Raw genomic sequence first — 57,671 nt, forward strand, 5'->3', positions numbered from 1 at the left:
CGTCTTCACCTCCCCGTATATCTCGGATGCCGTAACATGGAGTTCCGAGTGGCGTATGACGGACAGAATCATAAGGCGCTGCGGCGTCAAGCGATGGCCGGACTCCCTCAATGCCTGTGCGGTCGCCTGTTCACAACTCATTGCACGCTCCATTTCGGTGAATCTTCGCTCGCCGATCCAAAGTCTCAACAGCCTGATGGTATCAACATAAGCGCCTGTCGTCTATAATCGCTTATGACTGCTACTGGCGAATATGCGGCAGATCAATGAATTACGATACCCTTCCTCCTCTCATGACGGGGAAGGATAGGATGGGGAAGTAATCGGAATCGTGCAAGTCAAGATGGGCATGCATAAGCCCGAACCTGTCCCGGTAGATTCTTGCAAAGGCTGAAATACTGTGAGTGATATACAACGGCTGCGCGCGCTGCTCGAATCCGGCGCGCTGCTCCATCCCGTCTCAGACGCCATCAGCATCGTGGATTTCGCGAACGCGCTGCACAGCGTTATGGGTGTGCCGGATGTGCCGGCGCCATTGGGCGAAAGAGCCGCGCAGATCAGAGGACTAATTGGCGAACCGGAGCATCTCGTAATGGTGCTCGCGGACGGATTCGGCATGAACTTCGTCGAGGCGCTCGACCATGATTCCTTCATTCGTCGGCACATCGCCACGGAAATGCGCACGGTATTTCCGTCCACGACGCCTATCGTGCTGACAACGCTCGCCACCGGACACTGGCCCGCGACGCACTCGGTCATCGGCTGGTTCCAGAGGCTGCGCGAGATTGACGCCGTATCGACGATTATCGCCTACCAGCGTACGGCGGACAAGAAGGCGCTGTCACAGCTGGGCGTGAGAGCAGAAACGGCGTTTCCCGTGCCGTCTCGCATGGGTAAGAGCGACAAAGACGCGCTGCACTTTATGCCCGAACACATCGTTGCCACCGAATATTCCAATTATTGGACAGGCTACATCAAGCAGCATGGATACGATGCTGATCATCCACAGCAGGCGATAGAGATGGCCATTCAAGCCGTGCGAAAGTCCAGCCGCCCGACCAGCGTGTACATCTATTTGCCGCAGGTTGACAGCGCCGCCCATGAACATGGCACTTGGCACGCGACCACGATGCAGACGGCGCGTGTCGTTGACCGGTTGCTGGCAACGCTGGCGGACGCACTGCCATCGAACGCGCGTCTGGTCGTTACCGCAGACCACGGCCATCTGGACGTGCCGCCAGACAGAACGCATGTCATCGAGAAATCGGACGAGTTGCTGAAGTTGTGCGACGGTCCGTTCACCGGCGATCAGCGCGCAATATACGCCGATGTATCGGACGCCAACATGGACGCATTCAGGACGGCAATCCACGAGCGATTCGGCGGCGACTTCCTGGTACTCACCGCGCAGGAAGTCGAGGAATGCGGGTTGCTGGGCGCTGCACCGTTGGCCGATGAAACCCGCCGCCGGATGCGAAAAGCGTTAGTATTGTCCACAGGCGACGCCGTGCTTGATTATCGTGCCACGCTAGATGACAGCCGTTTTCCGCTGCTCTCGCATCACGGAGGACTGACGCCCGCAGAGATTCGCGTTCCTTTAGTGCTCGCCTAACGAGTATCACTGCCGTATGCATCATAGAACAGACTAATTTCTGAGCAGCATACCCGGCTGACAACGGCGGCAGTAGCTCGTGATGCGCTTGTTCGCGGTAATCTGGCTAATAGCGTTGCCACAGCGAGGGCAAGGCTCGCCGCCTCTATTGTGCACCTGCAAGAATTCGCGCGCCTTGAGGTGAACATTATCGCCGATACGCTCGCGGACTAGCGGTATTGCTGTTTCAACGACTCTACGCGACTGCTCGAACAGACGGAGCAGTTCGTCTTCCGACAGCGCTTTCCGCTTGCGAAATGGGTATATTTGCGCAGCAAACAGTATCTCGTCCACCCACGCGTTGCCGATGCCGGAAATCACGCGTCCTCGCGTCAGCACGCCTTTAATCTCACCGTGGAAGTGCTTGAGCCGCTGCTGGAACTCCTCGAAGGTGTAATCATCAAGCACATCCGGCCCCTGTTCATGCAGGCGGGGAATCACTTCAATCTGCTCTTCGCCAACATAGTGAACCAATCCCATCTGCTTATCATCGATGTAGCGCAAATCCTTACCGTCTGACAGCGCGAACCGCAAGCAAGTGCGCTTGTACACGTGCTGTTTCGGCGGGCAGTATTGCAGCGCGCCAGTCAGCATCGGATTAATGGACAGCATGCGCCCTCCGGACAACCCAAGCAAAATAAACTTGCCGCGTCTGCACACGCTCTCGAATGCCCGACCCGGCAAGTCCTCTGAAATATCGCCGCATAACGACCGCAGTACACTCGGCTTCATCACCGTCGCGGACTCGACCGACACACCGACCAGCTTATCGGCAAGAAAATCCTTAACCACTTCCAATTCAGGCGCTTCCGGCATTTTTCGTACTCCACTTGCGTCATCAGATGGCAACTTCAGTTGTCCCTTCTCTCTCTGGAGGAAGGTAACGATAAGGGCAACGTGTCCGCATTTATTCGGCAGAATTTCAACGCGGCAAGCCAACCTGCCACACAATTAATCTTCCATCTTCGTATCCCAAGTTTCAAGGCGCGCGTGTGCTAGAATTGAGAAACAGACTAACTGCATCTGCACAAGGAAGAATCGTAACGGAGGAAGCATGGAAAGACGACGGTTAGGCAGAACTGGACACGAAAGCACAGTCGTTACATTCGGCACCGCGGGACTTGGACGCGTAACCCAAGCGGAAGCGGATGTCGCGGTGGAGCAGATACTCGAACACGGCGTCAACCACATAGACATCGCGCCAACCTACGGCGAGGCGATGGAGCGCATGGCGCCCTGGATGCCAAAATTGCGCGACAGGATGTTCCTTGGCGCGAAGACCAGGGAGCGCACACGCGAGCTGGCATGGCAGAATATCGAGAGCTGCATGAGCAGACTCGGTGTGGAATCGTTCGACCTGTTTCAGCTGCACTCAGTCGGTACTATGGCAGACCTAGACGCCGCAACCGCAAGCGGAGGCGCGATTGAAGCGCTGGTCGATCTGCGCGAGCGGGGCCTGACGACATGGCTCGGCATCACCGGGCACGGACCGGACGCGCCGCGCGTTCACCTAGAAGCGCTGCGGCGATTCGATTTGGACACGGTTATGTTCCCGCTGAACGCCACGCTGTACCGCAACCCGGAGTACCGCGAGGCTGCCGTAGAGTTGCTGGAAGTGGCGAACGAACGAGATGTCGGCATCCAGACAATCAAGATGGTTGCGCGCGGCGGCTGGGGCGCCCGCGACCGTGAGCACGCCACTTGGTACGACCCGCACCGTGAGCAGGCAGAGATTGACGGGGCGCTCTGGTGGTTGCTGTCTCAGCCAATGCACACCGCGCCAAGCGTTGGCGATGTAGAACTGCTGCCACGCGCGCTAGACGCCGCTGAGCGCTACCGCCCACTGAGCGCGGACGAGCAGGAAGCCGTCGTAACTGGGCAACGCCCGCCACTTCCCGAGCCGGGACTAGGCATCCTGGCAGCGGATTAGGCGACGCTAGTCGTTCGCCGCGCCTCCGCTCTTGGTCGCTGCGACGACATACACCGGGTCCGAGTAGTGCGGCAGCTGCGGCGTGATGTTGTAAGCGCGGATGTCTTCCCAACCGCCGGAGTCGTCGCCGGAGTTCTGGAAGTACGACGCTATGAGCTGCGCGCGACGCCGGTTGTCAAGTGTCTGCCAGACGGCAATCGCCTTCGTCGGGAACATGCGGTTCGAGTAGATTACATGAAATGAAGCGCCTGGCTTGAGCGCCCGATTCACCGCCGCGAAGATTTCGACGGGCTTGACCATGTACTGAATGGAGACCGTCACGACCGCAGCATCAAGACTGCTGTCATCGATCGGCAGCGCGGGGTCTGCGTTGATGTCGTGCACGATGCGCTCGTCCAGCTGCGAGTTCTCGGCGAGTTCGATGGCGTTCAGCCCGATGCCTATAAGCCGGTCTATCGGCAGATCGGGCGGCATGTGCGAGCGCCAGCTGGACATCAGGTCGAGGATGACGCCGTTCTGCGGCAGCGCCTCGCTGAAGTACTGGCTTATCGCGCCGATTGCCTCATAGTCGATGTGCACGACAAGGCGCGGCGCGGCGTAGAAAAGGCTGTCGTCGGACTCGTCTTGCCGCCGGAACAGCTCAGGCGGGTACAGATTCCGGTCATCTCCGATTGTCAAGAGCGATTGACCTCATGCGGCTAGGCTGGAATGAAAGACGGCACGACGGATCGAACGAGGGGATTATGGCTAGTAAGTGGGATTTGAGCGAAGAAGATTGGGTAGAAGTCGCCGACCGCGCGCTGGAATTCGTGGACGACCCGGACGCGCGAGGGCTCATCCTGTATCGCTTCGAGGGGCAATACCTGCCCGCCCTCAGAAAGGCGCGCAACGCCGAGCAGACCTTCCGGGCGTGGAACGCCTTCTACGCCTATATGACATTCCGGGAGTCGCGCCGCAAGTTCTTCTCACTGTCCGACGGCGACGCACTACGAGTCATAACGACCTTAACCGATGTCCTCGACCTGCCGCCCTATTCAGGCGATTAGCGAGAACATCGGCCGTCTTTCGCGATAATATGTCCGCCCAGCCTAGCTGACCGTAGAGTTTGGATTGCGGACTGACAGGTCTTCTACGACCGCATCTCGGTCGGCGTCAGCGGCCCAGGGCGTAGGTATGACGTTCGTGCCGAACAGCCGGATGAGCTGCTGGTCCGGCGCGCCATCGATGAGATGCTCGGTGTGCCAGCCGTCATCCTGCTGCACGACCTTAATCTCGCGGTTCTCGCCCGTCCATCCGAAACTTACCATAACTGGTGCTGCCATCTGTTACCTCCCAAATGTGCTTGAAGTGCGTGGCACAAATCATTCGTATCAGGATTCGCCTGCTGCTATGCCGGCGAGTGCCCGCCCTACTTAGTCAATGGCTAGATTTTAGAAAAATGCCTGCCAAATATCAATATCCGAACTGTGTGGGTAATGCGAATTCATTTCTGCCTCTGGCATCGGTGCCGTCTTTTAGCCCGTATCATCAGAATTTGATGATGCCGATGATATGTTTCAGCAGGCTTTCCAGCCTCTCGTATTCAAGAGTGGCGACTGCCTCACGCAACAGACAATACTGAACTGAAAACTTGCACATCGGTTAGCTATTAGACTGAGGTTGCCAAAGTGCGGCTAGACCTTCTTCTGGCACAGATACATAAACTTCAATACCAGGCCACGACACCGTTGGGTTGAACTCACCCATGTGCTTCATCAGTCGGTCAGCTAATTCGTTAGCATGTTCCTGGTCCCGTTTGCCTTTGCCAATCTTGTATGCTGCATAGCCCACTGTAGCCACTGTGCCACCTACTAAGGCAAACGGTGCGAGAAGAGGCAAGCCTATGGCTGTTCCGGCAGATGCGACACCTATCCGGGCTAGTGTGCTTCCTAGGATAGCTTTGCCAATGACTGCGCCTACCACTGCTCCACTAGCAACTCCAGCACTAGCAGCACCTATGACCTTAGCGGCTTCGCTTGCTATGTCAGACGGGTCAGCGGCACCTTTCGACGGATGCTGGTACTTAGTAGTTAAGGGGAATGCCCGTTACGGTCACAGACAACTTAGGGCGATTTTCAGGAAGTTCAAATTGCTCCAAATGGGCTTTCAACTCGTTGTAGAATTGGTTCGTATCGTCTGCCATTGTTAACCTCTGTATGTTTCAAAACCATTGGCAAAAGATGTTCTGACTCAGCAATCCTACGTCTCATCCTCGTCTACCATCCGCCGCAGCTCTTCCTTGGCATCCCGTATCTGTTGTATCTTCTCCGCGATGCGGTCGAAAAGCGGCTGCCGCGCCTTGATGCCCTCTGCTATCAGAAACGCCGCCGCCTCGGAGCGGCTGTTCATGATGCCAGCCTCTACCAGTTCGTCGAGGCGGTCGAGGCTTGCCTTGTCCACACGCACCATTACCACGTTTTCGCGGTTGCCGCGCATGCCCTGTATCGTGTCGCGCAGGTTCTCGCTGATGCTCTCGGCAGCGTCCACGCCCGACACAATCGCGCCGCGCACCGTCTTGTTCACTTCGTCCACAATCTCTTCGACATTGTCCGAAATCTTGCGCCTGTCCGCCTTTTGGTCCTGTCCGTTCTGCTGACTATCCCTCTTCTCATTCACGGCAAGTATCCTTTCACTATTACTAGTAACTAAATTACAAGTAATTATAGACTACCTCATACGGCATTTCAACGCACGGCCGGAGATTTTGAACTGACGGCTGTTTACTATCTCATTTGACTTGCGCCCGCGCATTCCCTATCGTTTACCGCATCGTCGCGGCGCCTCCTGTACGCCTGCGGCGCGCACTAGCAAGCTCGAAAGGACTCAATGCAGGAAGACGATTCGCAGCCCCAGGATTCGCGGCAGACACCTACACCCGCCGCATCGACACGAGCGAGGCGATCCGGCGGCGCATCTCCCCGCACTCGCAGGCAGGCGGCACTCTCCCGTCGCGACCTGACGAAGGGCAGCATCCGAGGGCATGTCTGGTACTTGGGATGGCCACAGGTCGCAGAAGGCTTTCTCGGGGTTGTGGATCAGGTCGCGGACTTAGTTTGGGCAGGCAGGCTCGGCTTCCACGCAATCGCCGGACTTGGCGCGTCTCAAGCGTATCTCAGCACCATTATGATGGCGCGCATGGGCTTGGATTCGAGCATGCGCTCCATGATTGCACGCTCGGTGGGGGCACGCCAATTCGCGCAGGCGAATCATGTGCTTGCGCAGTCGTTCACTCTCACATCCGCGCTGGCGCTGCTGATGATTACGGCAGGCATATTCCTCGCCGAGCCGCTGTTGCACCTCATCGGGATGAGCGACGCGGCTGTGGAGCAAGGCGCCGACTATATGCGCGTGCAGCTAGTCGCGATGGCATGCCTCAGCTACCATCGCCTATTCGGTGGCGCGTTGCAGGCGTCCGGAGACAGCATCACACCGCTCAAGGCGGCGCTGGTCTCGCGCGTTATTCACATCGTGCTCAGCCCCATACTGATATTCGGATGGCTCGGTCTGCCGTCAATGGGTCTCGCAGGCGCGGCGTTCGCGCGACTAGCCGCCGAGGTGGTCGGAGTCGGCATGACATACTGGGCGCTCCGCTCAGGAAGAGCGCGAATTAGTATGCGATTCCGCGAGTTCCGCGTGGACTTTCCGCTGATATGGACGCTCATCCGACAAGGCGTGCCTGCGTCGGTGACGAACATGCAGCGCGGGGTGTCGCAACTCGTTGTCGTGGGCGTGGCGGCGCAGTTCGGCGATGTGGCGCTTGCGGCGTTTGCACTGGCGCGCCGTGCGGAAAATGTGATCAACCAGAGTTCCCGCGGCATGGGACGGGCGGCAGGCGCGCTCGCCGGGCAGAATCTTGGAGCGGGTATCATCGACCGAGCGCGCAGCGCGGTGCGTTGGGGCATGATATTCGGCATAATGATGGCGGCGCCGTTCCTCGCGCTGATGCTCATATTTCCGGAGCCGGTCGCGGGCTTCTTCAATGCGGACGCCGACTTCATCGGCATTGCATCGACGTGGCTGGTAATCGCCACCATCGGTTACATCTTCATGTGCCCGGTGCAGATATTCACGCAGGCGTTCAACACATCCGGCTCCACATTCGCGCCGATGGTCATAACTGTCGCGACGATGTGGGCGTTCGAGATTCCGCTGACTTTCATTCTGGCAAACTTCAGCGCGCTAGGGCATCTCGGAATCCCGGCGGCGATCGTAGGCGGCATGGCGCTGCGTCTCGTAGCGTTCACCTGGTACTACTTCCGAGGGACATGGTTGCGCACGGGGCTCGTCTGATCGGGTTGCGGATACCGCAATTCATTCAGAAATTATCGGGCGACTGATTGGATTAATGGTGTGAACGCGGCACATGCGACTGTGTTGAAGACCACCTTCCGGGCTAATTCCGTGCCTGCTAACAACGCAGTGTGCTATCCTTCTCATTGGCAGATGAAACTAGCCGCAAGCACGTCAAGTCACAAGACAGTAGAAACATGGAAGAACGCACAACACTCGAAGAAACGAATCCGCACACGCAGGGCGCCGAAAACACCGCGCGGCGGCCGCACTGGTACCGCGACTGGATATTGCTGGCAACGATAGTCGTCATATTCGTCGCTGATCAGCTGACGAAATTCGCCATCAAGGGGACACTCAGGCTCGGCGAATCCTGGCCCTCCGATGGGTTCGTGCGCATCACGCACGGAGCGAACACGGGTACGGCGTTCGGATTGCTCCCGAATCAGACACTGTTCCTGATATTCGCCTCCATCATCGCAATCGGCTTTCTCGTGTATTTCTACCGAGCGTACGCTATGCCGCGACCGATACTGCGCCTCGCCATAGGGCTGCAACTCGGTGGTGCGTTCGGCAATCTATTCGACCGCGTGGCATTCGGTGCAGTCACCGACTTCATCGATGTAGGCTGGTGGCCCATATTCAACATCGCCGACTCGTCTATCTGTGTCGGCATGGCGACGCTCATCATAGTGCTGCTATTCTTCGATCGCCGCCCCGAATCTGATTCTTCACAGAACGCCACGCCGCAGCAAGTCAACAGCCGCGCCGACGAATGAACAACAAAGTGAGCGGCGAGCAGACATTCGTCGCAGACGCCGACGGCGAGCGGCTCGACAGGTTTCTCGACACCCGCTGCCCTGCCCTTTCGCGCTCAAGAATACAAGCGCTAATCTCCGGAGGCAGCGTTACGCTAGACGGCAGCGCCGCCAAGCCTTCGACGAAGATTAGGCGCGGTCAGACCGTTTCGCTCAGGATACCGCAGCCGGCGGAAAGTTCTCTGCGCCCGCAGAACATTCCGCTCACAATCGTCTATGAGGACATCGACCTTCTGGTTGTGGACAAGCCGGCGGGCATGACGGTACATCCTGCGCCGGGGCATCCGGACGGCACGCTCGTCAACGCGGTACTGGCGCACTGCCCGGACTTGCAGGGCATCGGCGGCACGGTGCGGCCGGGCATCGTGCACCGTCTGGACAAGGACACATCTGGGCTGATGGTCGTAGCGAAGAACGACCGCGCGCACCGTTCTCTGAGCGACCAGCTGAAGGCGCGCGAGTTTACGAAGGTGTACATCGCGCTCATGCACGGCAGCGTTACGCCCTCCGAGGCGATAATCAACGCGCCAATCGGCCGCTCACCGGCGAACCGCCAGCGCATGGCGGTCGTTGACGGCGGTCGAAAAGCAATCACACGCTACCGCGTCCTGCACCACTACCCCTCACACTCGCTCGTGGAAATCCGCCCCACCACTGGCCGCACGCACCAAATCCGCGTCCACTTCGCATCGCTAGGCTACCCCCTGGTTGGCGACGCCACCTACGGCAAGGCAGACAATGCGCTGAACCGCCACTTCCTCCACGCCACGACACTAGGCTTCAAGCATCCGAGCAGTGGCGACTACCGCGAGTTTGGCGCGGCGATGTCGGCTGAGTTGGAAGAGTATATGCATGGGGTGCAGTAGTCGCGCGGACGGCAGGGTTGCATTGACGCGCGAGATTACCTGCAATGGGACACCATAAGCAACCAAGTTCGTGGAGAAGGGTGACTAGATTGGACTGTCGAGAATCCTTGCTGGTTGAAGGGGGACATGTCTGCGGCATAGAATGGCACCGAAGTCCACGATCAGGAGACATAAGTTGCTCGACGACTAGATGACGCCGGATGCGCTTGCCGTTCCCTGGTGGAAAGTGCTTTAGAGCGACTATGTGATGGTGCCGCGACTCAATGAAGAAATGCGGTGCCAGCAAAGACTAGGCATAATTTGTCGGAATCATGTGCCCAAAAATCTGCTAGATGTACGTAAATGATGCGTAGAAGCTACACCGTCCAACAGGCTGAAACGCCGTGTTTTCGTTGAAGGGCGCCGCCTATGGGTTCCCACCAATCATGGAAGCGCAGCGAATCGCCATGAACGATATGGTCAGACACGCCTGCGAAATGTTCGGTCGTCGAATTGCCTGCCTACTGGATGTTGACGCTAATTTGAATGGCGACCCAGCGGAATCCACAGCCCGACATCTGCTGTCCCGTGCTTGGCACCCTGGACTACTGTGTGGATCATGGCGGACTGGACGCTCCAGATGGTCGGACCGCTGTGGAAGGCTATCTTGGACCGTCGCCGGAAGAGAACCCTGCGTTGATACCGCCACACGCGTTCTGCGTGGTTACTGCCACCACGTGAGGTTCTTCCGTGTGGCTGTTTCTGCGCCCTAAGGGAATGCGATTCGCGTGCAAAGTAGATGCTAGAATTATTGATTGCAGCTATCTATGTATGCTTTACCCAACAAATATGTCGTGCTACACTTCTGTATCCAAGATTGCATTAAGATAAGTCTCAGTTTAAGAAAGGGCTTATGACCACTCCGAATGACTTCTCAAGCTCCTTAAGTCAGAAAGTTGCAGAATCTTCCGGCGGAAGAGAGGGCGTGTTACGAAACAGGGAACCGATAGCGATTGTGGGCATGGCGTGCCGATTTCCTGGCGCGGAGAACCTCGATGCCTTCTGGCAGCTACTGGAAGAAGGCGGAAACTCCGTAACAGAGGGAGTCCCCGGCTCCGGCGTTGGAAGGCTGGCAGATGTAATCCGAGACCCATCGGTCCAACTGGAGGCTTGCCGATACGGCGCCTTCGTGGACGATATTGATATGTTCGATGCGGCGTTCTTCCGCATCTCGCCTGTCGAGGCGGAATTGCTGGACCCGCAGCAGCGCATGATGCTGGAAACCAGCTGGGAGGCGCTTGAGGACGCGGGAATCGACCCGCTGAAGCTGAAGCACAGTCTCACCGGCATGTACACCGGAATCAGCAACGACGAGTACCGTATGCTGGTGCTGGACACGAGCCGCCCGACGGAGGCTGCGGGAAGCCTGTACGCGCTCAGCGGCACAAATCTTAACGGCACGGCAGGGCGTGTCTCTTTCGTGCTGGGTCTGATGGGGCCGGCGAAAGCGGTGGACGCCGCCTGCGCTTCTGCGCTCGTAGCCGTGAATGATGCGGTGTCGGACCTTCAGCAGGGGAAAGCCGACCTAGCCATCGCCGCCGGGGTGCAGGCAATTCTGAACGGCCGCATTTACGAGCTTCGCGCGGAGGCAATGATGCTGTCCCCTGAAGGGCAGTGCAAGACATTCGATGCCTCAGCCGACGGGTATGTGCGGGGCGAGGGATGCGGAGTCATCGTACTGAAGCGGCTGTCCGACGCTGAGCGCGACGGCGACCGAATATGGGCGGTCATCAAGGGTTCTGCCGTCAACCACGGCGGGGACAGCGTTGGGTTGACCGTACCGAATCCTCCGGCGCTGAAACAGGTGATGGAAATAGCATTGTCGGACGCAGGCGTAAGCCCGTCGGATGTGGATTTCCTCGAAGCGCACGGAACGGGAACTGCGGTTGGCGATCCGATAGAGCTTGAAGCCGTTTCTGAGGTCTATTGCAATGGACGCACGGCTGACAACCCGCTCCTTATCGGCTCAGTGAAGACGAACATCGGGCACCTTGAATCCGCCGCGGGAATCGCCGGACTGATCAAGGCGGCGCTGGCATTGAAGCACCGCATTATACCGAAGCAGCTGCATTTCAACGACCCCAACCCGCGTGTTGACTGGGACAATCTGCCGCTCAAAGTGACAACGGAGCACGTTGACTGGCAGCGCCGGGGCGACCGTCCCAGGGTGGCAGGAGTGAACTGCTTTGGGATATCCGGCACGAACTCCCACATTGTGATGGAGGAGTACACCGACACCGAGACGGAGACTTCACAGGATATTTTGATTGCAGGCTCGGCGCAGAAGGTCGCTGTTTCATTGCCCGCATCTGTACCAGACCTGCGAGCGCCGGACGGTGAGCTTGAGCAGCGCCGGACACGTTTCCTGCCCCTTTCGGGCAAGTCAGACGGCGCGCTGCGAGACCTCGCCAGGCGGTATCTGTCGTGGCTCGATGAACGGCAGGCCCATATCTCTTCCGACGGCGTCGCATCGGGTCCGATGCTGTCGGACATGTCATGGGCGGCGGGCGTAGGTCGCAGCCACTTCGAGCGACGCGCGGGGGCAGTGTTCCGAGACGCTGCGTCACTGCGGGCATGTCTGAGTGATCTTGCCGAATCCGACACGACCGTTGAACCCCAAACGGCGAACAAGGTAGCATTCATCTACACTGGACAGGGCAGCCAGTGGGTCGGGATGGGACAGGCGCTTTACGAGAGCGAGCCTGTGGCGCGGGCGGTGATGGACCGCTGCGAGGAAGTGTTCAGGCAGGTCAGGGGCGTGTCGCTGCTGGATGTGATGTTCGGGCGGAACGGCGCGAACGAAAATCTGGGCGACACGGCTTGGGAGCAGCCCGCACTTTATACTTTGGAGTGCGCGCTGACCGCGCTCTGGTCGAGCGTGGGCGTGCGCCCAAGTGTGGTGCTGGGGCATAGCGTTGGCGAAATTGCCGCAGCGCAGGCCGCAGGCGTTTTCAGCCTCGAAGACGGAATGAGGTTTGCCGCCGCGCGCGGCGCGCTGATGTCGCAGATGGAATACGGCACTATGGCTGCCATATTCGCGCCGCCCGAGCAGGTGGCGGCGGAGGTTGAAGCGCACAACGCAGCGTCTGACGGCGTTGGATTGAGCGTTGCAGCAGACAACGGTGCGCATCAGGTGGTCAGCGGGCCCGTTGAGGACATCGCAGCCATCGTCGAGCGATTCGAGACGCTTGAAATTCGCGCTCGGCGATTGAACACGAGCAAGGCGTTCCACAGCGCCCTGGTCAATCCGATCCTGAGGGGACTGGAAGACGCGCTGAGCGGTCTGGAAATTAAGTCTCCCACGCTGACTGTTGTCAGCAACCTGACGGGGCGTGCAGTAGAGCCGGGCATGGCGCTGGACGTAGAATACTGGAAGCGACATGCCCGTGAAGCAGTTGCATTCGCCAGCGGCGTAAGGGCAATGGCGGCAGAGGGTGTTGATGTTGTGGTGGAGATTGGGCCGCACGACATTCTCGGCACGATGGCGACTCTTGCATGGCCATCCGAAGACGCATCCGGTCCGCCGCCGGCGTTAGCCAGCCTGCGCCGACCTCTGAGGGACGGTTCATCCCCGGAGCCGGAGAGCAGTTTCATAGACGCGGTCGCCGCAGCATACGAAGCGGGACTGGACATATCCTTCGAGGGGCTGTTTGCGGGAGAGAAGCGTCGCCGGATCTCGCTGCCGAGCTACCCGTTCCAGCGCGAACGCTATTGGGCGGAGCAGACAAGGCAGCGCCGTCAGAGCGCGGGGCATCCGCTGCTGGGCGAGCGGCACGAGTCGGCTCGTGGCGAGATTATGTATGAGACGGAAGTGTTCCCGTCAGACCCGGCATGGCTGAACGACCACCGCGTATTCGGGCGGCTGGTAGCGCCGGGCGCGCTGTACGGGGCAATGGCGACTTCTGCGACGCTCGCCGAAGGAAGCGGCCCGATTGTCGTCGAAGACTTTCAGCTGCACAATCCGCTTGTCTTCGCCGAGAGTGATTCGGATGACGGCTCGAATGAACCGGGCAGGACTGTTCAGGTCGTACTGGATGATTCCGAGCAGGTCGCGTCAAGCAGCGTCCAGATATTCAGCAAGGGCGCTGAAAACGAATGGATTCTGCACATTGAAGGGCGTGTGTCGTCAGGGGCACAGGCGCCGGAAGCCGGAGGGCGAGTTGACCTCGATGCGCTGAAGGCCCGGCTTTCGCCTGCGGATGTGCCAGACTACTACCGCGCAAAGGCTGACACGGGAATCAACCTGGGGCCGTTCTTCCGCACGCTGGGGAATGTCTGGTCCGCGCCGGGTGAGGCGCTGGGCGAAGTGATTCTGCCGGAAGCGGCGGGGCGCAACGACCTTGATGTGCATCCGCTGGTGATGGACGGCTGCTTCCAGGTCGTCGGTGTGGCGCGGAATATGACGGGCGCGCCGGGTGAGGCGACATATCTGCCGTTCGGCTGGGAAAGATTCTGGCTGACGAGGCAGATGCCGGACAAGTTGCTCTGCCACGTAATCATGAGCGAGTCATCCGTGGCATCGGACCCCGAATCGGAGGAGCAGCCTGAAGTCCTGAGCGGGGAGATGCGGATTTACGATCTGAGCGGTGTTCTCATCGGCGGATTTACAGGCTACACGGTGAAGCGCGCCACGCGCGCCGCTCTGCTTTCGGCGTTCGAGGGCGTTGACGACCTACTCTACGAGATTGACTGGCGAGACCGCCCTCTTGAATCCGGGCTTATGTCCGCCGATTTCTTCCCGCGACCGTCTGTTGTCGCTGATAGTTCGGAACTATTCCCCGAATATCTCACCGGCGCAGGAGTCGATCCGCAGGGCAGGAACGAGCTGCTCGCGGACATGGAGTGGTGGTCGCGTTCTTACGCGCTCCGAACGCTGGAGAAGCTCGGTTGGCGGCGCACACCGGGCGATATATTCAAGCACAATGAGCTGCGAGAAGAACTGAATGTCAACCCTGAGCACAACCGCCTCTTTCTGAGGATGCTGGAAATGCTTGCCCAGTCCGAGGTGCTTGAGCAGAGGGATGAGGGCTTTCTGGTGCTGGTTGGCGAGGGCGAGCCGCTTCCGGCCGGACTTACGGAAAGTCCAGAAGAGTTCGACAAGCAGATGGTCGAGAAGTATCCGCATGGCCTGACCGAGACAGGGCTTTTCAGGCGATCCGGCGCGGCGCTGGCGGACGTGCTTCGTGGTCAGGAAGACCCGCTGACACTGCTGTTCAGCAGCGGCGAACCGACGGCGGCAGACCTGTACTTGAAAGCACCGGTCGCACGCGCGGCGAACCGCATGCTCGCGGAGGCAATGCGTGAACTTATCGCCCGACTTCCTGAAGACAGAAGATTGCGGATTGTAGAGATTGGCGCCGGCACGGGTTCGGCGACCGCTTCTGTGCTGCCGGAACTACCGGAAGGTCGGTTCGACTACGTGTACACGGACATCTCGGCAGGCTTCTTCGCGGAGGCTGAGGCAAGGTTCGGTGATGGGGACGGCTGCATCGAGTACCGCACTCTGGACATCGAGAAAGACCCAATCGCGCAGGGCTTCGACGCGCACGGATACGACATAGTGCTCGCCTCGAATGTGTTGCACGCGACACGCTATCTACAGGAGACGCTGGGGCACTGCCGCGACCTGCTCTCGCCGTCCGGTCAACTGGTCGCTCTGGAGAACCTGCGCGGGCTGGGCTGGATGGACCTCACATTCGGTCAGCTTGACGGCTGGTGGCGGTTTGCTGACGATTACCGCCCGCACCACGCTCTAGCTACTCCCGCAATCTGGCGTCAGGCGCTAGGGGATGTGGGATTTGTGGAGGTCGAGGTACTTGGCGTTGACGATTCGTTCACGCACGAAATGCTGGACAAGGGCGTGATAGTAGCGCAGGGGCCCGCTCAGGTAACGGAGCAGCCGGGCGTGTGGGTTCTTGCGGGCGACAAGGGCGGGTTCGCTGAAGAACTCGTAGAGGCAATGGCAGCGCGGAACCAAACGGTCGTGCTTGGCGACAGCGGCGAGGCCCGCGAGTCGTGGCAATCTCTGATTGAGGGACTGCCCGAAGACGCGCCGTTCAAGGGCGTGGTGTATCTGGAAGCCCTTCAAGGTCATGGAGCGCAGGCTACAACTGGCGAGATCGCGGAGGATGTGAAGCGTGTCGGCGCCAGGGCGCTTGCGATGGTGCAAGGACTGTCTGACTCTGACGTGATACCGGAAAATGGCGTCTGGTTCATAACGCGTGGCGCGCAGGTTCTGGAGCGTGAGCTTACGGGCGAGTTGGCGGGCGCGACGCTATGGGGGCTGGGAAAAGTCGTTACGCTTGAAGCGCCCCATTTGCAACCACGAATGATAGACCTCGATCCCATAGTGGCCAATTCGCTATCAGGCCTCGTGAACGACCTGATGTACCCGGACCATGAGAACCATATTGCGTATCGCTTGGGTCGCCGGATGGCTGCTCGCCTTGTACGTCCGGACACCACATCGGAGCGCCTGACACTGCCGGAGAACTCGGAATGGGTGCTTGCGCCGCACCGGGATGGCGTGTTCGACAAGCCGGAAATCAAGGCGCTTCCCATCCGCACACTGGAACCGAGAGAAGTTCTGGTATCGGTCGAAGCCACAGGACTGAACTTCTGGGACGTGTTCCGCTCGCTGGGCTTCATTGAAGACGGAGACCTAGGTAGAGAGCTGTGCGGTTATGTCCTCGATATTGGCTCGGATGTGACAAATGTATCCATCGGCGACCGCGTAGTTGGGCTGGGCTTTGGCGCTTTCGCGCCTGAAATGGTCACGCACTCGGAACTGGTTGCGCCCGCGCTGGACGGCATATCCGTGTCGAGCCTTGCCACGATCCCCAGCGCGTTCGTGTCGGCGGCGCTCTCATACCATTACTCCGGTCTTGAACCCGGCGACCGCGTGCTCATTCACGCAGGATCGGGAGGCGTGGGGCTGGCAGCAATTCAGCTGGCGCAGGCCGCGGGCGCTGAGGTGTTCGCTACCGCGAGCGCACCCAAGCAGGCATATTTGCGCTCACTGAGCGTCGAGCATATATACGACAGCAGACAGACCAAGTTCGGTGAGGAGATACTTGCTGACACGGGCGGCGAGGGTATCCACGTGGTGCTTAACAGCCTGACGAGTGAAGGATTCATCGACGCCAGCCTGGCCTGCCTCGCTGAGGGCGGGCGATTCGTGGAGCTTGCGAGACGCGACATCCTCACCCACGAAGAAATGGCAGAGCTGCGTCCGGATGTGAAGTACGACATCCTCGAACTGGATGTACTGAAAAAGACCGAACCGGAGTGGGTCGGGGAAGTGCTGCGCGAAGTTATGGCGGGCATTTCGACGGGCAAACTGAAGCCGATTATCCACAGCAGGTGGCCGCTCGCCGAGGCAGGCGCTGCCCTGTCATTCATGCGCTCTGCGCGGCACATCGGCAAGATTGTGCTGACCCCGCCCTCGATCACGAACGGACAGGTGCGGCAGGATCGCACATACCTCGTCACAGGCGGTCTGGGTGGCATAGGAATCGCGGTTGCCGAATGGCTGGCAGACCACGGTGCCGGCACGATAGTGTTGAACGGCCGCCGAGACGCTGATCCGGAGGCGCAGGTAGCCATCGAAGCTTTGCGTGGCCGCGGCATCAAAGTCGAGGTCGAACTGGCTGACATGACTGACACGGCGGCGATAGATGCGATGCTGGAGCGCATGGACGCGAACTATTCACCACTGGGCGGCGTGATTCACAGCGTTGGCGTGCTGTCGGACGCCGCGCTCACAAATCAGAGCTGGGAAAGGTTCGAGCAGGTGCTATCCCCGAAGATTGTGGGGGCGTGGCACCTGCACCGCGCGACAATGGACCGCGACCTGGATATGTTCATCCTGTTCTCAAGCAGGGTCGGCGTTATGGGCAATCCGGGTCAGGCGAACCACGCCGCCGCCAATGCGTTCCTAGACCAGCTCGCCGGACATCGGCGCGCGCTGGGCCTGCCGGGGCAGGCGATTGCGTGGGGAGCGTGGTCAGAGATTGGCGAAGCCGCGGAGCAGCGGGAACGGATTGAGGAACGGCGTGCCGCACTCGGCGGACGCTGGTTTACGCCACAACAGGGTATCAGGGCACTGGAAAGGCTGGTGCGTGAGGACACCACTGCATCCGTGGTGATGTCAATGGACTGGTCGGTATTCGAGGAAGCGGTCGAGGACCGTCCCGCGTTGCTGGAGGACATGCTGTCCTCACTGGCCGATGATGCAACCGACCCGGCATCGTCGGAAGACCTGCTGACCCAATTGCGGGTAACGATTGCGCCCGTGGGCGAGCAGGAAGAACTGCTAGTGTCTTTCTTGCAGCAGGAGTTGCAGGCAGTGTTGAGGCTGTCAACGGCACCGTCCCCGACGGTCGGGTTCTTCGACCTCGGCATGGACTCACTCATGGCAGTGGAGTTTCGGAATCGGCTGAACCGCGCATTTGCCGGCGAGTACACCGCATCCAATACTGTAGTCTTCGACTACCCGGACATTGCCAGCCTTGCGGGTCATCTCGCCGAAGAACTCGGTCAACTTGGCGATTCTCCGCCGGCACCTGAGCCAGCAGTTCCAGAAGAGCCTCAGCAGACCAGCAACGACGAAGACGGAATCGCGATCGTTGGTATGGCATGCCGCTTCCCGCAATCGAAGAACCTGTCAGAGTATTGGCAGCTATTGGAATCCGGCACTGACGCGGTTACTGACGGACGTCAGGGCAATGGGATTGCGCCTGATATGCGCGGTGCATTCATTGAGGACATCGAGTGGTTTGACTCACGCTTCTTTCGCATATCTCCGATGGAAGCTCGCATGATGGACCCGCAGCAGCGGATGATGCTTGAAACGAGCTGGGAGGCGCTTGAAGATGCGGGCATCGATCCTGACGGACTGCGAGGCAGCCAGACCGGGGTGTACGCCGGAATCGGCGGCAGCGAATACCGCGATGTGATAGAAAGCAGCGGCAAGTCAGGAAATTACCTTGGGACAAACGCGAGCGTAGCGGCAGGGCGGATAGCATTCGCTCTTGGTCTGGAAGGCCCCGCGATGGCAATCGATATGGCGTGCGCTTCGGCGCTTGCAGCAGTGCATCAGGCCGTATCCGGCTTGCAGCGCGGGGAAGTCGATCTTGCCCTTGCCGGAGGCGTCCATGTCGTGCTCTCGCCTTCCGTCTCGGACTTCATGACGGAGTTGGGCATTCTATCCAAGAGCGGGCAGTGCAGCCCCTTCGATGCGTCCGCAGACGGCTACGTGCGCGGCGAAGGGTGCGGCGTGATAGTGCTGAAGCGTCTGAGCGATGCGGAGGCGGACGGAGACCGGATATGGGGCGTCATCAGAGGCTCCGCCGTCAACCAGAACGGAGTGAGCGCGGGATTGACCGTTCCCAACGGCCAGGCGCAGGAGCGCGTCATGGAAGCCGCTCTTGCACAGGCGGGCTTCTCAGGAGCCGATGTTGACTATCTCGAAGCGCATGCCACAGGCTCGCAGCTGGGCGATGCAATTGAAGCGCATGCCATAGGCTCGGTGTACGGCAAGGACCGTGAAGCGGAACGACCTCTGCTGATGGGGACGGTGAAGTCCAACATCGGACATCTGGAAGCTGCGGCGGGAGTCGCAGGCGTTATCAAGACTGTGCTCGCCATGAAGCAGGGCGTCATTCCCAAGCATCTGCACTTCGATAACCCGAATCCGCAGATAGAGTGGGCTTCGATGCCCGTGCGGATAACTTCCGAGCAGACCGACTGGCCCAGACACGCCGATAGACCGCCGCGCGCAGCTGTGAGCGCGTTCGGCATTTCGGGCACGAATGCACATGTTGTGCTGGAGGGCTACGGCAACTCGACAGCCAACGGAACATCAGAGCACGGAGCGCAGTCTTTCGTGGGTTCTGAAAAGCAGGTGCCGGTCTCCCTTCCTGAGCAGGTGGCGGACAGGCCCGTATCTATGGACGGACTGGAAGAGCGCGTCGCACGCTTCCTGCCATTGTCCGGCAAGTCGGACGGCGCTCTGCGGGACCTGGCCGGACAGTACATGTCCTGGCTTGACGAGCACGACAACGGTTCGACACCGGCAGCACTGACACCGCAATCCCTTGCGGATGCGGCATGGATGGCGAGCGTAGGACGCAGCCACTTCGACTATCGCGCGGGGGTGGTTTTCAGCGACGCCGAGTCAATGAGGGAAGGCCTTGCCGGAATCGTCGAAACGAACGGCGCATCCGACGGCGCTGAACCGCAGCCTGTGGCGAGGGTTGCCTTCCTGTACGCAGGCGACGGCAGCCAGTGGGTTGGCATGGGCAGGGCGCTTTACGACAGCGAACCGGTCGTGCGCGCTGTGCTGGACAGATGCGATGCCGTTGTGCGTGCCGAGCGGGGCAGTTCGCTGCTCGACGTGATGTTCGGCAGTCCAGGAGGCGCGGGCGACTTGAGCGACGCGGCGTGGGCGCAGCCTGCGCTCTACTCGCTGGAATGCGCGCTTACCGCCCTCTGGGCAAGCATCGGAATTCGTCCGAATTCGGTTCTGGGTCATGGCACAGGCGAAATCGCCGCGGCACAGGCGGCGGGCGTGTTCAGCCTGGAAGACGGCCTGCGGTTCACTCTCGCTCGCAGCACGCTGATGGCGGTGCTGCCCGGGGTTGACCCGAACCAGTCCTTGATGGGACTGGAGGTGGCTTTCAACGACATTTCGGTCGCGTCTCCTTCGCTGACAATGATCAGCGGGGTTACGGGACAGGTGATCGATTCCAGCGTGCTGCCTGACTGGGAATACTGGCGCAGGCAGGCACGTGAGTCCGCCGCGCTTGACGTCTGTGCCTCCACGCTCGCGGAACTAGGGGTGAACCTAGTGCTGGAAGTCGGACATGAGCCGATTCAGGGACGGACGATTAGCGGCTACTGGCCTGAGTCTGCCGGAGTGCCGACTATGATTTCCACTGCTGCGAGGACATCCGCAGATGGACAGTCGCTGGAATTCGATGATGCATTTGTGAGAGCGGCGGCGGCGGCGTACGAGTCGGGATTGGATATTTCATTCTCAGGGTTGTTTGCTGGTGAGTCCCGCCGTCGGGTCTCTTTGCCGACATATCCGTTCCAGCGTAGGCACCATTGGATATAGGGCCATTAATATTTGTGCCTAATGTATGGACAAGAGTGAAGGTACAGTGATACCTTATTGGTTGTCTTGATAAACTATTGAGCATAGGAGGCTTGAACAGATGGCATCAATTGAAGATAGGGTAAGGAAGCTAATAGCCGACAATCTGGAAGTGGACGGTAAGCCTGTGGACGCGTCGATGGACCTCGGTTCCAGCCTTACGGACGCTGGGGTGTCTTCGATGGACATAGTGTCGTTCGCCCGGGTTATTCAGGACGAATTTGGCATCAGGTTCTCGGCTGAACACTGCACCGAACTCCAGACCATCGGGCAGTTGATAGACTACCTTGACTCGAATGCTGCTTAGCGCCGCGTATGCGGAACTGAACAACGCAGAATGACTGATTCCGCAACGCATTGCTGGTGGAGTCTCTTCCGAACAATTGGCAACGTAACGGTATTACATATTGATCTGACGCCTCATGCTCAACATGAGGCGTCAGCGCTTTTGTGGCTCCATGAAAATGAACTGGAAGATTCGTGCAATTATGTGCACTTAAGTGCGCGCCGAAGGTTTGTGCTATGCCGTGGGGCGCTCCGCGCCATACTCTGTGGCAACCTAGGCTGCGATAACGAGCGGCTGACGTTTGGCGAACACCGTTACGGTAAGCCTTTTGCCCTGGTGGACGCTATTCGGGCGCAGATCAGTTTCAATGTGAGCCACAGCGGTAGTCATGGGCTAATTGCGGTCGCGCCTGGCGGGCAGTTGGGCGTGGACGTCGAAGAGCTTGCGACAAGACGTGACTTCGACAGGCTGATCGAGGCTGCATTTGGTCCCAACGAGCAGTCTGAACTGAAATTGGAGCGGGTACGAGGTGAGTTCCGGCTTTTCTTCAAGCTCTGGACAGTCAAGGAGGCGCTAATCAAGGCGCTTGGGACCGGTCTTTCATTGGATCCCGCGGCGTTTGAGGCACCTGAGGAGATACGCCGCGGTGAGACTGTCGGCACGTTCTGGTTTCCTCAGGTACCGTCGGTGAGGTGGCGCGTAGTAGATATTGGCAACGAGGAATTCGCCGCCGCTCTCGCCTTTGCTGTGTGATTCTTAGGCAGTTGATATATGATACTGCCAGTGAATAGGGTCTGATCAAAAGATTTAAGGATGCGACGATGACCTCAGCGATCGGATGGAAGGTTCCCGAGCCGCTTTCAACGTATGACGTGCAGGTTGACGACGAGACCACAATTACCTTGCGGCGGCACGGTAACCCGGACGGTCCCCGACTCGTCCTCAGTCACGGCAACGGTCTGGCGATCGATCTCTATTACCCTTTCTGGTCACTTCTGCGGAATGACTTCGATATCATAGTCTATGATCTCCGAAACCATGGCTGGAACGCAGTCACTTCGTTGCAGAGTCACAACATTCCTACTCTGGTTCAGGACCACGATAAGGTCTTGGAGGCTATTGACATTGAGTATGGTGACAAGCCGAAGATAGGCATTTATCACTCTGTTTCGGCTCTGGTTACTCTTCTGTCTCCCCGGAATGGTAGCGATTTTGCCGCGCGTGTGCTGTTCGATCCACCACTCTGCAAGCCTGGTCGCAGCCACAGGGAATTTGAAGAGGCCGCCAAGCAGTTGTCCTCCACCTCTCGCGGGAGGATGGCGCGATTTAAGAACAGGGAAGACTTCGCATTCCTACTCTCGTTCTTCCCGATTTTTGAACTCATAGTGCCGGGAGGCCACGACCTCTTTTCCATGACAACCCTGAAGGAAAACAGTCTCGAAAAGCTCTATGAACTGTGTTGCCCGCCCGCATACGAAGCACAGATAATTGAGTACGCGGGCGCGTTCGCGGTTCTCGTGGACTTCGCTTCGCAGGTCAGCCCAACAAAGGTAATTGGCGCCGATCCGACATTGCCATTCTCATACCTACCGACTCTGGATCTCAGCGATGTCTTCACGGTTGGATACGACTTCCTGCCTGATTCCACGCACTTTTTGCAGTTGGAACAGCCGGAGCAGTGCGTGGAACTGATGCTTGAATTCATCGAGCCGATAATCTCGTCCTGAGCCGGCATTTTCCGCTTCCACCGTTCGACGGAAACCCACCGTGGACTGCGGTCACTACGCATCGACCCGCACGGTCACGATGTCCATGCCATAATATTTCTGGTGGCGCACCGATGACGCGTAGTGCCTTAACAGGCGGAATGAAATTTCCCTGTCGTCAATTGTCTCTTCCTCATCGTCTAGGTAAGCGAGGCGGTCTCCCAGGTTTTCGCCATCCACAAGCACGGAGACAAATTCCAGATCGACGGTCCGACCGTCCTGTCGGGCTATGATGACAAGGCGTGGGATGTTGTCGGTTCTGCCAGCCGAAAGGTGTTCGTTTCCAGGTTGCAGCAGGCTGGACAGCGCCTCCTCAGACGCTGAGCGGAGCCGCTGTGTCGATTCCTCACTCCAGCTCATTTCTGTTGCCACCTCCCGCGCGAATTCATCGATCGCCGGCAGATTGGCAAGGTCGAGTCTGGTTTCCAGGCGCCTCGGGCGCGGACTCGTCAGGTTCAGGAATATAGTGAGAAGGATTGCGGTCGCCGCGCCCGCTGTTATTCCGTTTCCCAGCAGCGCCCCCCAGGGATGCCCCAGCAATTCCTCAATTATGTTCCGCTGAAGCAGCCCCGCTCCCACGGCAAATGACAGACCCACTACAATCGACTTCTCTAGGTTTAGGCCGTCCCTCATTATGGTCTGTAAGCCTTCGACAAAGAAAATGCCCAGTGCAACCAGCAGGAAAGCGCCCATTACGGGGGTCGGTATCGTCAGCAGCGCCCCCGTCAACTTTGGGAGCAGCGCCAGTCCAATGAGTATGATCGCTATGGCGTATCCGACGTAGCGAGACGCCACTCCCGTGATATTGACAAGCGATGCGGTGAAGGACGAGTATGACGACGTGGGAGGCGTACCCGCAATCCCTGACAAGAATATGCCAATGCCGTTAGCGTATATCGATCCCTGCAGCAGTCGAAAATCAGTAGATCTCAGACTTCGCCGCGCCGTCCGCTGAATCACGACATTGTCGCCGACCCCCTTGATAGCCTGCACCAGAGTTACGATCAGAAACATTGGCAGGAGCGTCCAGAATCCTGCGCCCAGCCGAAGATCCAATCCTTGAATGCCGGTCTCAGGAATGCCAATCCAAGGTGCTGAGTACAGCCGCTCAAGGTCGTAGACTCCCAGTATGGCCGCCATGATGCAGCCTGAAACGAACCCGATTAGCATTGACCACGGTCGCAGTTGGCGCGGTGCGCGCAGAACTAAACCTGTCGCGACGAGAAGTGTAACAACGGCTACCAGAGGACCGGCAAATGACGGCGCGCCCGTGGGAACTTCGTCGAATCGGTCGAGGCAGAATGGCAGCACCGAGACGGCTATTAGCATCAATACGGTGCCTGACACTGTTGGAGTCACAACACGCCTCAACTGCGGCAGCCAGGTAGCCACCGCGAAGAAGAAGAGCGCGGAAACGACCATCAGGCTTGCAAGCATCGCTGGTCCGCCCTCTGCCAGCGCGAGCACTGCCAACGCTATGTAATTAGGCGTAACTCCTGTCACTGCCATGTGCCCGGTGCCCAAGCGTCCTATGCGCGAAGCCTGAAGTGCGGTGACGATAGCCACGATTATCAAGGCGGCGAACATTGACCATGTCAGGTAGTCGTCGTCCTGTCCCGCCGAAAGAACTGTAACCACGACAATCGAAATCGCGGGTGGCAGAACGAGCAAAATACCCTGTATACCCACTACGAAAGATGTCAGTATTGAGCACCTTTCTTCCGGTTCGTAGCGGATGTGGTCATTTGATTGAGCTGTTGCCAAAGCTGGACTCCGTTAAGGGGGATGTGGCACTCTCGGATGAGATACCTAGGATAGCGCGTGCGAAGCGGGCTAAGTATGCACCAGTTGTCTTGCATGCGTCAACAATCGCGCAAGTACCGTCGCCGCGCCGCGAAGGCGACACCTACCGGCGCAAGCAGCATCAACAAGCTTGCCATTCCCGTACCCACAGGCACCGCCCCCACCGAATTGCACCCGCCACTCGCCGGCGCACTCGCATCAGCTTCCGGTGTCGCCGTTACCACTATGATTACCGGCGTCTGCGTAGGCGGCACAAGCGTTGCCGTCGGTTCAGGCGTAGATGTCGGCGCGGGCGTGTCCGTAGGCATCGGCGTATGAGTAGCCGTTGCCGTCGGAACGGGCGTATCCTTAGGCGTAGGCGTCATAGTCGGAGTATCAGTTGGCGTAGCCGTAGGTGTTTGCGTCGCGGTCGCAGTCGGCGTCGGCGTTTCCGTAGGTATCGGCGTGTCAGTTGGTGTAGGCGTGATTGTAGGTGTCGGCGTATGAGTAGCCGTTGCGGTTGGCGTGAATGTTGCTGTGGCGGTTGGCCTCGGCGTTGGAGTAGGCGCAGCCCTGCCATGCTGACCGCCGCCCTCCCACCAAGTCGCCACGCCGTCACCATCAAGGTCCTTCTTCAACGCAGGGTAATCGCTGGATGTCCCAAAGTCCCAGAAATCATCAACGCCCGTCGTATCGTCGAAATCCTCATCGGCATTGTCGATATCGATGAGCCAATCAGCATAGATGCCCGTGTAGTCCGTAGGCTGCTGCAACTGCTGCGTCGTAAGCCCCCTGACGCCATCTGTGCTACCTTCACCCACGCCTGCGTAACGCACGGGCAGCTCCGTGAGCCAATAGCTTCCAGTTACATTACCTTCATTGGATGCTATAAATCCGCCGATGGGAACGCTGTCGCCATTGCCAGTCAATCGCACATCGCCTGTGGCGTAGCTGAACTTGATGCTACTATCTTCGCTATTGTATCCAGCAAACCCGCCGAGATATACAGTTACCTCTCCCCATTCCTCTTCATCAATTGACAGGCTTCCCACAACCCTACCAGTGGCATAACTAGACACGATGCTGCCTTCATTGTATCCAACAAGGCCTCCTGCAGATAATTCGCTCTGCTCGGCGTTACTTACCGACACGTCGCCGGTGGCGTAACTGAATGCAATTTTACTGCCGTGTTCCGAAATCCCAACTAGGCCGCCGATTCCCCATACTCCTGAAACGCTACCAGTAGCATAACTCGATGTGATGCTGCCATAGAATTGCTGGCCGACCAGGCCGCCAACACTAGATTCACCCGACACACTGCCAGTGGCATAACTCGATATGATATTGCTCAAATTGCCATTATTGCCTCCGACTAGCCCGCCGATAGTATCCTCACCTTCCACGCTGCCAGTAGCGTAGCTGTATGCGATGCTGCGGTTATTGCCCCCGACCAGCCCGCCTAGTTCACCCTCACCCGACACCGTGCCAGCAGCGTAACTCAGTGTGATGTTGCCATCAGAAAACCCAACTAGGCCGCCGATATTCCTCTCGCCCGACACACTGCCAGTGGCGTAACTCAATGTGATGCTGCGTTTATTGATCCCGACCAAGCCTCCGACACCATGCACACCCGTCACATCAGCATTAACTGTCCCTAATTGTCGAATAACACCATCATTGATTCCGAAAATGCCGGCGACCCGTGGCTGGTTCTCCCCCCTGCGATTGATGTACAAATTAGCAATAGTGCGACCATTACCCTCGAATGCTGAGCGGAACGCACTATCATCGCTAACTCCAATCGGCAACCACCCGTTCCCTCTCGTCCACTTCTCGTTCACCGCGCCCGATGCGTAGCTCCCCGCGCTCTTGAAATCCAGGTCCCGCGCCAGCTCATACCCCCGGCAGCCCTCCGAGCATCCCATCCCTTCCGCCGCATCCGGGAACGCCGCCGCGTACCGCTCCGCATTGCCATCGTCCGCAAACCCATCCCCATCCAGGTCCCAGCGCACCGCGTCCAGCTGCTCCAGCCACTCTATCTCAATCAACCCGTCATCGTCCGCGTCATAATCGACCGGCGACTGCGTGCTTGCATTATTCAGCCCTGCCATCGCCGCGAATAGCAGCGCAAATGTCAATGCTGTGAGGGTTGCCACGAGTTTCTTTGCGTTCAAATCCTTCTCCAAAATTGACCCGATAGTCCATCCCCAATAATCCGGCACATCGGCGCGCCGCATTATACACTACTCGTTCCAAAGCACGACCGATGGACGAACCGGATGGGCAATATACGTCGTTGTGTCTAATGTGCGTTGTGGTACAATCCCCAGCATGATTATGTCAGATGGGAAACTCGACTTTGACGCGATTGTGATAGGCGCGGGCATTTCGGGCTTGTACTTGCTGTACCGGCTGCGAGAGTTGGGCTTGCGCGTGCGCGTGTTCGAGAAGGGCACGGGCGTGGGCGGCACATGGTACTGGAATCGCTACCCTGGCGCGCGCTTCGACTCGGAGAGTTACTCCTACGCCTATTCTTTCTCTCAGGAGCTGCTGGACGAATGGAACTGGTCGGAGCACTTTGCGGGGCAGCCGGAGATTCTGCGCTACTTGCAGCATGTCGCTGACAAGTTCGACCTGCGCCGAGACATCCAGTTTTCCAGCGCCATCGAGTCCGCGCACTACGACGATGACGCGCGCTGCTGGGACATCGGCATTGCTGACGGCAGCCACTACAAGAGCCGCTTTCTGGTAACCGGCCTCGGCAACCTGTCGCATCCCGTCATGCCCAAGATAGACGGCATCGATTCATTCAAGGGGCAGTCGTTCCACACCTCGCGCTGGCCACATTCGCCGGTGGACTACGCCGGCAAGCGCGTGGGGATAATCGGCACCGGCGCGTCCGGCGTGCAAGTGATTCAGACAATTTCGCAGAGCGTCGGGCATCTGACGGTATTCCAGCGCAGACCGAACTGGTGCGCGCCGCTGAACAACGGGCGCATTCCGCCCGACGAAATGGACGAAATCCGCGCGGGCTACGACGAGCTGTTCGACCGATGCTCGCAGACTCGCGCCGGCTTCGTTCACACTGCCGACCAGCGCAACACATTCGATGTGCCGGAAAAAGAGCGCTACGAGTTTTGGGAAGAGTTGTACGCCGGGCGCGGTTTTGGCATCTGGCAGGGCAATTTCAAGGACATCCTGACCGACGTGAAGGCGAACAAGGCAATATCCGATTTCATCGCGGACAAGATACGCGGCAGGGTCAACGATCCCGTCGTCGCGGAAAAGCTCATCCCCAAAGACCACGGCTTCGGAACGCGGCGCGTGCCGCTTGAGACGCACTACTTCGAGTCGTACAACCGCGAGAATGTCGAACTCATCGACATCAACGAGACGCCGATAGCCTGTATCACCGAGCACGGCATCGCAACGACGGACAGGTCGTATGAGTTTGACATCATCATATACGCGACGGGTTTCGACGCGGTGTTCGGCGCATACAATGCGATAGACATTCGCGGCGTGGGCGGTCGCAGCCTAAAGGAGCAGTGGTACGAGCAGCTGGCGACATTCTTGGGCATGCAGACGCACAACTTCCCGAATATGTTCATGGTGATGGGACCGCACGCGATACAGGGCAATAATCCGCGCAACATCGAGTACAACGCGGAGTGGATAGCGGGCGTCATACGGCACATGACCGAGCGCGGTTACACCCGCGCCGAGCCAAGCCTGGAATCGCAAGCAGCTTGGTACGATTACGTCGTGGAGCAAGGCAAAGACCTGCTGATGCGCCAAATAGACTCATGGATGACCGGCGTAAACCGCAACCTAGAGGGCAGAGAGAAGCGCCGGGTAGTCCAATACACAGGCACCATGCAGACCTTCCGCACCCGCTGCGCGGAAGTTGCAGAAAGTGGGTACAGGGAGCTGAACCTCAAATAGAGTGCCCTAACCAATGCTCTCGCAGCGAATAACGCAACCAGTTTGCCGGATACCGACGGGTAGATATTCTCTATTCGCTGAGCAGTCGGCGGGGCTCGGCTTCCAATTGCGCCGCGCGGTTCTCCGCTTCTTCGGCGCGCGCTTCGGCTGCCAACCGCCCGGCTAATTCGTTCTCCCGCGCTTGCCAGTCTTCTTCGTGCACGGGTAGGTATTGCCGATTCAGGATCGAAGAATCGCAGCTGTGCGTCCTCCCAGCAGACATACAAGCCCAGTGCGCCGCTGTACCCGCGAAGTCTTAATCGCATTGGTAAGTCTCGTGTTCGGCATCCCTCTAACATAACACTTGGCTCAATTGTCCATACAATCCAATATGCGCACAACGATACTCTCACGATGGATTCATAAGCACACCGGCATAATGACTTGCGTTGCGCCTCAAAATGCAACGGCAGACCGCCGTTGACACTTTTCGCCTTCGGCCGTAGCATGTGGGTGCTGTCGGCAAAGACTGTCCGACACTACAGTGTGAAAACTGGGGGCATATCGAACCGGATGGATTACGGAATAGGCATACCGTCGTATATCGACGCCTGGCGTGAGGTGAAGGCGGCGGAAGACGCGGGATTCACACACGCTTGGTTCTTCGATTCCCAGCTCATCTACTCGGATGTTTGGGCGACGATGGCGCTGGCTGCGCAGTTTACATCGCGCATCAAGCTGGGCACGCTGGTCGCGATTCCCAGCAACAGGCTTGCGCCGGTTACCGCGGCGGCAGCGGCATCCATCAATAAGATCGCGCCCGGAAGGGTCATCGTCGGGCTTGGCACCGGCTACACGGGTAGGAACACGATGGGTCTGCCCGCGCTGACGATGGACGCATTCGAGGAATACGCGCGACAGGTCAAGGGATTGCTCAACGGCGAGGATGTGCTGCTGCGCGAAGGCAGCCGCGAGCGGTGGATACGGCTGATACACGCCAAGTCCAACTCCGGACGCGACGAATTTTTCAATATCGAAGACCACATACCTGTGATGCTCGCCGCAAATGGGCCGCGCGGGCAGAAGATAACGGGCGAAATATCCGACGGCTGGATTATGACCGCGCGAAGCGCGTCCGTACCCGACGGTCTGCCCCGCGTGATAGCGGCGGCGGAAGCGACCGGCAACAATTTCGATCGGTTCGGGGGCGAAGGCGCAAAGCCGTATGTTACCGTGCTCACAACCTCGTGCGTCTTTAGGGATGGAGAGTCTCTGACAAGCGAGCGCGTTGTCAGGAATGTCGGACCGACGCTGCTTCCGGGCATCCACGCGATGTGGGAACGCGACTTTGGACCGGGCTCGAACCTCGGCATGAGCAATCCCGGACTGGCGCAGGAATACGACCGGTACATCCGCGAATATGGCGAGAGCCGCCCTGCCCCCACGCCGGACGATAGGCGATACCTCGATGTCCACGAAGGGCATTATGTGTACCTGAAGGACGGCGAAGAGCGCTTCGTCTCGCCCGAAATGGTCGGCCGCACGCTGACCGGCACTGCGGACGAAATATGCGAGAAGTTAGACGACCTAGAGGCGATCGGCGTCAACAACGTGGCGCTCGCCGCGATTGACCGTCAGGCGGCGCGCGACCTTATCGCAGACTTCGGCGAGCAGGTTATCCGGTGCCGGCAATGACGAACTGGAGAGTACGTCAAGTCAAGGATTGAGAACAGGCATCCATTATCGAAAGACACCCGTCAAGCACAACATACGGAGAGTAAGAAATGACAGACAAGCAGCCCAACATAATCCTGATAATGTCCGACGACCTTGGCTATGAGGTCATCGGCGCAAACGGCGGTACTTCGTACGCCACGCCGCGTCTCGACCGCATGGTGGAGGAAGGCATGCGATTCACGGAGGCACACGTGATGCCGCTTTGCACGCCTTCCCGTCTAGCTCTTATGACGGGCAAGTACAACTTCCGCAACTACATCGGCTTCGGGCTGATTAAGCCCGACGAGGTAACATTCGGACACCTATTCTCGGACGCCGGCTACAACACCTGCATCGCCGGCAAGTGGCAGTTGTACTCGTACAATCCGCCCGACGAATCGCCCGAGATGCGCAACAAGGGTCAGCAGATCGAAGACGCCGGATTCGACGAGTTTTCCGTCTGGCACGCGCACCACACTGAGGACAAGGGTTCGCGCTACAAGAACCCGATTATCTACGAAAACGGCGAGTACCGCGATGACACCGAAGGCAAGTACGGTGAGGACATATTCTGCGACTACATCATCGACTACATCGGGCGCAAGAAGGACGATGATAAGCCGTTCTTCGCTTACTGGCCAATGGCGGCGACGCACAAGCCCCACGAACCAACGCCGGACAGCCCGGAATGGGACGATTTCGACCCGCCGTCCAACCGGACACTCGGCGGCAAGACTTGGGCAGAAATCGAAGACGGCTCGTGGGACGACGACCCTCGCTTCTACAAGGACATGGTAGAGTACCACGACAAGGTCATAGGGCGGCTGCTGGACTACCTAGACGAGCAGGGACTCAGCGAAAACACGCTAGTGATTTATCTGGGCGACAACGGCACTCCTGACGATGTGTGCTCCATGGTGTTCGAGCACAACGAGATTTGCGGCGGCAAGGGCAAGACGAACGATCGTGGCACGCACGTACCGCTCATCTGCCGCCAGCCCGGCACGATTCCCGCAGGCTCGGTTAACAGGGACATGGTAGAGGCAACGGACTACTTGCCTACGATGATGGAAGCAGCGGGCTTAGAGTTTCCTGATGATTACTTCATTGACGGCAAGTCGTTCTATCAGCAGCTGACGGGACATAAGGGCGATCCGCGCGAGTGGATGTTCTTCCACTTCGAGCCAATGAACGCCCGATCAAGCGTCGCCGCGCGCCGCATCCGCTTCGTCCGCGACGACCATTGGAAGCTCTACGAGACTGGCGAAATGCACAACATGTGGACAGACTTGGACGAAAATTATCCCATCTACCAGGCAGATGATACAGAGGAAATGGCGGAAGCCAGGACGAGACTCATGCCAATCTTCACCGAGTTGCAGTAGTGCATGTAATATCGGGAAAGAAAGGTTTGCCTACCTTTCCATTCGTGCCTTCCTCCTTGACGTGGGAGGGCTGGGTTGGAGATGTTCTGCATCGCAGGAATTAGCCATTCCCTCATACTTTCTCGCAAATCAAACGAAATAAACGACAGACGCAGAACGCCGCTCACTTGAATTCGGTGAGCGGCGTTTCGATTGTCTATGGATTGCCTAGCGAAATGCTGTTGGCAACTTGTTGTGCCGATGCCTAGTTGCGGGAGCCGGACCTGAAGCAGTCGTAGCAATACACCGGGCGAGCGCCGGTCGGCCTGAACGGAACTTCATCCTCCTTGCCGCACGCTGCGCAGGTGATGGTGAACCTCTGGCGACTGCCGCCGCCACCGCCGCCGCCGAATCCACCGCCGCCGCCATAGCCGCCACCGCTACCATAGCCACCGCCGCCTCGGTTAAACGACGCGCGGCGGGCGCGGCGGCAACTCACGCAACGCTTAGGCTCGTTGGTGTATCCCTTCTCCAGATGGTACTGCTGGTCGTCTATCGAAAAAATGAAGTCGTCGCCGCAGTCCGAACAAACTAGAGTCCTATCCTGAAAGACCAATGTGATCTCCTTAAAAGAAAAATCGTTGCCCACTGAATATAACCGGGGTGTCCGAAATTCTTCAGGAATCACCAGTCACTATCTCCAGAACAACCATAGTTGATTGTAACATAAATGTTAAATGCAATCAATGGAAATTGCATTTAGTAGCAAGTATTCAACCTATTTCACAGACGTCAGCATTAGCAACAATTGACCACACAGACGCCGCCTGATAACTTTGAGCGCGCGTATAACCCTTTCCGTACTACAGAACGGCGTGGCACAAGACTATTGACGAAACCGGCTAACCCAAATGCAGAAATACTTAACAATGCCTGACGTGATTGATACGAACGCGACACCTTCCACGCAATCAGACATCCGCCGCGTCGCCGTTCTTGGCGCGGGTACGATGGGCGCGCAGATTGCAGCGCTCGTCGCGGCGCAAGGCATAAAATGCGACCTGCTGGACATGAGCGCCCCAATGGTAGAAGACGCAAAGCAGCGCCTGCTAACGATGCGTCCGAAGGTCATCGACGACCCTGCAATGTTGGAACTCATACACGCCGGTTCGTTCGACGAAGACCTGCAAAGATTAGCTGACGCGGACTGGGTAGTGGAAGCAATCGTGGAGCGCGCAGAACCGAAAAGCGCCCTTTGGAGCAGAGTCGCAAATTGCGCCCGCCCGGACGTCATCCTCAGCACGAACACGTCCGGAATACCGATAGCGCAGATCGCTCAGGCATTGCCTGCAGAGATGCGCGGACGATTTCTAGGCACGCATTTCTTCAATCCGCCGCGATACCTGCACCTGCTCGAACTCATCCCCACTTCCGACACGGATTGCAGCGCCATCACCACGATACGCCAATTCGGGGGAGATGTGCTGCACAAGGGCGTAGTGATTGCGCGCGATGTTCCCGGCTTCATTACGAACCGCATCGGCTGCCACTACTTCCTCTCCGTGATGCGGGCGGCAGACGAACTTGGCCTCACACCTGACGAGGCGGACGCGGTGTCTGGTCCCTTGATGGGTCGGTCGAATAGCGCCACATACCGCACCATCGACCTCGTTGGCGTGGACATTCTGCTCGACATCTGCGACAACACTCGCTCCGCTGTCGCCTCGCAAGACGAAGTGCAGGCGTACGCCGCGCCGCAATATCTGCGCGATATGCGGGAGAATGGCTGGCTTGGCAACAAGTCCGGTCAGGGATTCTACAAGCGTGAAAGGCAAGGCGGACAGTCGCGCATATTGGCGCTAAACACGAGCACTCTGCAATACCAAGACCGGACCGGTCGCATGCGAGAATCGCTGTCCAACATAAGCGCGATTGAGGATACCGGCGAACGCCTGCGCGCGCTAGTGGCAACAGACAGCACTGCCGCAGAGTTCGCATGGCGAGCGCTGTCGAGTCTGCTCGCGTATTCTGCCGCTATGCTGGGCGAGGTCGCCGACGACATCGCGAATATAGACCGGGCGATGCGCTGGGGCTTCAACTGGGAACTAGGCCCATTCGAGACATGGGACGCTCTCGGCGTAGAGAAAACTGTCGCAAGAATGAAGAGAGACGGAATCGGCGTGCCTGACTGGGTCGCCGCGATTGCGCGGGATGGCGGCAGCCTCTATCGCCAATTCGATGGCGAATTGGAGCAGGCTACTGCTGTGGGCAAATATGCCAAGGTTTCAGGATAGCCGCCCGTGACGCCCTGGGAGCCGTGTCCGCTATGTGCCGCAATCGACGCCACTTTGTTGCATAATGGCGGAAAGGGATCCGGATTCAGGCATTTTCTGCACTGCGGCGAGTGCGATATGGTTTTCGTGCCGCGCGCGCAAATCATAGACTCTGCCTCGCAGAAGGCGCGTTACCTGCAACACAACAACGAAGTGGACGACCCAGCTTACCGCGAGTTCCTCGGCAGGATGTACTACGCGCTCCGCCCGCACTTGAACACCGGCGATTGCGGGCTCGACTACGGCAGCGGACCCGGACCCGCGCTGCAACATATGATACTTGAAGATGGGTTCGATGCGCATGCCTATGACATATTCTTCTACCCGGACACGGCTGTTCTGAATCGTTCTTACGACTTCATCACCTGCACCGAAACGGTTGAGCACTTCACCGATCCACGCACGGAGTTGCAGCGATTCGACGTTCTGCTGCGTCCCGGCGGATGGCTTGGCGTGATGACAGGCATGCTTGATAGCTGGGACGACTTCCCATCGTGGTACTACCATCGCGATCCAACGCACGTAAACTTCTTCAGCCGCGAAACTATGAGCTGGGTGGCGGCGTGGCAAGGCTGGGACGCACACTACCCGCGTGAGAATGTTGTGCTATTCAAAAAGCCTGAGTGAACCGCTAGTTGCAGCCCACTTGTCCTTACCCTCCTTTCGGGGTACTGTGCTGTTGGGCAGGTGCGTTTGATGAAGCGCGGATATTCGGCTATACTTGTACAATTGAGCATCAACTATACGGGGAGGTAAGTCATGGCAAAGCCAAAGCAGCTAGGACACTTGGTGCTGCGTGTGCGCGACCTAGAGGCATCCGAGCAGTGGTACTCGGAGGTACTAGGCTTGCACACGACGAACAAGCGCCCCGGCAGCATGATATTTATGAGCGCGAAGGAAGGCTCGTCGCACGAACTCGCGCTGGTGAGCGTGGGGCCGGATGCGCCCGGACCGGAAGAGTCGCGCGTTGGCTTATACCACTTCGCGTGGGAAATGGAGTCGCTCGAAGACCTGCAGGAACTCTACGCCCACATGAAGGCGAAGGACGTGAATATCGGCGGCATCGGCGACCACGGAATCTCGCTCGGCGTTTATCTCTTCGACCCGGACGGCAACGAGATTGAGGTCTATTACGAGATGTCCGAAGAGCACTGGCCCGAAGACAGCGACCTATTCTCCGGCGAGTTCCCCGGCAAGCTCGAACCCGAAGAAGTCGCGATCTAGCGGCGGTTATCGCCTAAGCCCGGCTGTCATAGTGGGCTTATAGTTGGCTTGTATAGCGATCTGCGGTGTGCGGTTAGTCTCGAATGGCCGCCCGCCGCAGCCAGCCTTCCTTGCATTCGGGGAAGGTTTTTTCATTGCCATGTATCCGCGTAGGCTAATGATTGTTACTCGACGCGGAAGTGGTCCCAGCCGCCCGAATGCACTTGCATCGGCTGCCCGTTGTCGTCGAGCACCATTATCCCCTGCCCTCTTTCCACGACTTCGCCGATAACCGTTAGCGGCGTGTCCATCGATTGTAAGGCATCCCGCATCACATCGGCTGGTGCGGCTACCAGCAGTTCGTAATCTTCCCCGCCGCCGAGCGCGAGATCTAGCCAACTTGCGGGAAAAGTAGATATTAGGCGTTCGTCGGCAGGGATGCGCGATGCGTGGACTTGCGCGCCAACACCACTTGCACGGCAAAGCTTGCCCAGGTCGTCGACGAGACCGTCGCTAATATCCATCGCACAGCGAACGCCAAGCCCTGTGAGCGCAATACTCTCGGCAACTCGCGGCATTGGCCGATTGTGTGCCGCCGTCAAATAAGCGTAGGTTGCGAGACCTGCCGGGTCCGCGCCTTCCGTAAGCAGTTTGAGACCGGCTGCGGACGCGCCAAGCATGCCGGTTACCGCAATATGGTCGCCGGGCTTGGCATTATCTCGCAGCAGCAGTTCTTTTGCATCGCCGGACTGCGAGACGCCTTCAAGCGCGACTGATATGAAGAACGCCGGAGACTTAACAATGTCGCCGCCAACTACGGCACCGCCGCATATCGCGGTCAAATCCATCATGCCGCGATACATCTCAAGCAAGCCACCGACTGGAATATCGCCGCGCAGCCCCAGCGTTATTGTGGCGCAGGACGGAACGCAGCCCATCGCCGCGATGTCGCTGATGTTGGTTGCAAGGCACTTCCAACCGAGATCGCGCCACCCGGTATAGCGCAGGTCAAAATGCACGCCTTCGACCATCGTGTCTGTGGTGAAGACGGTTACGCCCGCAGGGTGACGCCAAGCCGCCGCGTCATCGCCGATGGAACGCAGTGCCTCGAATCCCGTTGCGCCAAGTTCGCGTATGCGATGTTCGTTGTCTTCGGCAATCGCCGCCGCGAGCCTGTCAATGAGATCGAACTCGCCTAAATCTCTTACAAGCATAGGCGAAACTCAAAGCTCCCTCCCCCGTCAAGAGGGATTGTTAGGACGGAAGTACGCTCGGATAGGGCAAGCAAAGTGATTGCTTGCCTTGCCATCGGACTATGCATCGTCCTTGACCCAAGGCATGCGGAATCCGCCCATCAGCGTCTCAATTTCCTGCAAGTCCGCGGGCGTCAAGTGCCAGTCTGCCGCCTTCGCGTTGTGATGGACCTGCTCCGGCGATTTTGCGCCCACGAGCGCGGACGACACTGCCGGATTCGCGAGTACCCACGCGATTGCAAGCTGCACGATGTCCCTGCCGTTGTCGCGCGCCCATTCGTCTAGGCGCTGTGCCACCGCATACGCTTGCTCAAACGCATCGCCGCGGAAGAAATTGAACAGCCGGCGCTCGTCGTCTTGCGCGAACCGATGGCCCGGCTTGTGCTTGCCGCCAAGCACACCCTTGGACAGCACCGAGTGCGGTATTACGCCGATTCCGTTTTGCAGACAATATGGCAGCACATCGTCTTCGAGATTGCGCCACATCAGGTTGTAGCGTGGCTGCGAGCTGTGGATTGTGCCGGACTGCATCGCCTCCGCCGTCTGCTCCGGCGAAAAGTTCGACACGCCGATATAGCGAACCTTGCCGGTCACTTGCAACGCGAGCATGTTCTCCATTGTCTCGACGATGGGCCAGGCGGGCGACGGACTGTGTATCTGATACAGATCGATGTAATCTGTGCCGAGCGCGCGCAGACTATTCTCAAACGCCCTTGCCATGTGCGCGGCGGAGTGGTCGCTGCCGGACAGCTTCGTCGCAAGAAACACTTCGTCTCGTCTGCCCGCAATCGCCTTGCCCACGACGGTCTCGCTGCTTTGGTATCCTTCCGCCGTGTCGATGAATGTCATGCCGACTTCGATCGCCGCTTCCACGGCGGCAATGCCCTGCTGCTCCGGTACATTGCCAAGTCCGCCGCCGATAGGCCACGCGCCAAAGGCTATCGCAGAAACTTCGGGACCGCCTTTGCCGAGTTGTCGCTTATCCAATTGCCACTTACTCCAATCGACTCTCTATTTGCCGCGTGAACCGCAGGAAGACATATCCCAGGATTCCCGTCATTATTGACGCGACGAATATCGCCAACTTCGATTGCGTAACCAACCCTGCATCGCTGAACGCCAGACTGCTGATGAAAATCGCCATCGTGAATCCGATGCCGCCTAGCAGACCTACACCCGTAATCTGCACCCAGCTAACGTAATGTGGCAGCGCAGCTAACCCAGCCTTGACGGCAATCCACGCGAACAAGACGATGCCCAGCGGCTTACCAATCAGCAGCCCCAGAATTATGCCGATGGTTAGCGGCGATGAGAATGCCATGCCGATGTCCCCGTCGAGCGTCACGCCTGCGTTCGCGAACGCGAAGACGGGCATGATGACGAACGCCACCCATGGATGGAGCAGGTGCTCGAGGCGCTGCAGTGGCGATTCAACTTCTTTCGATGCCTCTTCAAGTTCTTGGAGCGCTCCGCGTTGCTGCACCGTGGTCAGCGCGAAGTCGCCTCGTCTCAAGGCTTCAGGCGCATCCCTCTCGAATATGACCAGCAGCCGTCTGCCACGCGCCACGAAATCCGCCGAATTCATGCGCACAGTCATCGGTATCGTCATGGCTATCAGCACGCCGGACACTGTCGCGTGAATTCCGGACTCAAAGAACGACACCCATATCACCACACTCAGCAGCGCGTACACCAGCGTATTGCGCACGCCGATAGAGTTCAGCGCGACAATGAACAGCAGCATCCCGACGCCAACGGCAAGGCTCATCCAGTTTATCGTATCAGTGAAGAATATGGCGATGACCATTATGGCGCCAATGTCGTCGACGACTGCGAACGCCGTCAGGAATACCTTCAACGAAAGTGGAGCGCGAGATCCGAGCAACGCCAATACGCCAAGCGAGAACGCGATGTCGGTCGCCATCGGCACACCCCAACCTCGTGCGGCTTCTCCACTTGGGTTGAGGATCAGGTATATCGTGGCGGGAACAATCATGCCGCCGAGTGCCGCTGCGATTGGTAGAGCGGCGCGGCGCACCGACGCGAGTTCGCCGAGCACTAATGCCCGCTTGATTTCCAACCCGATAACGAAGAAGAACACCGCCATCAGGCCATCGTTTATCCAGTGATGGATCGACATGTCGTAATGGAAGTCAGACAGACCGATGATTAAGTGCGTTTCCCACATCCGTGCGAACGCGTCCTTTAGCGGCGAATTTGCGAGCGCAAGCGCGGCGATGGCGGCAATCAGCAGCATCATGCCGGCGGACACTTCATTATGCATGAAGCGCTGTACGGGGATTGTCAGTCTCTCAATTGGTGGGGCTGTGCGGAGATTCATTCTGGAAGTGATTCGCTCCGTTGTGGTTCACTGGCTATGCACATCGATTATCGGCTAGTTGTTCGCGGCGATTCTGACCATCGGCAAGGTATCGCTCGCGCTATCGATGTTCAGCGCAGATCCACTTCCGGTGATAACCGCCGATGCGGCGCTAAGCGAGACCGGCACGGTAACGCCTGCCGGCACATCAACGCGGATGCGCACGGCATACGACACCACGCCACGTTCGGTTCGCGCCTCGCTGCCAATGTGGCTGACACTGCCGCCGAGCGCCGTGTCTCCTATGCTGTCAATGTTCACGACAGCGCTCGCGCCTTCGCTGACATACGGTCTTCCAGCAGCGTCAATGACACCTTGAACCTCGACCACATCATTTGCGACGACCGTTATCGCGGGCAAATCTTCGCCAACTACTTCGTCAGGCTTGACATTGATGACGGTTATCACACCATCCAGCGGCGAGGTTATGATCGCGCCAGCAAGCGATTCCTGCGCGTCGTCGAAGTTCGCCTGCGCTACCGAGAGTTCGGCTTCCGCAATCGCAATTTGCCTATCCACAAGGTCTCGCACGGTGTCGAGGTTAGACTCCGCGTCCGAGAGCGCTGCCTCTGCCAGATTGACTCGCCGTTCAGCCGCAGCAATCACCAGGCCGTCGTCTGAAGCACGCTCTATGGCATCCTCGGCCTCTTCCAATCCGACTTCTGCTTGATTCACCGCCGCGCGCGCCAATTGGATGTTGAGCGGGTCGATGTCCACAGTCAGCTCGGCGAGGTCGTCTTCCGCTTCTCGCAGCGAAACTTCCGCAAGCCGTAATCGCTTCTCCGCGTTCTCGACGATGCTCGCATCAGGACCGCCTTCCACGTCGTCCAAGGCGTCCTGTGCGTCCGTTAAAGCGGCTTGTGCGGCTGCCACCGCGTCTTCCGTCTGCTCATCAATGGTCGCGGCGTTGTTGCGCGCCGCTTCAAGCGCGTCCACGACCTGATCGTAGCCGTCGTAAGCGGTCTGTAGATCGCGCGTGATGCAGACTTGCCTGCCGCCAAGCACATCGTCGTCCGAACAAGTCGGCACGATTGTCGAAAAGTCCAGGCTCAGGTTTATCCACGCCCAAACGGTAAGTTCGTTCCACCGCGTGGCAGGGTTGTCCGGTGTGGGTTCTAGCGTGCCATATTCGGGGTTGAAGCGCTTGAAAGTCTCGTCAAGGTCAATACCCCATGATTCAATCACTTCGTCGGCAGTCATTTTCAGTTCATCGTCGGTCAGCTCGCTGCCGAACCAGTATCTGAACGCCGCGCGATACCGCTCTCGCACCTGAAACTCTGCGTCCTCTGCCTGCGTCAGTGAGTTCTGTGCCGCCGCCAATGCATCTGACCTGTTCCTATTTGCCGCTTCCAAAGCGGTCATGGCGAAGTTCATCCGGTTGCGCGCGTCTCGTACCACATCGTCGGGGAAGACGCCATCTTCAATATCGTCGTAAGCTTCCTGTGCTGCGTCTAGTTCGACACGCGCGGCGGCGACTCTGGACTCTGCGCTGCTAACAGCTAGATCTTCCGGCTCAAGCAGGTCTTCAAGACGCTCTTCTGCGTTGTCGAGCGCAACTTGCGCCTGCGCGACTGCGAGTTCCGCGCCCGCCATATTGACGCCCGGCCGCTGCGTTAGGTTTTCCAGTGCATCCCGCGCTTCATCCAGCGCAACCTCAGCGCTAGCCACTTCAAGTTCGGCATTCGCCATTTGGATGTTCGGTTCAAGTTGCAAGGCGGCGAGATTGTTGTCCGCGGATGTTACCGCCAACTGTGCGCCCGCAACTGCCGCACTAAGCTGCGAGACAGTCTGCGTGTCTAGTGAAGCCAATTCTTGCCCTGCTTGCACTCTATCGCCTTCGTTCACCATAATGTCGCCTACGACACCGGGCGATTCAAATGACAGTAATTCGGTATTAGGGAATGCGAGATTGCCAGAGACTGTAATTTCCCGTGGACCTGCCTGCGACGGCGGTTCCGGCATTGCGGCAGGCTCTTCGTCAGGCTGACCGGGACGTCCGCACGCCGCTAGAACGGCAATGGCAATAAGTGCAATAGATAGGAAGGAAAAACGGAGGAGAACGCTGCGAGTGCCAGACGGTGGAACTAGAAGTTTCATTAAGGATTGACCTCTGCGTTGGAGCGAACTTCGCGCGCGGCGAACTGTTGTGGCGTCCAAGAATTGACACCACCCACATGATAGCACAGCGCCGCGTGAAGTGGCATTCAACCCCGTGCCTGATGTGCGTTTAGAGCCATTACTGCAGATTGACATGCTCTATTATTCTATGCGCGGAATCTGAATCCAGCAATCAGGATTGGGTATATTTTCGTTACCATTCTCTCTTTATGTCGAAGAGATGCTAGTATGAGCTACGATCTGAAATGCATCACATTCAGGCGGAAACGACATCGGCATTTGCCATTTGGCAGGAAGGATTTTGTAGGAAGGGAAGTGTGGTGATTCCGCCGCGCGTGGATACGAGTTCATTTCGACCTTACCGGCCGCGTCCAGGACAGCAATCGCTTGGGCAGTGGTGGAAAACAGAGGAAGTTGGGGGGAAGAAGAATGGTGGGCCAATGCGTACCGATTTTCGAACCTTTCGCTAGGAGGTTTGGATTTGAGTTGGGTCTAGTTGACTGATGGAATACACCATCACCTACATCACCGAGGAGGCGGCATGTTGCCGGAAGTCAACGGGCACTGTTCTGTCCATCGCTAGCCACTCACCTCAATGTCTATGCCCACCGGGCAGTGGTCGCTCCCCATGACCTCCGGCAGGATGAAGGCGCCCGTCACCTTATCCGCCAGCGCGCTGCTCACATAGAAGTAGTCGATGCGCCAACCCACGTTGCGGTCCCGGGCGCGGGTGATCATGTCCCAGTATGTGTAGTTGCCCGGCTCATTGTTGAACATGCGGAAGGTGTCCATGTGCCCGTGGTCCAGCAGCTTGTCGATCCACTCCCGCTCGATCTCCAGGAACCCGGACTTCTTCTCATTCTGCTTGGGCCGCGCCAAGTCGATGGCCCTGTGCGCCGTGTTCACGTCGCCGCAGATGACCACGTTGCGCCCCGATGCAGTCTGCCCATCGATGTGCTCCAGGAAAGCGTCGTAGAAGCGCATCTTGTAGTCCAGCCGATCCTTAGATCTCTTGCCGTTCGGGAAATACACCGAGTATAGCAGGAAGTCCCCGTAGTCGGCGACGAGAGTCCGCCCCTCGCTGTCGAATTCGTCGACGCCGAATCCCACCTTCACCGACGTCGGCTCCCGCTTTGTGTAGATGGCCACGCCGCTGTAGCCCTTGCGCTCCGCCGAGGCGAAGTATGCCCGATACCCCTCAACCTCCTTCAGCGAGGCCGGTAGCTGGTCCGGGTGGGCCTTGGTCTCCTGGATGCATAGCACTTCCGGTTCCACCTCTGCCATCCACTCCAGAAAGCCCTTTTTGAGGGCGGCGCGAATGCCGTTCACGTTCCATGAGAGCATTCTAACGGTCGCCATTATTCCTCCCTCTGCAGCCAGCGGGCCACGTCCTTGGCGAAGTAGGTGATGAGGATGTCTGCGCATCCGCTCCAGTTGGAAAGACGGTCAGTGGGTCAATTACATTCTAAGCAGTGCATAAGACCTCTGCTACCGACCCCAAGCCCGGTTCACGAAAGAACGCGTCTCTCACACGTTAGGACTCCTACTGAAGGGCGACCTACTGCTTGCTAGGGTCACAGTCCGCCTAGCCAAAGATCGAAGACGGTTCTGTCTACCGTCAAGTTTGGTGGGCCATCGTGGACTCGAACCACGGACCTCAGTCTTATCAGGACTGCGCTCTAACCGGCTGAGCTAATGGCCCACTGATGCTGTTGAATGGAATGGAATGGCTAATTGACTGGTTTGCCCGTCGCTGGGTCGAACTCAACAACAACTTCAACCGGTGCGTTGCGCGCTACAATCAGCTCCATTGTCTCGGACACGCTGTCGTTGACCGGCTGGTGCACCGAATCCGGCGGCACATATATGAAGTCGCCTTTTGCGATGTCCAGCGTCGTCTCCAGATTCTTGCCCGTCAGGAAACGCCCATTTCCGCTAACGACATAGATCGCGGACTCGCAGTTCACATGGTAATGCGGACTAGAAGCGCACCCCGGCGGTATCGTCGCAATCGCAAGGTGAATGCCTTCAGTACCGGCGAGCGCTTTAGACACTCCCGCCAATCGAGTCATGCTGCCCGACGCCACCTCGACTTCAAGGCTGTCAGAATGAATGACTGTGCAAGTTGCTTCGAATTGTTTATCCATGATGCTGAATTATATCACTAGGCAACAGATTATGGAATAGAAAGTTGCGGATTTCAGATTGCGAATGTCCCTTCCCTTATCGAGATCAAGGATCGGTAAATATCTACTAAACGCAATCGCACAGCTGGAATATATTCTCTTAGGAATCACATCGCAAAGTCCCCAAGCGGAGGTGAGTGATGGTTGAGGAACCGTTGAACGCCCGCAAAGAAGAGCTTTATAGAGAGGCCGGTGCCTTCCGTTTATAATTCCAATATCCAGTAGCGAGGATAGAAAAAAATCGAATGGCAGGCACTAACCCGAAACTAGGGTATGTTGACAATTGGTTCATGCTGAGAGCAGGTCAGTAGTTAACTAACTCCGGAACAACAGTCAAATATACTCGGCTATCTGAAATAAGCCGACCAACGTCTATGTCAAGTCTGAACAGGCGTGAAGTAGTCACATAGAAACGGTTCCATGAATGAACAGGTCAGGCGCTCCCCGAAGGATGCTTCCGACAGAATACGGCAAGTGGTACAGCGTGCACAGGCGCTTTGCCGGATGGAACGAGCAAGGAATATGAGAGAAGATGCACCTGCATTTCGATGTTGAGCCAGATATGGAATATCTGATTATACACAGCACCGCCAGTGCACGCGCATCCATGTAAGGCGGGTGCACCGCATAAAGGGGGGATGGTCGCAGACTCTGGGAAGAAGTCAGGGGATTCAGCACGAAGGTACACGTGAGTGTTGATGGCTTGAACAATCCGCTGAGATTCACGCTCACGGGAGGACACGCACACGACATCACCCAAGCCTACGGTCTGATAGACCGTATCAAGAGCAAGTATGTGATAAATGAGCGTGGATATGACTCACTGAAGTTTCTTGAACGAATCGTTTAGGTGGTCGCTACGCCTGTAATATACCGTCTCGCTCCAACAAGAAAGAGCTTCAGCCATACGATGATCATTTATACGACGAGCGCCACCCGATTGAGTGTTACATCAATAATATGAAGCGTTATCGCCATATCTTCAGACGGTTTGACGAGTTGGCGAAGACTACCTAGGATCCCCACACTTCGTCGGCACTCTTGTATGGCTGAAACGATATCTCAACACAACTCGATACGAGAGCTCCGTGCCCAAAGGAGTCTCCTGCCGTAGGACGTCCCGCGTTCCGTTGACCTTCGGATTGGAGTCTGTATATACTCCAAAGCATGGAATTCGTCACATGGAACCCTGCATTATCCGTCCTGTTGAGCGATGTGATCCTCAGTGTGGTGGTCGGCGGCGCCATTGGACTAGCCCGATGGTTGTCCCGTCCGCAGGCAACGCGAGGTCATCCTTTCGGCACGCTACTACGTTGGATTGGTTTTTTGATCGGCTTCAGCGTGCTGAGAATGATCTTTGTCACCGTGATCTGGCAGTCTCTATAACGTGCTGCGTAGGCAATCGCAGCACATGCCCGAAGGTCATCGGTATAAGGCTTTCTAGCGCGACTCATATACCTGTTTGTCCCCTTAAATGACCGCTTTGCTCATCGTCCGCATATCAGGATGCCTTATGCATTACGAGAGATGGAATGAGCTTGACTGGTGGGGACTCCCGCCACGTATGCACAGGACAAAATCGATGATGACTTCTGATAATCTTTCGGATCAACCTTTGAGCGAAGGAGACGAAACCTTCATTATAGGATTTTACGATAAAATCAAGAACTGACCAGTTGTGCGTCAAGGTTGTTGGCTCAGATACAGCCTTATCCCAGAGGCACAGCTCGAACATTCTTGATTGATGGTTCTGTGTTTGGAAGCAATAGTGAAGGTCATGTTGTAACCAATTCCCACACGAGTATTATTAACGAGACACACCAGTTTAGTAAGAATGCCCTACATAGAATGGTCAGTGGTTCTCGATTGAATCCCCGCAATCAATAAAATGCAGGCTTAGGCATTATGATTCCACTGAGCACAATCAACGAAACGATTGAAACGGCATTATCTGATTCCATTCATGTGAGTCGAGCGACATACAAATATGGAAATGCCCGTGTTTGATGACTTTGCCGTGTAATTCCCCTATTGAAGAACCCTTACATCAAGAGCGTTACGGTGTTCAGACACAAGTGCGCCAACTGTGGCAGGACATACGGGAGTTACCCCTTACGGCAGGATAGACAGAAATGCAATCTGCCTGATAAAATTGGCGCATAAGCGGGAGTAGCTCAGGGGTAGAGCATCTGCTTCCCAAGCAGAATGTCGCGGGTTCAAATCCCGTCTCCCGCTCCAAACACTCAAGCCTATCCCACACGATTCAACCGCAAAACAGCACATTCAAGGAGTAACCATGCCCATTCTGAACAGGGAAGATTCTGAAGAGCTAAGCCCCGGCGTCGAGCGATATGCACTGGTGGACGGCGACAAAGGCTCGGAATCCACAAGCGTGGGCGATGTACTCGTTGGCGTGGACGGCGTGGTGCCGACGCACATTCACCCGACCGAAGAAGCGATGGTCATCTTGCAAGGCGAGATGGATGCGATTCTCGGCGACGATGTGATAACCGTGACCGAAGGACAGACGGTATTAGCGCCGCCGGGCGTTCGGCACGGCTTCGTGAACCGCTCCGGCGCACCGGCCAGGGTGCTCGCAATCTTCCCGACGGCGAACATGGAACGCACTCTGGTGGACTAGGTGCAGCACCGCGTATGACTTTGCCGTAATTTCGCAGTATCCCCGCTTGCCCAACACGATGAGGAGCCACAATGCAGGCAACCGCCAAGCGCGCTGAAGAGGTCGTCGAGAATGTCAAAGAACTGTCGACACGGTTTGCGTCAGAGCGCTCCCAACGGCAGCAGCGTCGCGCACTCGAAAGAGCGGACTTCGATGCGCTGACGGACGCGGGCTTCCATCTCACAGGAGCACCGCCGGAGATGGGCGGCATCAACGGAGGCGTCGAAGAGTTCACGCGGCCTCTGTGTGAGATGCTGCGCATTCTGGCGAAGGGCGACCCCAGCGTCTCGCTTGTCGCGTCGATGCATCCCGCCGTGCTTGGCGGCTGGCTGGAAGTGCCAAAGGCGCCGCAGCCCTATACCGATGCATGGGAGAAGCAGCGCAGGGCGGTTTTCGAGACGGCGCTCGACGGCTGTTGGTGGGGAACGATTATATCCGAACCGGGCAGCGGCGGCGACCCGTCAAAGAGCCGTGCCGTCGCAAAGCCCGTGGACGCGGACGGTCAGTACCTAGTCAGCGGGCAGAAACACTTCGGCAGCGGTTCGGGCATGACTTCGTTCATGATTACGCAAGCGGTGCCCGAAGGTGAATCCGCGCCCGATGTGTTCTACATGGATATGCGCGACATCCCTTGGGACGGTTCGGCTGGCGCGACACTCACGCGCGCATGGGACGGCGTGGGAATGACTGCCACGCAAAGCCACGCGATGGACTTCAACGATATGCCCGCCACACGCGCCGCCTGGCCTGATAACGGCGCAAGACAGCGAGCGCGAGAGACGGCGGGAAGACCTGCCGGGCATCTGTTCACCTCGGTCATCGTGGGCGTCGTGGAGTCGGCAGTGGATGCGGCGCGACAGCAAGTGCAATCGAAGCGCGGCTCGATGCGCCCATTCGAGCAGGTTGAGTGGTCACGCGTGGAAATGGAGGCGTGGCTAGTACAGCAAGCATACGAAGGCGTGCTGCGAGATGTGGAATCCGGCAGCGCCGCCGCTAGTCGCAGCAGTCTGCTGTGCAAAGAGGCAGTAGCCGAACTCGCGGAATCCATCTTGCTGCGAATAAGCAAGGTCGTGGGCGGCGGCGCATACTCGCGCAGTTCGCCATACGGATTCTGGCTGGAAGACGTCCGCGCGCTGGGCTTCCTGCGCCCGCCATGGGGCTTTGCATTCGACCGCATTTTCGACGGAAGCTGGTACATTGACTAGCGCGAAACGGCTCGTCCTCACCGGCGTCAACATCATCGACGGCAATTCCCCTGTGCCGATTGCGAACGGCAGCGTTGTTGTCGGAAATGGACGAATCACGGAAGTCCTGGACTCTGGCAAGTCGCCCGATACTCGCGATGCGCGCGTTCTCGAACTGGACGGCGCGTATCTGCTGCCCGGCTTGTGGGATGTTCACATCCATCCGGAATATCCCCTGCCGCCGGGCATTACGGTTGCGCAGCAAACGGCGGATTTCGGCGCGCAGCTTTCTCGCGCGCTCATGGACGGTGGCGTTACCAGCGTGCGCTGTGCCGGCGCGGCGAGGTACATGGATGTGGCGTGGCGACGTGTATTCGACAGCGGCAAGATGGTAGGGCCGCGAGTGTTCGCAAGCGGATACTTTCTGACCACGACCGGCGGGCACTTCCTGACATCCGGCGTAGCGCGCGAGTGCGACGGCCCATACGGCTTCGTCCAGGCCATACGCGAGGCTATCAAAAACGGCGTTGACCACATCAAGCTCAACATGTCCGGCGGCATAATGGGCCCACCCTGGGACTTGCACAAGCATTCGTTTCTGCTGCAGGAAGAACTAGAAGCCGCATTCGCAATATGCCATCTTCGAGAGTTCAATGTGATGGCGCACGCGACCAATCCGGATACCGTGAAGGCTGCGATTCGGCTGGGCGCACACAGCATAGAGCACGGCTACATTCAAGATGACGAGTGCATCGATCTGTTCCAAAGCAGCGGCGTGTGGTATGTGCCAACGCTCGCCATTTCGCATCTGACAAATGAGCAGGCGACTTGCGACATAGAGCGCGAATGGCTTGAACATCGACAGATTGCGCCCGACTTGCAGCGCCGAGCGGACGCCGCCAGCGACGAGCACGCCAAGTGGTTCAAGCGCGCCCTAGACGCTGGCGTAAGAATGGCGCTAGGCTCGGACATCCACCCATTGAGCGAAGCAGCGCTGCTAGAAATGGGCCTTTGGGTGCGAGACGGCGCCACCGAATGGCAGGCAATTCAAGCCGCGACAAAGAACGCGGCAGAACTGTGCGGTGTAGGCGACAAACTCGGCACAATCGAAGCAGGCAAGCTCGCCGATTTGATAGTTGTCGCCGAAAATCCGTTAGACGACATCACCAACGCGCGCAAACTTATGCTGGTGGTCAAGGACGGGCGGGTTGTCTCGGACAAGCGCGGTCTCACGGTGACGTAGCAGTTCAGCGGTTGGGATAAGTATGCCTTCCGATTCACTGCGCCCTGCCGCACAGCCGTAGCAGGTTGCGTGTCCAGTGCAGCAATCCGCCCTCTGGCTCCGGGCGCGCGTCGGGGGCGATATTCGTGATTATCCACACGTAACTCATGGCTTGGTGCAGCGCGCCCAACGGCTTAGACGCCTCGAAAGCCTCTATCAGCCGTTCCATCGGCTCGTACGCCGTCCACGGTTCTAGGTAAGCATCACGTAATCGGCTATCCGCATCCTCAATCTTGTCGAGAACCAGGACGTCGAAATAGGTGCTGGAAACCGTCGCCATATCGAAGAACGGATGCGATATGCACACATCGGTCCAGTCAAAGAAGGTGTAGCCGTCTTCCTGCATCAGAATGTTGCCGCCGATGTCGCCGTGAACAAGGGTGTGGGGAACACCAAGCTGCGCCAGCCGAGCGCACATCATCTTGAGCGGCATGGACAGCGAGCGTAACGCTTGGACTTCCTCTTGTGTCAAACCGTTTGCGCCGCCCGCCAGCATGCGCGAACAAGAGTCAATCAGTGGATCAATCAACTCAACCATGCGCCCAAGTCGCCTGTCAGGACAGCCAAGCGCAAGCCATTCTCGCACATGCGCCGCCTGCTCCACCTGCGTCTGCGCGAACACTCGCAATGCCTCTTCCCAGCGCGCGATGTCAGCGCATTCGTGCAGCATATCGCTGCCGTAGTCGGGCATAAGCAGCCAGCCGCGCTCGGCGTCGGCGGCAATCGGCGCAGGCAGCAGCTGCGGGCAGCGTTCGCCAATCGCCTGCATAATGCGCCCTTCGTGCGCCATGAACGGCGGAGTCGCCTTGAAATAGAAATCGCCCGCGTCCGTCCTAGCGAGCATGGTGCATGAAATTCCCCACGCTCGCTGCTGGGCTATCGGCGCATACACGTCAATGCCACGCGCGGCGAGTTCGGCGTGAATCCAGTCGCATGCGGAGTCATGCCAGCCCATCGCCTCCCAAGGCGCGCGCAATTCAGAAGGACTGTCAATGCCGGCGAACCACGCGGCGACCGCGTCATTGATTGCAGGAATGGCAAACTTCAATGAGGACGCTTCGCACTGCCCGATCCACATCGCATTTTGTTGCGCTGCCACGGCGGGCTCTCGCACAATCGCCATGAAGATCCGCCAATCTTCACCATTATATTCGCCGCGCGCCGCGCACTTGAGTGTCCATATCTCGAAGCCCAGCTGTCGGCGCATTTCGGCATTGACATGCTCCACGATTCGAGGGTCGGTAGTCTGCGGCGTGAATACAGGAACACACCAGCCGCCGGAAGATGGCAGCGCCAATATGCTGCCGTCCTCCGGGCGAGCGACTACGACATGGTATTGCATGACGGCTAGAACGGTCGGCGGTGCGAGAAGGCGCGCTCTTCGTTCGTGATGAACTCCAACAGAGCCGCTTCACCGTTATCGGTTGCCGCTTTCGCTCGCAAAATCGCCGGTGCGACTTCCGCCGGATCTACCACACGCTCCGACCAGCCGCCCATGTCGCGTCCTAGATTCGCGTAACTGCCGCCGAGGTCGCGCGTGCCGTAGAGATTGTGGGAGAGTTCCATTGCGTCGGTCTCAATCGCCATCGTTGAGTTGTTGAATACTACTGTCAGGATGGGTATGTTGCTGCGAACGGCGGTCTCGAAGTCCAACCCGACCATGCCGAACGCAGCGTCTCCCATGAAGTTCACCACGAACTTGTCGGGCGCCGCTAATTTCGCGCCGATGTTCAGCCCAAGTCCGGTGCCAAGACCATGCGATTTGCCCCAGCCAAGATAAGTGCGCGGCCCACCCGCCTGATAGAACGGCATAATCTGGTCGCGCGGGCTACCGGAATCGTGCGTTACGATAGCGTCGTCGGAGTTGACATTCTGCATGAATTCCCAGATAACGCGGTACGGTGTTATCGGATTCTGGTTCGATGTCAGCGTGGGCATCCATTCGTCAAGCCACTCTTGGCGCACGGACGCGATCTCTTCCGCAACAGAACCGTCGCCGCGCCGACCGCCACCCAGGATGTCTTTGCACGCGTCGATAAACTGCCGCAGCACAAGTTTGGCGTCGCCGAGGATCGGATGGTCGATGGAATAGTTCTTGTCGATGTCAATCGGGTCGTTCGTGGCGTGGATAAGCGTCTTGCCGGCCGGCACGCTCATCGTCATGCCGTGCTGTGTGAAGCTGGTGCCGATGCCGAAGACGACATCCGCGCGGCTTACGAACTGGTAACACGCGCGATTCATCACGCCGGAGCCGCTGCCAAGTGCGAGCGGATGCTTCTCCGGAAATGCGCTCTTGCCCGCCATCGTGGTCATCACGGGGATCTGCGTAAGCTCGGCGAATTCGACGAGTTCGTCCGTGGCGCCGGCGTACATCACGCCCTGCCCTGCGTGGATGACAGGGTTCTCGGCATTTAGAAGCGCGCGCGCCGCCGCCTGGATGTCCGTAGGATTACCGGCGGCAACGGCAGGCTTGACCGGGCTATATCCGGCCACGATGTTATCCGGCACTTCGGCGGTTGCGACATCTGCGGGCACTTCCACCATCACGGGGCCGGGCCGCCCACGCTTGAGCGCGGCGAACGAGCGGCGCATTGTCTCAACAATGCGCTCCGGCACGTTTATCTGTTCAACCTGCTTGGTTACTGAGGCGTAACTGCGCAGCGAGCTGTAGTGCGGGTAGATGCCGTCGCGCTCCCGCGGATGACCGAGCGGCAGCAGCAGCATCGGCACGGCATCCGAGAATGCGGTGGCAACGCCTGCGTAGGCATTCTCTGCGCCGGGACCATACTGCATCGCGAACACACCCGCCGGGTTGCCGTTCGTAACGCGCGAGTAACCGTCGCCGATACCCACGCCAACACGCTCCTGTCGGCAGATTATAGGGCGAATGCCGGCATCCGCCGCCGCCTCGATGATGGGCGTCGTGGGAAACGCACTCAGGTACTCGATACCTTCTTTCTTCAGAATCTGTGCGATTGCGTCGATAGTTCGCATGGGCGTGTCCTTTGCACTTGTAATTTAGTATGGCTACCTAGCACGGCAGTCGGCTTATTCGTCGGAGACCCTTATGAGCATCTTGCCAAAGTTCTCGCCGCGCAGCATGCCGATGAACGCCGTCGGCGCGTTTTCGATGCCCTCGACCACATCCTCCTTGTACTTCATCTTGCCTTCCCTAATCCAGCCGGCAATACGCCGTCTGCCCTCTTCGTGACGATTGGCGAATTGGAAGACGAGAAAGCCTTCCATGCGCGCCTGATGCGTCGTCAGGTTGCGCGTGTTTCGCGGGCCCATCTCAGGCTCGGCAAGGTTGTACTGCGAAATCTGCCCGCAGACGGATATGCGCGCGAAGTCGGCTAGGTTTTCCATCACGGCATCGGTAACGGGACCGCCAACATTGTCAAAGTAGATGTCTATGCCCAGCGGACAGGCAGCCGCTAGCGCATCGACAACATTTTCAGTCTTGTAGTTTATGCCCGCATCGAAGCCAAGTTCGTTCACGATGTAGTCAATCTTGTCCTGCGTGCCTGCCGTTCCCACAACATAGCATCCCATTATCTTCGCTATCTGCCCCACGACCTGCCCGACCGCGCCCGACGCCGCAGACACCACGACCGTATCACCCGGCCTAGGGTCGCACACATCCAAGAAACCGAAGTACGCGGTCATCCCAGGCATGCCGAGTATTCCGAGCGATGTTGACAGCGGCCCCAGAGCGGGATCCACCCGGCGCAGGTCGCGCCCGTCCGATACGGCGTATTCCTGCCAGCCAAGCCTACCCTCCACGATTTCGCCCACGCTGAACGCCGGTGTGCGCGACTCGACGATGCGCCCGACCGCACCGCCGACCATCACGTCGCCGAGCTGCACAGACGGCGCATAGGACGCCGCATCGCGCATTCGTCCGCGCATATACGGATCGAGCGAAAGCCAGATTGACCGAATGAGTACCTCGCCCTCGCGAGGCTGCGGGATCGGCTCTTCAATCATCTCGAAATCTGCCGGTTCCGGGTAACCGTCCGGTCGAGATTTCAGCGTGATTTTTCTATTCGTTCCTTCTGCCAAAGTTCTCACCTCGTCATTTTCACGACTCGCTAATGTTCTTCTTGTCCATTCTCCCCTTACGGGGAAAGGTTTGGATGGTGGCGATTCTGAACTTCGCTCATGGGTAACTCTCAGAGTATGAGTATCCGCGCACCATTGTACATCGCGACTCCTTACGCCCCAATCTTCCGCTCCACACGCGCCCTAATGCGCCTGAACCATACCCGCAACAGCCTGTTAGACCGCCCGCACAGCAGGGACAGCGCGATTGTACCATACACGGCGCGGCGCGATACTTTGACGCGCGTCTGCGGATTCAACCAGTTGTCGCATTCGGCAAGCGCGGCAAGCGTTTGCAGCCCGATGAGCACGGGCCATAACGCGGCAAGTCTGAGCCGCAAATTCCGGCGAGGTATGGCAATGATATATCGCTCCGCCGCATCAAAGTGGTCGAGAGTCGTGTGTATGCCCCAGACAAGCGCAGGACGCGCACTTAATCCGTGCGCAGGATCCAGCAATTCAACCGGCGTCAGTCCGGTGTGAGCCAATGCGGATTTCGGAATATAGCATCGCCCATTTCGCAGGTCGCGAGGCATGTCTCGTAGTATGTTCGTCATTTGCAGCGCCTTGCCGAAACACACACCAAGCGTCCGCATCTCATGCGCGTCCCAATGCGCCAGCGCCGGCGTGTGTGCGACTGCCGTGTCTGTGAAGAACTCGCCCACGCAGCCGGCGACGAGGTAGCAGTATTCGTCAAGCTGCGCAGTCGATTTCAGCGCGACGGGCGTGTCATCATCAATGCGGCTGAATGTCGTCAAGTCAAAGCACATCCCACGAGTTAGCGTCAGCACAACGGATCGCACGAGTTGAGCATCGTCCGCCGCCAGCGCGTCCAGCAGCGACAAGACTTCGGGCAGCGCTTGCAGCAGTTCGCGCTCTCCGTCAGTCGGCTGAATCTCAGCAAGCGAGTCGGACAGCCCCGCAGTTGAGGCTTGCCCTTGCATAATCTTCCTGAACTCGCGCAAGTGCGCCAACCGCTGTGCATGCGAAAGCGTAGGCGTATCCGCGATCGTGTCCGCGGCGCGGGCAAGCACGTATGCTACCGCGACCGGCTCGCGCATGCCGGCAGGCAGTACGCGAATGGTCAGGTAGAACGCTCGCGACACGCCTTTCAGCAGAGTTGTGAGGATATACCGGCGTCGAGAGTTGGGCAGCGATGCCGTCGCATTGCCATCATTGTCCTGCGCATCAACATTCATGCCGCGCCAATTACCTCTTCGCAGCAACCGCTATTTGCCGAAGCCGCGCTTCAAGCCGCGCACGAACGACACCTGCCCGAGATGCTGGTCTTGCTCGCCGATTAGCTGGCGCATAATGCTGCCCACGCTGCGCCCGCTGAAATACCGCACCGATGCCGGATTCTCAGGGAACGGCGACCTGTCAATCGGCACTTCGTCGAAGTCGTCGTCGCTCAAACCGCGCAGATATTCCAGCGTCCCTTCGCGCACCGAATCGAAATACTGCTGAAGCTGCTCTTTGGTGATTGCCGGGAATGCCGCGACCTGCTCCAGCGTGTAATTGACACCATGGTCGCCTTCAGGGATGCCAGTCTTCGTGCTCCAGCCATCCCGCAGCCACACCTCGTCCGTGCCTCGCGCGAACACGTTGATGAGTCTGTCCTCGACGCGCGCCGAATGCCAAATGAGGAACGCTATGCAGTTGGATTCCGCGTCCGGTCGCCAGTGCATCTCCTCTTCCGACAAGGGTCCGGCGGCGGCGTACACGCGCCTGCGATAATCCTCCAAACACTGCCCAATGAATTCGTTCAGTTTCATTATCAGCCTTCCTGTTATTTTTATTGTGAACTGTGCTAGGCATTATCTCATGTCCGACAATGTCCCGTAAGTAGGCGAGGGATTTGACGCTCCGCCTTGTTAAGCATAAACTTTGCTGAAGCGAAGCAATCTACGCATATCGACATAGACGCAGTTGTCAGCAGCATCACCATATTCTTGGAAAATTACCATGACCGTCAGCCGCGCTCCACTGCCCCAACCTACGCCTGAAAGCCAGCCGTTCTTCGACGCGTTGAAGCAGCGCCGCCTGCTCATACAGCGATGTACGGACTGCGGCAACGCCTACTACTACCCGCGCCCGTTCTGCCCGGCGTGCCTGTCTAGCGCAGTCGAATGGGAGCAAGCGAGCGGCAAGGGCACGCTGTACTCGTTTGTCATCAACCATCGCGCCGCGCCCGGCTTCGTCGCACCGTACATCATTGCCGTCGTGGAACTCGATGAAGGACCGCGTATGATGTCGAATCTCGTCGATGTTGAGCCTGACCCGGATATGGTGCGCTGCGAAATGCCGGTCGAGATTGTATTCGACGAGGTAGATGACGACTTCACGCTGCCACGCTTTCGTCCCATCGATAGCTGATGCCCCGAGGCGTTCGAATGTCTCTTGTTTACCACCAAGTTAATCGCATCTACCTCATATATTCTGGCACATAAATTAAGGAAGTTAGCAATGGCGAACAGCCCCAGAGAGCTGCGTGGCAAAGTCGCTATCGTCGGCGCGAGCGAGTCTGACCGGATTGGCGTGCTGCCCGACAAATCCGCGCTTACGTTGCATGCGGAAGCCGCGCGCAACGCTCTCAACGACGCTGGGTTGACTCTCGCCGATGTTGACGGGCTGTTCACGGCAGGCGTTACCAGCGTACAGCTTGGCGAGTACCTCGGCATCGTGCCGCGATACAGCGACGGCACGAATGTCGGCGGATGTTCGTTCATCATGCATGTAGAGCACGCGATGCTCGCCATCGGAGCGGGCATCATCAATGTCGCGCTGATAACACACGGCGAAAGCGGCAGGTCGCGCGTGGGCATGGGATATGGCGGCATTGCGCCGGACTCGCCGCAAGGTCTGTACGAAGCTCCATATGGCACCTATGGTCCGACCACGCTATTCTCGCTGCCCGCGACACGACACATGCACGAGTACGGCACGACCCGCGAGCAGATGGCGGAAGTCGCCGTGTCCAACCGCAAGTGGGCGGCGATGCACCCGATGGCGATGATGAAAGACTCGATTACCGTTGATGATGTGATGAATTCGCGGCCGATCTGCTGGCCATACACGCTGTTCATGTGCTGCCTAGTTACCGACGCCGGCGGCGCGCTTGTGCTGACGAGCGCAGACAGAGCGAAGTCGCTGCGCAAGCCACCCGTGTACATTCTCGGCACAGGCGAGGCGACAGAGCACAATATGGTCAGCATGATGGCAGATATGACCACATCTCAGGCAGCGAAGGTGTCAGGCAAAGCGGCGTTCGAAATGGCAGGCGTGTCGCACGCGGACATTGATGTCGCGGAACTTTACGACGCATTCGCCTTCACGCCGATGCTCGCGCTGGAAGACCTCGGCTTCGTCAATCCGGGTGAAAGCGGGCCATTCATGGCAGAGCGGCGCACCGGGCCCGGGGGCGATTTCCCGATGAACACCAACGGCGGCGGGCTGTCATACACTCACTCGGGAATGTACGGCATGTTCACGCTCATCGAGCTGACACGCCAACTCCGCGGCGAAGCCAGCGAACGACAAGTGCAGGACGCGCAAGTCGGCATAGCGCACGGGCCAGGCGGCATGTTCGCGGCGGCAAGCACTCTCATCGCGGGAACTGCGGATACGCTGTAAAGGTGCGTAACGCCGGGCGAATTACAAATCGCCCTGATCTAAAGCCCTCCTTGACGGGAGAAAGGACAAATCGTACTGCGAATATGGCAATTGACAAGGTAATGCTGAATGTCGAGACTGACGGCGATGCACGGGCGAGCGAGATAATCGCGGACTTGCGCACGGTGGCGGAGACGCTGTACTTCCCGATGAAGCTCGTCGGATTCTGGGACTATCAGGCGGACATGCACCTCTGCCCGCACGAAGAGCGCGGCGAGGCATGCCCGCACAAGCTGCCCAAAGACGACCCGCGATACGTTGATTATGCCGTCACGATGCAGCGCGAGCGCAGGGCGAACATTCAGATAAGCTTCCCGCACGCTGGCGTTACGATATTCTTGAGCTAATTTCATTCCGTTCGTGCCTTTTGCCATCCTTAGCATTAGCATTTGAGACGATTTCACAAATCCCCAATGTTGTCATTCCGCTTCGTTGCCATGTCATTCCGAACACAGTGAGAAATCCGAAACATGTCCCCACGAAGGCAGGGATCGTTGCATGCAAACCTGTTTAGATTTCTCGCTTCGCTCGAAATGACAGGAAAAAAATTGCATCTGCGAAATCGTCTTAGCATTTACGCCGGAATATATTTTTGGTACAACCGGATAAAGCAAGAACCAGCGTGTGCCGTCACCTGCTACGGTATAGTGCCCATACATTTCCCATACACCAGGAGGTAAGCCATGACTAGCGCCGCAACCGACCGCGCATCCCTCGCGCCCTACCCGACCTATCCTTTGCAGCACATCTTGAGCGAGACGGCTAGGCGATTGCCGCAGAAGGCGGCGATCATCGATGGTGAGTATGTCTATTCGTACCAGCAACTCGATGTGTACAGCAATCGTTTCGCGGCGGCGCTGGCGAAATTGGGCGTGGTCAAGGGCGACCGCGTGGGATTGCTCGCGCCGAACTGCGCCGAGTTCGAGATTGCGTTCTTCGGCATCGTCAAAGCCGGCGCTGTGGTAACGACCATCAACTCCGGATACCGTGAGCGCGAGATTGCGCACCAACTCAGCAACAGCGGCGCGGAAGTGCTGGTCGTCCACGAATCGCTGCACCAGATGGCTGAAGCCGCCCACGATGGCGCGCCTGAAGTGAAGCGCATGATTATCATAGAGTCGAGTTCGCGCGAGTCCGATTCATTCTGGGGACTCATAGAGCGCTCGCCGGCGACGACGCCACCGGTCAGAATTAACGCCAAGGAAGATTTGGCGGCGCTGCCATACTCCAGCGGTACTACAGGGCTATCCAAGGGAGTGATGCTGACGCACTTCAACATGACGGCGAATCTGCGGCAGTTCATGGTGCGGCCCGGCGAGGCATTGCAGCAGCGCGAGTCCGATGTAATGCTCGCGCACCTACCACTGTTCCACATTTACGGCATGCAGGTGCTGATGAATGCTGTGATATTGTCCGGCGGCACGCAGGTGATGATGGGACGCTTTGACATGGGCGAAATGCTGCGCCTAGTCGCCACGCACAAGATTACGCACCTTTACACCGTGCCGCCGGTTGGCATCGGGCTGTCGATGCTGCCGAACCTGGGATTAGAGCCTGATTTTTCGTCGATGATAGCCGCGTGTCTTGCCGCCGCGCCCGCATCCGCCGAGCTGCAAATGCGAGTGCAGGAAGTCGTAGGCTTCCCCGTGT

General features: G+C 58.1%; 44 protein-coding genes, 2 tRNA genes and 2 pseudogenes (1 of these 48 running past the window's edge). 28 read left to right on the plus strand and 20 right to left on the minus strand.

What is annotated here, in order from left to right; translation table 11 throughout:
* Positions 1 to 153: transcriptional repressor (locus F4X57_04645; GenBank protein MYC06449.1), on the minus strand; the 153-nt coding region annotated here is incomplete at its 3' end.
* Between the two features lie 247 nt (positions 154 to 400).
* Between F4X57_04645 and F4X57_04650 the strand changes: the two genes are divergently transcribed.
* Positions 401 to 1,612 carry an alkaline phosphatase family protein gene (locus F4X57_04650; GenBank protein ID MYC06450.1) on the plus strand — a complete coding sequence of 404 codons (1,212 nt, stop codon included), beginning with the start codon at positions 401 to 403 and terminating at the stop codon, positions 1,610 to 1,612.
* A 33-nt stretch (positions 1,613 to 1,645) separates the two neighbouring features.
* On the opposite strand, the gene F4X57_04655 is transcribed toward F4X57_04650, so the two are convergent.
* The gene (locus F4X57_04655) at positions 1,646 to 2,467 is read right to left on the minus strand and encodes an Fpg/Nei family DNA glycosylase (GenBank protein ID MYC06451.1); all 822 of its coding nucleotides are present in this window, start codon (positions 2,465 to 2,467) and stop codon (positions 1,646 to 1,648) included.
* Positions 2,468 to 2,705: 238 nt separating this feature from the next.
* On the opposite strand from F4X57_04655, the gene F4X57_04660 reads away from it, so the two are divergent.
* Positions 2,706 to 3,581 (plus strand): aldo/keto reductase, encoded by an 876-nt coding sequence (locus tag F4X57_04660; protein ID MYC06452.1) that lies wholly within the window; start codon positions 2,706 to 2,708, stop codon positions 3,579 to 3,581.
* 6 nt (positions 3,582 to 3,587) lie between these two features.
* Here the strand turns inward: F4X57_04660 and F4X57_04665 are convergent, their stop codons facing one another.
* Complete coding sequence (locus tag F4X57_04665; protein MYC06453.1) at positions 3,588 to 4,259, minus strand: methyltransferase domain-containing protein; 672 nt, start codon at positions 4,257 to 4,259, stop codon at positions 3,588 to 3,590.
* A 65-nt stretch (positions 4,260 to 4,324) separates the two neighbouring features.
* Here F4X57_04665 and F4X57_04670 point away from each other — a divergent pair, with 65 nt between their 5' ends.
* Positions 4,325 to 4,627: a hypothetical protein gene (locus F4X57_04670; GenBank protein ID MYC06454.1), complete on the plus strand. Its 303-nt coding sequence runs from the start codon at positions 4,325 to 4,327 to the stop codon at positions 4,625 to 4,627.
* Positions 4,628 to 4,669: 42 nt separating this feature from the next.
* Here the strand turns inward: F4X57_04670 and F4X57_04675 are convergent, their stop codons facing one another.
* Together F4X57_04675 and F4X57_04680 are read right to left on the minus strand one after the other, a co-directional pair.
* The gene (locus F4X57_04675) at positions 4,670 to 4,903 is read right to left on the minus strand and encodes a hypothetical protein (GenBank protein ID MYC06455.1); all 234 of its coding nucleotides are present in this window, start codon (positions 4,901 to 4,903) and stop codon (positions 4,670 to 4,672) included.
* Positions 4,904 to 5,819: 916 nt separating this feature from the next.
* On the minus strand, positions 5,820 to 6,236 hold the full coding sequence (locus F4X57_04680; GenBank protein MYC06456.1) for a ribbon-helix-helix protein, CopG family: 417 nt from the start codon (positions 6,234 to 6,236) through the stop codon (positions 5,820 to 5,822).
* A gap of 210 nt (positions 6,237 to 6,446) precedes the next feature.
* Between F4X57_04680 and F4X57_04685 the strand changes: the two genes are divergently transcribed.
* The 8 genes from F4X57_04685 to F4X57_04720 all read left to right on the plus strand — a co-directional run bounded on the left by F4X57_04685 (position 6,447) and on the right by F4X57_04720 (position 22,804).
* A complete protein-coding gene (locus F4X57_04685) occupies positions 6,447 to 7,910 on the plus strand; it encodes an MATE family efflux transporter (protein ID MYC06457.1) in 1,464 nt (487 codons plus the stop codon).
* Between the two features lie 197 nt (positions 7,911 to 8,107).
* Positions 8,108 to 8,689 (plus strand): signal peptidase II, encoded by a 582-nt coding sequence (lspA, locus tag F4X57_04690; GenBank protein MYC06458.1) that lies wholly within the window; start codon positions 8,108 to 8,110, stop codon positions 8,687 to 8,689.
* Positions 8,686 to 9,594 carry an RluA family pseudouridine synthase gene (locus F4X57_04695; GenBank protein MYC06459.1) on the plus strand — a complete coding sequence of 303 codons (909 nt, stop codon included), beginning with the start codon at positions 8,686 to 8,688 and terminating at the stop codon, positions 9,592 to 9,594. The genes lspA and F4X57_04695 overlap by 4 nt, the downstream gene beginning before the upstream one ends.
* A gap of 525 nt (positions 9,595 to 10,119) precedes the next feature.
* Positions 10,120 to 10,314 (plus strand): hypothetical protein, encoded by a 195-nt coding sequence (locus tag F4X57_04700; protein MYC06460.1) that lies wholly within the window; start codon positions 10,120 to 10,122, stop codon positions 10,312 to 10,314.
* A 172-nt stretch (positions 10,315 to 10,486) separates the two neighbouring features.
* Positions 10,487 to 20,752, plus strand: a complete 10,266-nt coding sequence (locus F4X57_04705; protein MYC06461.1) for an SDR family NAD(P)-dependent oxidoreductase — start codon at positions 10,487 to 10,489, stop codon at positions 20,750 to 20,752.
* 100 nt (positions 20,753 to 20,852) lie between these two features.
* Entirely contained in the window at positions 20,853 to 21,098 is a 246-nt protein-coding gene (locus F4X57_04710) for a hypothetical protein (protein MYC06462.1), read from the plus strand.
* 30 nt (positions 21,099 to 21,128) lie between these two features.
* A complete protein-coding gene (locus F4X57_04715; protein ID MYC06463.1) occupies positions 21,129 to 21,830 on the plus strand; it encodes a 4'-phosphopantetheinyl transferase superfamily protein in 702 nt (233 codons plus the stop codon).
* A gap of 68 nt (positions 21,831 to 21,898) precedes the next feature.
* Positions 21,899 to 22,804, plus strand: a complete 906-nt coding sequence (locus F4X57_04720; protein MYC06464.1) for an alpha/beta hydrolase — start codon at positions 21,899 to 21,901, stop codon at positions 22,802 to 22,804.
* A gap of 54 nt (positions 22,805 to 22,858) precedes the next feature.
* Here the strand turns inward: F4X57_04720 and F4X57_04725 are convergent, their stop codons facing one another.
* Entirely contained in the window at positions 22,859 to 24,607 is a 1,749-nt protein-coding gene (locus F4X57_04725; protein ID MYC06465.1) for a hypothetical protein, read from the minus strand.
* A gap of 402 nt (positions 24,608 to 25,009) precedes the next feature.
* Between F4X57_04725 and F4X57_04730 the strand changes: the two are divergent.
* Positions 25,010 to 25,192: pseudogene (locus F4X57_04730) on the plus strand (hypothetical protein).
* Positions 25,193 to 25,854: 662 nt separating this feature from the next.
* On the opposite strand, the pseudogene F4X57_04735 reads toward F4X57_04730, so the two are convergent.
* A pseudogene (locus tag F4X57_04735) lies at positions 25,855 to 26,862 on the minus strand (hypothetical protein).
* 94 nt (positions 26,863 to 26,956) lie between these two features.
* Between F4X57_04735 and F4X57_04740 the strand changes: the two are divergent.
* The 3 genes from F4X57_04740 (at position 26,957) to F4X57_04750 (ending at position 31,650) form a co-directional block, all read left to right on the plus strand.
* Positions 26,957 to 28,570: an NAD(P)/FAD-dependent oxidoreductase gene (locus F4X57_04740; GenBank protein ID MYC06466.1), complete on the plus strand. Its 1,614-nt coding sequence runs from the start codon at positions 26,957 to 26,959 to the stop codon at positions 28,568 to 28,570.
* A gap of 459 nt (positions 28,571 to 29,029) precedes the next feature.
* Positions 29,030 to 30,244 (plus strand): LLM class flavin-dependent oxidoreductase, encoded by a 1,215-nt coding sequence (locus tag F4X57_04745; GenBank protein ID MYC06467.1) that lies wholly within the window; start codon positions 29,030 to 29,032, stop codon positions 30,242 to 30,244.
* Between the two features lie 89 nt (positions 30,245 to 30,333).
* Positions 30,334 to 31,650: a sulfatase-like hydrolase/transferase gene (locus F4X57_04750; GenBank protein ID MYC06468.1), complete on the plus strand. Its 1,317-nt coding sequence runs from the start codon at positions 30,334 to 30,336 to the stop codon at positions 31,648 to 31,650.
* A 244-nt stretch (positions 31,651 to 31,894) separates the two neighbouring features.
* On the opposite strand, the gene F4X57_04755 is transcribed toward F4X57_04750, so the two are convergent.
* Positions 31,895 to 32,245: a hypothetical protein gene (locus tag F4X57_04755; protein MYC06469.1), complete on the minus strand. Its 351-nt coding sequence runs from the start codon at positions 32,243 to 32,245 to the stop codon at positions 31,895 to 31,897.
* Between the two features lie 295 nt (positions 32,246 to 32,540).
* Here F4X57_04755 and F4X57_04760 point away from each other — a divergent pair, with 295 nt between their 5' ends.
* From F4X57_04760 to F4X57_04770, 3 genes are all read left to right on the plus strand, one after another.
* Positions 32,541 to 33,923, plus strand: a complete 1,383-nt coding sequence (locus F4X57_04760; GenBank protein ID MYC06470.1) for a hypothetical protein — start codon at positions 32,541 to 32,543, stop codon at positions 33,921 to 33,923.
* A gap of 117 nt (positions 33,924 to 34,040) precedes the next feature.
* Positions 34,041 to 34,589: a class I SAM-dependent methyltransferase gene (locus F4X57_04765; protein ID MYC06471.1), complete on the plus strand. Its 549-nt coding sequence runs from the start codon at positions 34,041 to 34,043 to the stop codon at positions 34,587 to 34,589.
* 132 nt (positions 34,590 to 34,721) lie between these two features.
* Positions 34,722 to 35,186, plus strand: coding sequence for a VOC family protein (locus F4X57_04770; protein ID MYC06472.1), 465 nt, complete (start codon positions 34,722 to 34,724; stop codon positions 35,184 to 35,186).
* Positions 35,187 to 35,350: 164 nt separating this feature from the next.
* Here the strand turns inward: F4X57_04770 and thiL are convergent, their stop codons facing one another.
* From thiL to F4X57_04805, 7 genes are all read right to left on the minus strand, one after another.
* Positions 35,351 to 36,379: a thiamine-phosphate kinase gene (gene thiL, locus F4X57_04775; GenBank protein MYC06473.1), complete on the minus strand. Its 1,029-nt coding sequence runs from the start codon at positions 36,377 to 36,379 to the stop codon at positions 35,351 to 35,353.
* Positions 36,380 to 36,478: 99 nt separating this feature from the next.
* Complete coding sequence (locus tag F4X57_04780; protein ID MYC06474.1) at positions 36,479 to 37,405, minus strand: aldo/keto reductase; 927 nt, start codon at positions 37,403 to 37,405, stop codon at positions 36,479 to 36,481.
* Positions 37,406 to 37,412: 7 nt separating this feature from the next.
* Positions 37,413 to 38,759, minus strand: a complete 1,347-nt coding sequence (gene nhaA, locus F4X57_04785) for a Na+/H+ antiporter NhaA (GenBank protein ID MYC06475.1) — start codon at positions 38,757 to 38,759, stop codon at positions 37,413 to 37,415.
* A gap of 54 nt (positions 38,760 to 38,813) precedes the next feature.
* Positions 38,814 to 41,051 (minus strand): HlyD family efflux transporter periplasmic adaptor subunit, encoded by a 2,238-nt coding sequence (locus F4X57_04790; protein ID MYC06476.1) that lies wholly within the window; start codon positions 41,049 to 41,051, stop codon positions 38,814 to 38,816.
* 444 nt (positions 41,052 to 41,495) lie between these two features.
* Positions 41,496 to 42,275: an exodeoxyribonuclease III gene (xth, locus tag F4X57_04795; protein ID MYC06477.1), complete on the minus strand. Its 780-nt coding sequence runs from the start codon at positions 42,273 to 42,275 to the stop codon at positions 41,496 to 41,498.
* Between the two features lie 266 nt (positions 42,276 to 42,541).
* Positions 42,542 to 42,618 (minus strand) — tRNA-Ile (locus F4X57_04800).
* 28 nt (positions 42,619 to 42,646) lie between these two features.
* Positions 42,647 to 43,063 (minus strand): cupin domain-containing protein, encoded by a 417-nt coding sequence (locus F4X57_04805; GenBank protein ID MYC06478.1) that lies wholly within the window; start codon positions 43,061 to 43,063, stop codon positions 42,647 to 42,649.
* A gap of 463 nt (positions 43,064 to 43,526) precedes the next feature.
* Here F4X57_04805 and F4X57_04810 point away from each other — a divergent pair, with 463 nt between their 5' ends.
* From F4X57_04810 to F4X57_04835, 6 genes are all read left to right on the plus strand, one after another.
* Entirely contained in the window at positions 43,527 to 43,628 is a 102-nt protein-coding gene (locus F4X57_04810; protein MYC06479.1) for a transposase, read from the plus strand.
* 162 nt (positions 43,629 to 43,790) lie between these two features.
* Entirely contained in the window at positions 43,791 to 43,952 is a 162-nt protein-coding gene (locus F4X57_04815) for a transposase (GenBank protein MYC06480.1), read from the plus strand.
* A 1,313-nt stretch (positions 43,953 to 45,265) separates the two neighbouring features.
* Positions 45,266 to 45,340, plus strand: a tRNA-Gly gene (locus F4X57_04820).
* A gap of 58 nt (positions 45,341 to 45,398) precedes the next feature.
* Entirely contained in the window at positions 45,399 to 45,743 is a 345-nt protein-coding gene (locus F4X57_04825) for a cupin domain-containing protein (GenBank protein ID MYC06481.1), read from the plus strand.
* A gap of 71 nt (positions 45,744 to 45,814) precedes the next feature.
* Complete coding sequence (locus F4X57_04830; protein MYC06482.1) at positions 45,815 to 46,987, plus strand: hypothetical protein; 1,173 nt, start codon at positions 45,815 to 45,817, stop codon at positions 46,985 to 46,987.
* Positions 46,944 to 48,209 carry an amidohydrolase family protein gene (locus tag F4X57_04835; protein MYC06483.1) on the plus strand — a complete coding sequence of 422 codons (1,266 nt, stop codon included), beginning with the start codon at positions 46,944 to 46,946 and terminating at the stop codon, positions 48,207 to 48,209. The genes F4X57_04830 and F4X57_04835 overlap by 44 nt, the downstream gene beginning before the upstream one ends.
* Positions 48,210 to 48,243: 34 nt before the next feature.
* Here the strand turns inward: F4X57_04835 and F4X57_04840 are convergent, their stop codons facing one another.
* The 5 genes from F4X57_04840 to F4X57_04860 all read right to left on the minus strand — a co-directional run bounded on the left by F4X57_04840 (position 48,244) and on the right by F4X57_04860 (position 54,124).
* Positions 48,244 to 49,590 (minus strand): phosphotransferase, encoded by a 1,347-nt coding sequence (locus F4X57_04840; GenBank protein MYC06484.1) that lies wholly within the window; start codon positions 49,588 to 49,590, stop codon positions 48,244 to 48,246.
* A gap of 5 nt (positions 49,591 to 49,595) precedes the next feature.
* Positions 49,596 to 51,242 carry a thiamine pyrophosphate-requiring protein gene (locus F4X57_04845; protein ID MYC06485.1) on the minus strand — a complete coding sequence of 549 codons (1,647 nt, stop codon included), beginning with the start codon at positions 51,240 to 51,242 and terminating at the stop codon, positions 49,596 to 49,598.
* A 54-nt stretch (positions 51,243 to 51,296) separates the two neighbouring features.
* Entirely contained in the window at positions 51,297 to 52,310 is a 1,014-nt protein-coding gene (locus F4X57_04850) for an NADP-dependent oxidoreductase (GenBank protein MYC06486.1), read from the minus strand.
* 152 nt (positions 52,311 to 52,462) lie between these two features.
* Positions 52,463 to 53,548: a squalene/phytoene synthase family protein gene (locus tag F4X57_04855; GenBank protein MYC06487.1), complete on the minus strand. Its 1,086-nt coding sequence runs from the start codon at positions 53,546 to 53,548 to the stop codon at positions 52,463 to 52,465.
* A gap of 30 nt (positions 53,549 to 53,578) precedes the next feature.
* Positions 53,579 to 54,124 carry a DinB family protein gene (locus F4X57_04860; protein ID MYC06488.1) on the minus strand — a complete coding sequence of 182 codons (546 nt, stop codon included), beginning with the start codon at positions 54,122 to 54,124 and terminating at the stop codon, positions 53,579 to 53,581.
* A gap of 190 nt (positions 54,125 to 54,314) precedes the next feature.
* Between F4X57_04860 and F4X57_04865 the strand changes: the two genes are divergently transcribed.
* The 4 genes from F4X57_04865 to F4X57_04880 all read left to right on the plus strand — a co-directional run.
* Positions 54,315 to 54,725 carry a Zn-ribbon domain-containing OB-fold protein gene (locus F4X57_04865; GenBank protein MYC06489.1) on the plus strand — a complete coding sequence of 137 codons (411 nt, stop codon included), beginning with the start codon at positions 54,315 to 54,317 and terminating at the stop codon, positions 54,723 to 54,725.
* A 90-nt stretch (positions 54,726 to 54,815) separates the two neighbouring features.
* Complete coding sequence (locus F4X57_04870) at positions 54,816 to 55,982, plus strand: thiolase (GenBank protein MYC06490.1); 1,167 nt, start codon at positions 54,816 to 54,818, stop codon at positions 55,980 to 55,982.
* Between the two features lie 83 nt (positions 55,983 to 56,065).
* Positions 56,066 to 56,368, plus strand: a complete 303-nt coding sequence (locus F4X57_04875; protein MYC06491.1) for a hypothetical protein — start codon at positions 56,066 to 56,068, stop codon at positions 56,366 to 56,368.
* Positions 56,369 to 56,704: 336 nt separating this feature from the next.
* Positions 56,705 to 57,671, plus strand: the 5' portion of a protein-coding gene (locus F4X57_04880; GenBank protein MYC06492.1) for a 4-coumarate--CoA ligase family protein. The gene runs 623 nt beyond the window's last position; the window shows 967 of its 1,590 coding nt (coding positions 1–967); the start codon lies at positions 56,705 to 56,707; its stop codon lies off the right edge, out of view.

It is taken from the genome of Chloroflexota bacterium (assembly GCA_009840355.1).
In the GTDB taxonomy this organism is placed as follows: domain Bacteria; phylum Chloroflexota; class Dehalococcoidia; order Lucifugimonadales; family JADFKI01; genus Bin90.

Coding starts and splice junctions, on each gene's coding strand:
- F4X57_04770 (MYC06472.1), top strand. CDS start 34,722: ATGGCAAAGCCAAAGCAGCTAGGACACTTGGTGCTGCGTGTGCGCGAC.
- F4X57_04845 (MYC06485.1), bottom strand. CDS start 51,242: ATGCGAACTATCGACGCAATCGCACAGATTCTGAAGAAAGAAGGTATC.
- F4X57_04830 (MYC06482.1), top strand. CDS start 45,815: ATGCAGGCAACCGCCAAGCGCGCTGAAGAGGTCGTCGAGAATGTCAAA.
- F4X57_04875 (MYC06491.1), top strand. CDS start 56,066: ATGGCAATTGACAAGGTAATGCTGAATGTCGAGACTGACGGCGATGCA.
- F4X57_04695 (MYC06459.1), top strand. CDS start 8,686: ATGAACAACAAAGTGAGCGGCGAGCAGACATTCGTCGCAGACGCCGAC.
- F4X57_04705 (MYC06461.1), top strand. CDS start 10,487: ATGACCACTCCGAATGACTTCTCAAGCTCCTTAAGTCAGAAAGTTGCA.
- F4X57_04870 (MYC06490.1), top strand. CDS start 54,816: ATGGCGAACAGCCCCAGAGAGCTGCGTGGCAAAGTCGCTATCGTCGGC.
- F4X57_04750 (MYC06468.1), top strand. CDS start 30,334: ATGACAGACAAGCAGCCCAACATAATCCTGATAATGTCCGACGACCTT.
- F4X57_04700 (MYC06460.1), top strand. CDS start 10,120: ATGGCGACCCAGCGGAATCCACAGCCCGACATCTGCTGTCCCGTGCTT.
- F4X57_04855 (MYC06487.1), bottom strand. CDS start 53,548: ATGAATGTTGATGCGCAGGACAATGATGGCAATGCGACGGCATCGCTG.
- F4X57_04860 (MYC06488.1), bottom strand. CDS start 54,124: ATGAAACTGAACGAATTCATTGGGCAGTGTTTGGAGGATTATCGCAGG.
- F4X57_04655 (MYC06451.1), bottom strand. CDS start 2,467: ATGCCGGAAGCGCCTGAATTGGAAGTGGTTAAGGATTTTCTTGCCGAT.
- F4X57_04840 (MYC06484.1), bottom strand. CDS start 49,590: ATGCAATACCATGTCGTAGTCGCTCGCCCGGAGGACGGCAGCATATTG.
- F4X57_04810 (MYC06479.1), top strand. CDS start 43,527: ATGAACAGGTCAGGCGCTCCCCGAAGGATGCTTCCGACAGAATACGGC.
- F4X57_04740 (MYC06466.1), top strand. CDS start 26,957: ATGATTATGTCAGATGGGAAACTCGACTTTGACGCGATTGTGATAGGC.
- F4X57_04865 (MYC06489.1), top strand. CDS start 54,315: ATGACCGTCAGCCGCGCTCCACTGCCCCAACCTACGCCTGAAAGCCAG.
- F4X57_04760 (MYC06470.1), top strand. CDS start 32,541: ATGCAGAAATACTTAACAATGCCTGACGTGATTGATACGAACGCGACA.
- xth (MYC06477.1), bottom strand. CDS start 42,275: ATGGCGACCGTTAGAATGCTCTCATGGAACGTGAACGGCATTCGCGCC.
- thiL (MYC06473.1), bottom strand. CDS start 36,379: ATGCTTGTAAGAGATTTAGGCGAGTTCGATCTCATTGACAGGCTCGCG.
- F4X57_04805 (MYC06478.1), bottom strand. CDS start 43,063: ATGGATAAACAATTCGAAGCAACTTGCACAGTCATTCATTCTGACAGC.
- F4X57_04685 (MYC06457.1), top strand. CDS start 6,447: ATGCAGGAAGACGATTCGCAGCCCCAGGATTCGCGGCAGACACCTACA.
- F4X57_04765 (MYC06471.1), top strand. CDS start 34,041: ATGGTTTTCGTGCCGCGCGCGCAAATCATAGACTCTGCCTCGCAGAAG.
- F4X57_04715 (MYC06463.1), top strand. CDS start 21,129: ATGACTGATTCCGCAACGCATTGCTGGTGGAGTCTCTTCCGAACAATT.
- nhaA (MYC06475.1), bottom strand. CDS start 38,759: ATGAATCTCCGCACAGCCCCACCAATTGAGAGACTGACAATCCCCGTA.
- F4X57_04720 (MYC06464.1), top strand. CDS start 21,899: ATGACCTCAGCGATCGGATGGAAGGTTCCCGAGCCGCTTTCAACGTAT.
- F4X57_04660 (MYC06452.1), top strand. CDS start 2,706: ATGGAAAGACGACGGTTAGGCAGAACTGGACACGAAAGCACAGTCGTT.
- F4X57_04670 (MYC06454.1), top strand. CDS start 4,325: ATGGCTAGTAAGTGGGATTTGAGCGAAGAAGATTGGGTAGAAGTCGCC.
- F4X57_04710 (MYC06462.1), top strand. CDS start 20,853: ATGGCATCAATTGAAGATAGGGTAAGGAAGCTAATAGCCGACAATCTG.
- F4X57_04790 (MYC06476.1), bottom strand. CDS start 41,051: ATGTCAATCTGCAGTAATGGCTCTAAACGCACATCAGGCACGGGGTTG.
- lspA (MYC06458.1), top strand. CDS start 8,108: ATGGAAGAACGCACAACACTCGAAGAAACGAATCCGCACACGCAGGGC.
- F4X57_04675 (MYC06455.1), bottom strand. CDS start 4,903: ATGGCAGCACCAGTTATGGTAAGTTTCGGATGGACGGGCGAGAACCGC.
- F4X57_04825 (MYC06481.1), top strand. CDS start 45,399: ATGCCCATTCTGAACAGGGAAGATTCTGAAGAGCTAAGCCCCGGCGTC.